General features: G+C 59.1%; 49 protein-coding genes and 14 pseudogenes (1 of these 63 running past the window's edge). 36 read left to right on the forward strand and 27 right to left on the reverse strand.

Annotated features, from left to right (window positions below; genetic code table 11):
* The 7 genes in view from IB277_RS20675 to IB277_RS20705 are tightly spaced (at most 52 nt apart) and all read left to right on the forward strand, a layout consistent with a single transcriptional unit that may run on beyond the window.
* On the forward strand, nt 1-1,051 hold the 3' portion of the coding sequence (locus tag IB277_RS20675; protein WP_060581964.1) for an Ldh family oxidoreductase. It extends 26 nt beyond the left edge of the window; 1,051 of the gene's 1,077 nt are visible here — the last part of the coding sequence; the start codon falls outside the window, past its left edge; it ends in the stop codon at nt 1,049-1,051.
* Nucleotides 1,051-1,872, forward strand: a complete 822-nt coding sequence (locus IB277_RS20680; protein WP_060521283.1) for a hydroxypyruvate isomerase family protein — start codon at nt 1,051-1,053, stop codon at nt 1,870-1,872. The genes IB277_RS20675 and IB277_RS20680 overlap by 1 nt, the downstream gene beginning before the upstream one ends.
* On the forward strand, nt 1,869-3,248 hold the full coding sequence (locus IB277_RS20685; protein WP_192371515.1) for an NAD-dependent succinate-semialdehyde dehydrogenase: 1,380 nt from the start codon (nt 1,869-1,871) through the stop codon (nt 3,246-3,248). Before IB277_RS20680 ends, IB277_RS20685 begins: the two co-directional genes overlap by 4 nt.
* An 11-nt stretch (nt 3,249-3,259) precedes the next feature.
* Nucleotides 3,260-3,667: a cupin domain-containing protein gene (locus tag IB277_RS20690; RefSeq protein ID WP_060521281.1), complete on the forward strand. Its 408-nt coding sequence runs from the start codon at nt 3,260-3,262 to the stop codon at nt 3,665-3,667.
* Nucleotides 3,668-3,674: 7 nt separating this feature from the next.
* Nucleotides 3,675-3,980, forward strand: a complete 306-nt coding sequence (locus IB277_RS20695) for an antibiotic biosynthesis monooxygenase (RefSeq protein ID WP_060521280.1) — start codon at nt 3,675-3,677, stop codon at nt 3,978-3,980.
* 5 nt (nt 3,981-3,985) lie between these two features.
* Nucleotides 3,986-5,038 carry an AbrB family transcriptional regulator gene (locus tag IB277_RS20700; protein ID WP_192371516.1) on the forward strand — a complete coding sequence of 351 codons (1,053 nt, stop codon included), beginning with the start codon at nt 3,986-3,988 and terminating at the stop codon, nt 5,036-5,038.
* Nucleotides 5,039-5,090: 52 nt separating this feature from the next.
* Complete coding sequence (locus IB277_RS20705; protein WP_192371517.1) at nt 5,091-5,585, forward strand: YjbE family putative metal transport protein; 495 nt, start codon at nt 5,091-5,093, stop codon at nt 5,583-5,585.
* Here IB277_RS20705 and IB277_RS20710 read toward each other — a convergent pair.
* The 3 genes and pseudogenes from IB277_RS20710 to IB277_RS20720 all read right to left on the reverse strand — a co-directional run.
* Nucleotides 5,573-5,713, reverse strand: a pseudogene (locus IB277_RS20710) (transposase domain-containing protein); the annotation flags it as partial. The gene IB277_RS20705 and the pseudogene IB277_RS20710 sit on opposite strands and share 13 nt — an antisense overlap.
* A 1,514-nt stretch (nt 5,714-7,227) precedes the next feature.
* Complete coding sequence (locus IB277_RS20715) at nt 7,228-7,470, reverse strand: hypothetical protein (RefSeq protein ID WP_192371518.1); 243 nt, start codon at nt 7,468-7,470, stop codon at nt 7,228-7,230.
* 446 nt (nt 7,471-7,916) lie between these two features.
* Nucleotides 7,917-8,492 (reverse strand): annotated as a pseudogene (locus IB277_RS20720) (DUF2950 family protein); the annotation flags it as partial.
* A 432-nt stretch (nt 8,493-8,924) separates the two neighbouring features.
* On the opposite strand from IB277_RS20720, the gene IB277_RS20725 reads away from it, so the two are divergent.
* On the forward strand, nt 8,925-9,128 hold the full coding sequence (locus IB277_RS20725; RefSeq protein ID WP_192371519.1) for a hypothetical protein: 204 nt from the start codon (nt 8,925-8,927) through the stop codon (nt 9,126-9,128).
* Nucleotides 9,129-9,262: 134 nt separating this feature from the next.
* On the opposite strand, the pseudogene IB277_RS20730 reads toward IB277_RS20725, so the two are convergent.
* Nucleotides 9,263-9,432 (reverse strand): annotated as a pseudogene (locus IB277_RS20730) (NAD(P)(+) transhydrogenase (Re/Si-specific) subunit beta); the annotation flags it as partial.
* Here IB277_RS20730 and IB277_RS38950 point away from each other — a divergent pair.
* Nucleotides 9,423-9,537, forward strand: a pseudogene (locus IB277_RS38950) (VIT family protein); the annotation flags it as partial. The pseudogenes IB277_RS20730 and IB277_RS38950 overlap by 10 nt on opposite strands.
* Before the next feature lie 89 nt (nt 9,538-9,626).
* Here the strand turns inward: IB277_RS38950 and IB277_RS20735 are convergent.
* Both IB277_RS20735 and IB277_RS20740 read right to left on the reverse strand, forming a co-directional pair.
* The gene (locus IB277_RS20735) at nt 9,627-10,190 is read right to left on the reverse strand and encodes a cytochrome b/b6 domain-containing protein (RefSeq protein ID WP_192371520.1); all 564 of its coding nucleotides are present in this window, start codon (nt 10,188-10,190) and stop codon (nt 9,627-9,629) included.
* Entirely contained in the window at nt 10,187-10,462 is a 276-nt protein-coding gene (locus IB277_RS20740; protein WP_192371521.1) for a PepSY domain-containing protein, read from the reverse strand. Before IB277_RS20740 ends, IB277_RS20735 begins: the two co-directional genes overlap by 4 nt.
* Between IB277_RS20740 and IB277_RS20745 the strand changes: the two genes are divergently transcribed.
* The 5 genes from IB277_RS20745 to IB277_RS20765 all read left to right on the forward strand — a co-directional run bounded on the left by IB277_RS20745 (nt 10,463) and on the right by IB277_RS20765 (nt 15,631).
* Nucleotides 10,463-10,942, forward strand: coding sequence for a PepSY domain-containing protein (locus IB277_RS20745; RefSeq protein ID WP_246812759.1), 480 nt, complete (start codon nt 10,463-10,465; stop codon nt 10,940-10,942).
* Nucleotides 10,939-11,604 (forward strand): response regulator transcription factor, encoded by a 666-nt coding sequence (locus tag IB277_RS20750; protein ID WP_192371522.1) that lies wholly within the window; start codon nt 10,939-10,941, stop codon nt 11,602-11,604. Before IB277_RS20745 ends, IB277_RS20750 begins: the two co-directional genes overlap by 4 nt.
* 1 nt (nt 11,605) lies before the next feature.
* A complete protein-coding gene (locus IB277_RS20755; protein ID WP_192371523.1) occupies nt 11,606-12,976 on the forward strand; it encodes a sensor histidine kinase in 1,371 nt (456 codons plus the stop codon).
* Between the two features lie 4 nt (nt 12,977-12,980).
* Nucleotides 12,981-14,816 carry a heavy metal translocating P-type ATPase gene (locus IB277_RS20760; protein ID WP_192371524.1) on the forward strand — a complete coding sequence of 612 codons (1,836 nt, stop codon included), beginning with the start codon at nt 12,981-12,983 and terminating at the stop codon, nt 14,814-14,816.
* A 446-nt stretch (nt 14,817-15,262) separates the two neighbouring features.
* A complete protein-coding gene (locus IB277_RS20765; protein ID WP_192371525.1) occupies nt 15,263-15,631 on the forward strand; it encodes a hypothetical protein in 369 nt (122 codons plus the stop codon).
* A gap of 53 nt (nt 15,632-15,684) precedes the next feature.
* On the opposite strand, the gene IB277_RS20770 is transcribed toward IB277_RS20765, so the two are convergent.
* The 5 genes from IB277_RS20770 to IB277_RS20790 form a co-directional block, all read right to left on the reverse strand.
* Nucleotides 15,685-16,173 (reverse strand): SRPBCC family protein, encoded by a 489-nt coding sequence (locus IB277_RS20770; protein ID WP_192371526.1) that lies wholly within the window; start codon nt 16,171-16,173, stop codon nt 15,685-15,687.
* Complete coding sequence (locus IB277_RS20775; protein WP_192371527.1) at nt 16,170-16,385, reverse strand: DUF2933 domain-containing protein; 216 nt, start codon at nt 16,383-16,385, stop codon at nt 16,170-16,172. Before IB277_RS20775 ends, IB277_RS20770 begins: the two co-directional genes overlap by 4 nt.
* Nucleotides 16,382-18,604: a copper-translocating P-type ATPase gene (locus IB277_RS20780; RefSeq protein WP_192371528.1), complete on the reverse strand. Its 2,223-nt coding sequence runs from the start codon at nt 18,602-18,604 to the stop codon at nt 16,382-16,384. The genes IB277_RS20775 and IB277_RS20780 overlap by 4 nt, the downstream gene beginning before the upstream one ends.
* Before the next feature lie 78 nt (nt 18,605-18,682).
* A complete protein-coding gene (locus IB277_RS20785) occupies nt 18,683-20,140 on the reverse strand; it encodes a multicopper oxidase family protein (RefSeq protein ID WP_192371567.1) in 1,458 nt (485 codons plus the stop codon).
* Nucleotides 20,141-20,238: 98 nt separating this feature from the next.
* Complete coding sequence (locus IB277_RS20790) at nt 20,239-20,601, reverse strand: hypothetical protein (RefSeq protein WP_192371529.1); 363 nt, start codon at nt 20,599-20,601, stop codon at nt 20,239-20,241.
* A 109-nt stretch (nt 20,602-20,710) separates the two neighbouring features.
* Between IB277_RS20790 and IB277_RS20795 the strand changes: the two genes are divergently transcribed.
* A complete protein-coding gene (locus IB277_RS20795) occupies nt 20,711-21,259 on the forward strand; it encodes a cytochrome c (RefSeq protein ID WP_192371530.1) in 549 nt (182 codons plus the stop codon).
* A gap of 459 nt (nt 21,260-21,718) precedes the next feature.
* On the opposite strand, the gene IB277_RS20800 is transcribed toward IB277_RS20795, so the two are convergent.
* Nucleotides 21,719-22,597, reverse strand: a complete 879-nt coding sequence (locus IB277_RS20800) for an amino acid ABC transporter substrate-binding protein (RefSeq protein WP_192371531.1) — start codon at nt 22,595-22,597, stop codon at nt 21,719-21,721.
* A 308-nt stretch (nt 22,598-22,905) separates the two neighbouring features.
* Nucleotides 22,906-23,592 carry a prolyl oligopeptidase family serine peptidase gene (locus tag IB277_RS20805; RefSeq protein WP_246812772.1) on the reverse strand — a complete coding sequence of 229 codons (687 nt, stop codon included), beginning with the start codon at nt 23,590-23,592 and terminating at the stop codon, nt 22,906-22,908.
* A 300-nt stretch (nt 23,593-23,892) separates the two neighbouring features.
* On the opposite strand from IB277_RS20805, the gene IB277_RS20810 reads away from it, so the two are divergent.
* The 8 genes from IB277_RS20810 to IB277_RS20845 all read left to right on the forward strand — a co-directional run bounded on the left by IB277_RS20810 (nt 23,893) and on the right by IB277_RS20845 (nt 32,728).
* Complete coding sequence (locus IB277_RS20810) at nt 23,893-24,864, forward strand: tripartite tricarboxylate transporter substrate-binding protein (protein WP_192371533.1); 972 nt, start codon at nt 23,893-23,895, stop codon at nt 24,862-24,864.
* Between the two features lie 55 nt (nt 24,865-24,919).
* Nucleotides 24,920-25,393, forward strand: coding sequence for a tripartite tricarboxylate transporter TctB family protein (locus IB277_RS20815; RefSeq protein WP_060521275.1), 474 nt, complete (start codon nt 24,920-24,922; stop codon nt 25,391-25,393).
* A 10-nt stretch (nt 25,394-25,403) separates the two neighbouring features.
* Nucleotides 25,404-26,903: a tripartite tricarboxylate transporter permease gene (locus tag IB277_RS20820; protein ID WP_113188422.1), complete on the forward strand. Its 1,500-nt coding sequence runs from the start codon at nt 25,404-25,406 to the stop codon at nt 26,901-26,903.
* Nucleotides 26,904-26,986: 83 nt separating this feature from the next.
* Complete coding sequence (locus IB277_RS20825) at nt 26,987-27,871, forward strand: GntR family transcriptional regulator (RefSeq protein ID WP_060521273.1); 885 nt, start codon at nt 26,987-26,989, stop codon at nt 27,869-27,871.
* Nucleotides 27,872-28,015: 144 nt separating this feature from the next.
* Nucleotides 28,016-30,634, forward strand: coding sequence for an aconitate hydratase AcnA (gene acnA / locus IB277_RS20830; RefSeq protein ID WP_192371534.1), 2,619 nt, complete (start codon nt 28,016-28,018; stop codon nt 30,632-30,634).
* Between the two features lie 64 nt (nt 30,635-30,698).
* A complete protein-coding gene (locus IB277_RS38695; protein ID WP_256436328.1) occupies nt 30,699-30,830 on the forward strand; it encodes a hypothetical protein in 132 nt (43 codons plus the stop codon).
* A gap of 396 nt (nt 30,831-31,226) precedes the next feature.
* Nucleotides 31,227-31,499, forward strand: coding sequence for a helix-turn-helix domain-containing protein (locus IB277_RS20840; protein WP_192371535.1), 273 nt, complete (start codon nt 31,227-31,229; stop codon nt 31,497-31,499).
* The gene (locus IB277_RS20845) at nt 31,496-32,728 is read left to right on the forward strand and encodes a type II toxin-antitoxin system HipA family toxin (protein ID WP_192371536.1); all 1,233 of its coding nucleotides are present in this window, start codon (nt 31,496-31,498) and stop codon (nt 32,726-32,728) included. Before IB277_RS20840 ends, IB277_RS20845 begins: the two co-directional genes overlap by 4 nt.
* 160 nt (nt 32,729-32,888) lie before the next feature.
* Here the strand turns inward: IB277_RS20845 and IB277_RS20850 are convergent, their stop codons facing one another.
* On the reverse strand, nt 32,889-34,748 hold the full coding sequence (locus IB277_RS20850; RefSeq protein ID WP_113554495.1) for a tetratricopeptide repeat protein: 1,860 nt from the start codon (nt 34,746-34,748) through the stop codon (nt 32,889-32,891).
* A gap of 765 nt (nt 34,749-35,513) precedes the next feature.
* Between IB277_RS20850 and IB277_RS20855 the strand changes: the two genes are divergently transcribed.
* Both IB277_RS20855 and IB277_RS20860 read left to right on the forward strand, forming a co-directional pair.
* Nucleotides 35,514-37,346 carry a calcium-binding protein gene (locus tag IB277_RS20855; protein ID WP_060581932.1) on the forward strand — a complete coding sequence of 611 codons (1,833 nt, stop codon included), beginning with the start codon at nt 35,514-35,516 and terminating at the stop codon, nt 37,344-37,346.
* A gap of 5 nt (nt 37,347-37,351) precedes the next feature.
* Nucleotides 37,352-37,480 (forward strand): annotated as a pseudogene (locus tag IB277_RS20860) (AAA family ATPase); the annotation flags it as partial.
* A gap of 295 nt (nt 37,481-37,775) precedes the next feature.
* On the opposite strand, the gene IB277_RS20865 reads toward IB277_RS20860, so the two are convergent.
* A complete protein-coding gene (locus IB277_RS20865; RefSeq protein ID WP_192371537.1) occupies nt 37,776-40,580 on the reverse strand; it encodes a TrlF family AAA-like ATPase in 2,805 nt (934 codons plus the stop codon).
* Between the two features lie 210 nt (nt 40,581-40,790).
* A complete protein-coding gene (locus IB277_RS20870) occupies nt 40,791-40,955 on the reverse strand; it encodes a hypothetical protein (protein WP_192371538.1) in 165 nt (54 codons plus the stop codon).
* A gap of 127 nt (nt 40,956-41,082) precedes the next feature.
* Between IB277_RS20870 and IB277_RS20875 the strand changes: the two genes are divergently transcribed.
* The 4 genes and pseudogenes from IB277_RS20875 to IB277_RS20890 all read left to right on the forward strand — a co-directional run.
* Nucleotides 41,083-41,808 (forward strand): DUF6602 domain-containing protein, encoded by a 726-nt coding sequence (locus IB277_RS20875; RefSeq protein WP_192371539.1) that lies wholly within the window; start codon nt 41,083-41,085, stop codon nt 41,806-41,808.
* A 155-nt stretch (nt 41,809-41,963) separates the two neighbouring features.
* Complete coding sequence (locus IB277_RS20880; protein ID WP_210339627.1) at nt 41,964-43,088, forward strand: dsDNA nuclease domain-containing protein; 1,125 nt, start codon at nt 41,964-41,966, stop codon at nt 43,086-43,088.
* A gap of 56 nt (nt 43,089-43,144) precedes the next feature.
* Nucleotides 43,145-44,821, forward strand: a complete 1,677-nt coding sequence (locus IB277_RS20885; RefSeq protein WP_192371541.1) for an AAA family ATPase — start codon at nt 43,145-43,147, stop codon at nt 44,819-44,821.
* Between the two features lie 188 nt (nt 44,822-45,009).
* Nucleotides 45,010-45,342, forward strand: a pseudogene (locus IB277_RS20890) (IS6 family transposase); the annotation flags it as partial.
* Here IB277_RS20890 and IB277_RS20895 read toward each other — a convergent pair.
* The 3 genes from IB277_RS20895 to IB277_RS20905 all read right to left on the reverse strand — a co-directional run bounded on the left by IB277_RS20895 (nt 45,312) and on the right by IB277_RS20905 (nt 48,699).
* Nucleotides 45,312-46,484, reverse strand: a complete 1,173-nt coding sequence (locus IB277_RS20895; RefSeq protein WP_246812760.1) for a Do family serine endopeptidase — start codon at nt 46,482-46,484, stop codon at nt 45,312-45,314. The pseudogene IB277_RS20890 and the gene IB277_RS20895 sit on opposite strands and share 31 nt — an antisense overlap.
* 218 nt (nt 46,485-46,702) lie before the next feature.
* A complete protein-coding gene (groL, locus tag IB277_RS20900; protein WP_192371542.1) occupies nt 46,703-48,331 on the reverse strand; it encodes a chaperonin GroEL in 1,629 nt (542 codons plus the stop codon).
* A gap of 53 nt (nt 48,332-48,384) precedes the next feature.
* Nucleotides 48,385-48,699, reverse strand: coding sequence for a co-chaperone GroES (locus IB277_RS20905; RefSeq protein ID WP_058325139.1), 315 nt, complete (start codon nt 48,697-48,699; stop codon nt 48,385-48,387).
* A gap of 341 nt (nt 48,700-49,040) precedes the next feature.
* Here IB277_RS20905 and IB277_RS38145 point away from each other — a divergent pair.
* Nucleotides 49,041-49,343: pseudogene (locus IB277_RS38145) on the forward strand (Hsp20/alpha crystallin family protein); the annotation flags it as partial.
* Nucleotides 49,344-49,573: 230 nt separating this feature from the next.
* Here the strand turns inward: IB277_RS38145 and IB277_RS20915 are convergent.
* The 5 genes and pseudogenes from IB277_RS20915 to IB277_RS38155 form a co-directional block, all read right to left on the reverse strand.
* Nucleotides 49,574-49,717 (reverse strand): annotated as a pseudogene (locus IB277_RS20915) (SPW repeat protein); the annotation flags it as partial.
* A gap of 223 nt (nt 49,718-49,940) precedes the next feature.
* On the reverse strand, nt 49,941-50,222 hold the full coding sequence (locus IB277_RS38150; protein ID WP_192371544.1) for a hypothetical protein: 282 nt from the start codon (nt 50,220-50,222) through the stop codon (nt 49,941-49,943).
* A 9-nt stretch (nt 50,223-50,231) separates the two neighbouring features.
* Nucleotides 50,232-50,531 carry a DUF982 domain-containing protein gene (locus IB277_RS20925; protein WP_192371545.1) on the reverse strand — a complete coding sequence of 100 codons (300 nt, stop codon included), beginning with the start codon at nt 50,529-50,531 and terminating at the stop codon, nt 50,232-50,234.
* A 68-nt stretch (nt 50,532-50,599) separates the two neighbouring features.
* Entirely contained in the window at nt 50,600-51,076 is a 477-nt protein-coding gene (locus IB277_RS20930) for an Hsp20 family protein (RefSeq protein ID WP_192371568.1), read from the reverse strand.
* 150 nt (nt 51,077-51,226) lie between these two features.
* A pseudogene (locus IB277_RS38155) lies at nt 51,227-51,340 on the reverse strand (protein usg); the annotation flags it as partial.
* 86 nt (nt 51,341-51,426) lie between these two features.
* On the opposite strand from IB277_RS38155, the gene gatC reads away from it, so the two are divergent.
* The 4 genes and pseudogenes from gatC to IB277_RS20950 form a co-directional block, all read left to right on the forward strand.
* Nucleotides 51,427-51,714, forward strand: a complete 288-nt coding sequence (gene gatC / locus IB277_RS20935; protein ID WP_192371546.1) for an Asp-tRNA(Asn)/Glu-tRNA(Gln) amidotransferase subunit GatC — start codon at nt 51,427-51,429, stop codon at nt 51,712-51,714.
* A 307-nt stretch (nt 51,715-52,021) separates the two neighbouring features.
* Nucleotides 52,022-52,463: pseudogene (locus tag IB277_RS20940) on the forward strand (transposase family protein); the annotation flags it as partial.
* A gap of 67 nt (nt 52,464-52,530) precedes the next feature.
* Nucleotides 52,531-52,964 (forward strand): annotated as a pseudogene (locus IB277_RS38160) (IS3 family transposase); the annotation flags it as partial.
* Nucleotides 52,965-53,018: 54 nt separating this feature from the next.
* Nucleotides 53,019-53,279 (forward strand): annotated as a pseudogene (locus tag IB277_RS20950) (transposase); the annotation flags it as partial.
* A 156-nt stretch (nt 53,280-53,435) separates the two neighbouring features.
* Here IB277_RS20950 and IB277_RS20955 read toward each other — a convergent pair.
* Nucleotides 53,436-53,798: an SPW repeat protein gene (locus IB277_RS20955; RefSeq protein ID WP_060585946.1), complete on the reverse strand. Its 363-nt coding sequence runs from the start codon at nt 53,796-53,798 to the stop codon at nt 53,436-53,438.
* Between the two features lie 402 nt (nt 53,799-54,200).
* On the opposite strand from IB277_RS20955, the gene IB277_RS20960 reads away from it, so the two are divergent.
* Complete coding sequence (locus tag IB277_RS20960; protein ID WP_060585965.1) at nt 54,201-54,503, forward strand: DUF982 domain-containing protein; 303 nt, start codon at nt 54,201-54,203, stop codon at nt 54,501-54,503.
* 76 nt (nt 54,504-54,579) lie between these two features.
* Here IB277_RS20960 and IB277_RS38165 read toward each other — a convergent pair.
* Nucleotides 54,580-54,781 (reverse strand): annotated as a pseudogene (locus IB277_RS38165) (hypothetical protein); the annotation flags it as partial.
* Nucleotides 54,782-55,123: 342 nt separating this feature from the next.
* Nucleotides 55,124-55,426 carry a DUF982 domain-containing protein gene (locus IB277_RS20965; protein ID WP_192371547.1) on the reverse strand — a complete coding sequence of 101 codons (303 nt, stop codon included), beginning with the start codon at nt 55,424-55,426 and terminating at the stop codon, nt 55,124-55,126.
* Between the two features lie 258 nt (nt 55,427-55,684).
* Here IB277_RS20965 and IB277_RS20970 point away from each other — a divergent pair.
* Nucleotides 55,685-55,792: pseudogene (locus tag IB277_RS20970) on the forward strand (response regulator); the annotation flags it as partial.
* Between the last annotated feature and the right edge of the window lie 682 nt (nt 55,793-56,474).

A 56,474-nucleotide genomic window follows, 5' to 3' on the forward strand; every position in this document is an offset into this window, starting at 1 on the left:
CGACGAACTGACTGCCTTCGCGACGAAGATATTCACCGGCACTGGAATGTCAGAGCCCGACGCAGCCACGATCGCCCGCGATCTGGTGAAGGCCAATCTGCGCGGTATCGACTCCCACGGGGTCTCGCGGATCCCGATGTATGTCGAGCGGCTGCAGCGCGGGCTTGTGAACCCGAAACCCAAAATCGGTATCTGCAAGGTTGCCGGAGCCGTGTCTCTTGTCGATGGCGACAATGGCATGGGGTTCCTTGCCTCCCATAAGGCAACCGAAGAAGCCGTTGAACTCGCGAAAGCCAACGGCATCGGCCTGGTCGGGGTTTACCGCAGCACCCACTTTGGCATGGGTGCGCTTTACGCACTGCAGGCGATCGAGGCCGGCTATATCTCGATGATCTTCACGAATTCATCGCCGGCGATCCCGATGTGGGGCGGGCGTACCACCTTCCTCGGCGCAAGCCCGATCGCTGCGGGCATCCCGGGCGGTAAACACGCGCCCTATGTTATGGATATGGCGATGACCGTCATCGCCCGCGGCAAGATTCGCCTTGCCGCAATGAAGGGCGAGGCCATTGCGGAAGGACTTGCACTCGACGTGGACGGCAATCCGACGACGGATGCGGCCAAGGCGTTCGAAGGCGTCTGCCTGCCGTTTGGCGGGGTCAAGGGATCCGTGCTTGCAACACTCATGGACCTCATGTCTGGCGTGCTCACCGGCGCTAACTTCGGCGGCGACGTAAAGAGCCTCTATTTCGATCACAGTGAGCCGCAAAACGTCGGCCACCTCTTCTTTGCCATCAAGCCTGATCTCTTCATGTCGCTGGAGAACTTCGACGCGCGCATGGACGCGTTCTACGAGCGCATCAAGTCGCTGCCGAAGGCAGCCGGTGTTGAGGAAATCATGATGCCCGGGGAACCGGAACAGCGCCGCGAGGACGAGCGGCTGAGGACTGGTATTCCGATCACCGACAACGTGGTGGCGGACCTGGCGAAGGAAGGTGAACGCATTGGCGTGCGTTTCCCGACCGGCCGGGCGCCCGGCGAGGCGGCCTGATGAACCGCTTGTCAGCCCATATCGGCTACTTGTTCACCGAACGTCCGCTTCCGGAAAGGATAGAAGCAGCGGCCGGCGCCGGCTTCACGGCGATCGAGCACCCCAGCCCATGGCATGTTCCCGCAACTGAAATGCGGTCACGTATGGTCGCAAACAGCCTCTCGTTCGCGCAGCTGTGTGCGGCTATCGGTGACGCCAGCAAAGGCGAAAAAGGCTTGGGCGCACTTCCTGGTCGCGAGATCGAGTTTCGCGAGCGCTTCAACCGGGCGCTCGATTATGCGGTCGCGGTCGATTGCCCCTTCGTGCATCCGATGGCTGGCGTTCCGGGCATTGCCGACATGTCGGCTGCGGCTGAAACCTATCACCGCAATCTCAGCTATGCCGTGGAGCGGACTACCGGCACCAAGGTCAAGATCCTTATCGAAGCGATCAGCGAGGCGGCGGTGCCAGGCTATTTCCTGTCCACGCTCGATCACGCCAGCCTTGTTCAGGACATCTTCGGTCCCGGCAACCTCGCGCTGCTGGTGGACACATTCCATGCCCGCGCGAACGGCGTTGATCTGGTGCCTTGGATAGAGGCCAACGCGCATCGGGTCGGGCATGTCCATGTCGCCGATCATCCGGGCCGGCACGAGCCCGGAACCGGTGCGATAGACTTCGAAGCGCTCCTCGAGGCCCTTGCCGACCAGGCCTACGAAGGCGCGATCGGCTTCGAATACATCCCTTCTAATACCACAATTGAAAGCGCCGCCTTCCTTCCCCGCTGGAAGCAGTTGATCGGCGCCAAGTTGCAGCAGAGGCAAGACAGGAGGCTCGCATGATCACAGCAATCAATCCGGCGACTGGCCAGGAACTCGGACGCTACGAAGGGCATGACGATGCCTTTGTCGATGCCGCCCTTTCTGCAGCCAGCGCCGCCCAGAAAGCATGGCGCAAGGTGCCCACCGAAGACCGGGTTCGTTTGCTTGCCGGCATGGCGGGGGTGCTGCGCGCCGGCAAGGCGCGATATGCCGAAATGATCACGCTTGAGATGGGCAAGCCGATCGTCGAGGCCGAAGCCGAAATCGAGAAATGCGCCTACAATTGCGACTTCTACGCCGAACATGCGCCGAAGTATCTTGCGGACGAACCGGTCGCGTCGAACGCGTCCGAGAGCGTCGTCGTGTTCGACCCGCTCGGCGTCGTTCTTGCCATCATGCCGTGGAACTATCCCTTCTGGCAGTTCTTCCGCTTCGCAGCACCTGCGTTTGCGGCTGGTAACGGCGCGATCCTCAAGCATGCCAACAACGTGCCGCAATGCGCGCTGGCGATCGAAGAGATCATGAAGGAAGCTGGCTGCCCGGAGGGGCTGTTCCGCACGCTTCTGATCGAGCCGCAGAAGGTCGCGGATATCATCGCTGATGACCGCATCGCCGCGGTTACTTTAACGGGCTCCACTGAGGTCGGCGCGATTGTCGCCGCGCAGGCCGGCAAGGCGCTGAAGAAGCAGGTGCTGGAACTCGGCGGCTCCGATCCGTTCATCGTGCTCGCCGACGCCGATCTCGAAGAAGCGGCCGCCGTTGCCGTCAAGGCGCGCTACATCAATGTCGGCCAATCCTGCGTTAACGCAAAGCGGTTCATCGTCGAGGACGCGGTTGCTGATCGTTTCGTCGAACTGTTCTGCTCGGGGGTTGCGAAGCTGAAGATCGGTGATCCCCTTGCGCGTGACACCAACATCGGACCGATGGCGCGCGCCAATCTCCTGAGCGGCCTGCATGCGCAGGTAGAAAAGACCATTGCCGCCGGCGCAACTCTGAAAATGGGCGGCAAGCCGATCGATGGCCACGGCTTTTATTATCCCCCAACGGTGCTCGATCATGTGACTGAGGTGATGACCGCCTTCCGCGAAGAAACCTTCGGCCCCGTTGCGGCGATCATCCGGGCAAGAGATGCGGAGGAAGCGATCCGCCTGGCGAACCAGACCGAATTCGGGCTCGGCTCGGCGATCTGGAGCCGCGACATCGAGCGGGCGCGCAAGCTCGCCCGCGACCTCGATGCCGGCGCCGTCTTCATCAACGGCATGGTCGCTTCCGACCCACGCTACCCATTCGGTGGCATCAAGCGTTCCGGCTATGGCCGGGAGCTCGGGGTCTACGGCATTCGCGAGTTCGTCAACATCAAGACCGTCTGGATCGGCCCAGCCGTCGCGGCAAAGTAAGGAATGCTTTGATGACGAAACCAGCAATACTCCGCCCGCGCGACCTGCCGACGAACGACCGCGGCGGTGGTGCGCGCACCACGCCGTTGGTCACGCGTAAATGCGGATCGACCAGCATGATCAACGGCATCACCGCCTTTGATCCGGGTGCAGCGATCGGGTTGCACAAGCACAATTGCGAAGAAAGCGTGATGGTCATCGAAGGCCGGGCGATCGCGGAGATCGACGGTGTCCAGCATCATCTCGACACGAATGACACGACATGGATTCCGGCAAATGTGCCACATCGCTTCATCAATCCGACCGATAAGCCCATGCGCATTTTCTGGGTCTATGCGTCCGTCGATGCGACCCGCACGATGATCGCAACTGGCGAGGAACGGTCGATCGACGCCGAACACGGCCACAAGCCGGCATGAGGTTCCTATGATCTATGAGGTTGCTGAAATTGCAGTGAAGGCCGGTCAGGAAATAGATTTCGAAAAGGGGGTCGAGCAAGCGGCTCCGCTTTTCCTTCGTGCAAAAGGCTGTCACGGCCTTTCACTCCACAGGGTCCTGGAGAACCAGTCCGTGTACCGTCTCCTCGTGAAATGGGAGACCGTCGACAACCATCTCGTCGATTTTCGCGGTTCTGACGATTTCCAGGAGTGGCGCCGTCTCGTCGGTGACTTCTTCGACGGGCCACCGGTGGTGACCCATTCTTCGTCTACGGCGCGATACGGAGCCGAGTGACCAGAATGAAGCTGCTGGCCATTGCGAAGTTTCTGCTGACGCTTTCAATCGGAGGGGTCGGTGGATGGGTAATGTGGCATTTTCATATGCCACTCGCCTGGCTTCTCGGCGCGATGATATTCTGCGGGCTTGCGGCATTGGCGGGACTTCCCCTCGCCATGCCAAAGTTTGCGCGCCCTCCGATGACCGCTACGATCGGAGCAATGTTGGGGACGTCGTTCTCGCCGGCCGTCTTTGAACATGCCGGTGTGTGGCTCGTGTCTCTTGCCGGACTCGTTTTCTTCATTGCTGCCGCAGCGTCGGTTGCCTACGTCTACTTCCGTAAGGTCGGGAAATTCGACCATCCGACGGCCTTCTTCTCAGCCATGCCCGGGGGACTGGTCGAAATGGTCACACTCGGTGCCGAACGGGGCGGCGACGAGAGGATGATCTCGCTCATCCACGCGGCGCGCATCTTCCTCGTCGTCCTCTCGCTGCCGTTTGTCATCCAACTGATATCGGGGGAAGAGATAGGTCGGAGCGGGTCAAGCTACGTTCCATTTTCAGCCGTTGAGGCCAAGGACCTCGCTTGGTTTGCAGCCGCCATTGGGTTGGGAGTGGCGGCCGGCATTATCCTGCGTCTTCCCGCGCAATTTTTGCTCGGACCGATGATTGTCAGTGCGGGACTGCATCTCTCGGGCGTTTCCGATTTCCAGCTTCCAAGCGTGTTTCTGGCGGCGGCGCAGGTGGTAATCGGAGCCACGGTCGGCTGCCGGTTCATCAACACCGCACCTAAGTTGATCCTGAGGGTGATCGGGCTGTCCGTCGGTTCCACGGTGTTCTTGCTTTCCGTGTCGCTTGGGTTCGCGCTGCTTGTCTCGACCATGACCGGCGATCGTTTCGTCGGAACGGTCCTCGCGTACTCGCCCGGAGGAGTGGCCGAAATGAGCCTGATAGCTCTTTCCCTCGGGATAGAGGTCCCCTTTGTGGTGTTTCACCACATTATCCGGGTCTTGTTGGTGGTAGCCGGTTCCGCCACCGTTTTCCGCCTACGTATCGATCCGTTCGAAACCAAATAGCACGCCTCGCGCCGCCGCTCTGCGCTGCACAGCTGCTGGCCTGACGGCACTGATGCAGGTCATTGCCATCGATCTTGTTCTTGCCGACGACAACGCCGTGGTTATCGGCCTTGCTGCAGCCGGCCTGGAGCCGACGCAGCGCCGCAAGGCAATCGTGGTGGTTATCCTCACCGCCACCGTTCTGCGCATCGCGTTCGCCACAGTTGCCGTGCGTCTGCTGGCTATTATCGGGCTGTTGCTTGCAGGCGGACTGTTGCTGCTTTGGGTCTGCTGGAAGATGTGGCGCGAGCTGCGGGCCGGCCACGGTGACGAGGAGGCCATCGCGAACGAGAACGCGCCCAGGAAGACATTCTTCCAGGCTGCGACGCAGATTGTCGTCGCCGATGTCTCTATGTCGCTTGATAACGTACTCGCCGTCGCCGGGGCGGCACGCGAGCACCCAAGTCATTCTCTATGTCTCACTGGAAACCTCGAACGCCTCGTCATCGAGCTTCGGTCGTGCCGTTGTCCCTTGGCCGTTCTGTGCCATGTTGTCTGTCGCTCCTGATGTGCAACGCACTCCCGTTCGATCGCCCAGGCCCGCGGCAGCAGCGTATCCATCCGGCTCGCGGTCACTTTGCCGGAGATGATGCGTTCCGGCACATCGGCAAGCCAGACTTCGGGGTCAACACCTGACGCGTTGTGGCCTTGCCAATGCCTGCCAAACAGTGGCAGTCTCGTCACCCCGGCATGGGTGCGAGCGCAATCCTTTGGCGTATCGGCAACGCGAGGTACATGCGATGTGGGTCCTGATGTACGTCTTCTCCTATTCAGTCAATCCCGTTTCTACGAACGACCGCGCGGAATGGAGGGTTGTCCCAACTGTGGTGTTTCAAGAGTTTTCGAGCGAAGAGCGCTGCATGGTGGCCAAAACGAGACTAGAGGCCAGCTTGAAGGACGCTGGAACCAAGCTAAAAAGTGGCTTGGAGGGTTTAAAGAGCTCAGGTGTGGCAAGTCCCGAGCAGATCATCATTGCCTATAACGTGGAATGCCTTCCGAAGTAGCAATGAACGACGAAGGGCTCCGAAGCGCGTTCTGTCGTCTCGTGCCGGTCCACGGGCGCCCGGTTCCTTGTGCATCCCATCTAGCACGATGGGTTCGTGTCCCTTTGGGGGCGCCTTAACGCTAGACGCCGTCATCGCATGTGATCGATCGTTTCCAGAGCTATGCTGCGGCGTTCGTTTCGAATTTTGTTGTGCAATTGGCTAATACGCAGCACACTTTGAAGCTGGGAAAAAGCCCGACGGCGCGCCTTCACTGTCTCGTGCTGCCCCCTCGGTTACCCGCGTAGCAAGGACACCATCGAACACAGCGTGGTTGAGCTGTCATCGCCGTTCGTTTGTCAGTCGAAATGCACCTTGTTTGTTCCTACAACCAGCTTTTCGCCATACGCATTTTTGCTTACTTGGAGCTAATTAGACATATCGCTATCATCACTTCTCCCGTGAAAGCGGTAGCTCATAGAGGTAGGCCAATATGGCTATTCAGTTTGACCAGTCAGCGGTCTTGCTCGCAACCGAACAGAGCGGCACCCTCCATAGGATATTTGATCGCATTTGCTTCGAAGCGAGCATTCCGCGCGATGGTGATCGCGCCTCACGCTTAGCTAAATTCTTGATGGATGAATTCAAGGTGGGCAACAAGGATGAATGGGCGTTAACCGAATGCGGCCGCTGGTTCTGTAGGCGGGCGGCCCCCATCCGACCTCCATCTAATAGCCGCCTCGATCCGCACTACGATTTCCAGAGTTGGATCCCATAGCGCGGTGCATACCCGGCGCAGGACTACGCAGCGGGACGTCGATCGGGCAGTGGCCATTGTGCTAGCAACCAAGGCGTTGGTCGATCGGAGCACCGCATCGTTGGATCTACTACTGGCGCGGGCCCGCGCCGAGCCCAATGATTTTCGTGAGCTAACGGGAAACGTACTCGAGAACGCGCCGAAATGGGCTGAGACTCTCGTCGGCATACTGGCTCAACGTCAAGAGAGTTCTTCTTACCTCGTCATCGAGGATGACTAGGTTTCGCGATCGTTTCAGAAATCGCTACCGTCTACGTTCTGAAACTCGTTCTGGAAAATCGCGCAGAAGGCGGATTTCGAGCTGAAGTTTTCTTTCTGAATGCGCGCGCGGCGCTACAGGAAGGTTGAACTCAAGTTGGCTCCCGGTTCTCCAGGGTATCTGTCGCTCTTTGAAGCTGTTTCTGGCCAGCCTTGTGTTTAAGGAGGTAAGCATTGGTGGGGGGGCGCTTGTTGCCACTATAGTGTTGGTTGGCGCCGATCCCTGCGTAGTAATCTCCGTCGCATTCTTGTGCAAATGCAAAAGAGGAAAGGGGAGCGGCGGTTGCTATGGAGGAGATGATCGCCGCAAACAGAAGTCTACCTCTCTGATTCATTGCGGCCTCCTAGTGGCGGTTATCACGCGCTCGTTCCTACACTCTCCCAGTGCTTGACGGACCGTCCGATATCTTCTGCTTTGCCCGGGCGAAACGTTGAAGACGGTAGAATTGTCGCTAAGCCGTTCATGCGCTCGCGAGACATCGAATAGTGCGAGCACAAACGGGCAATTTCGAGACGTGTATTGGGAGCGCGGTATCTAGAACGAATTGGTCCGCTCCGATGGCGGCGTTTGCGTTAAGGCGCACAGCCTACGCACGAGGTAGCGGCCGGATAACGGCTGCCGCCCTTCCAGCGAGCGCACCAACGTTCCACGCTTGAGCGCAAACGCGGTGCCACGTAGCCGCCAAACCTGTGCAAGGCAAGGACGTTCAGATCGTCTCGTCGTCTTCGCACACCTCTTCGAGATCGATGCGGTCCAAAATGTGTGAAGGTCTCCACTGCAATCTGCAGTGACATTCCACTTGTCATCGGGATCGAAATGATCGATGAAGGGCACGATCTGTTCGGTGCTCGGCCCCAGGTCCCGTTCGTAGATGATGCCCTGCTGGTTGACGACGAAGGTCTTGACGCCGGTCTCGGCATAACTGACCGGCCAGGCGATCAAGGCAAAACCACCGATCATGTTGCCGTTGATGACATAGTCATAACGGCCGCCGGCGATGTTGTCGCCTTGCGACGTCAGGATACGGAAGCGGTAGCCGAAATAGCCTTCGCCGGCCTTCGCCTTTTCCAAGGCCGCCTCGCTGATCGCGTCGCCAACGGGGCTTTCGCCATCGCCCTGATCGGCCGGCCAGTAGAGGCCGTCCGTCTGGCCAGGTGTGCTGATCAGCTTCTGGGCGTATTCGAGCACGCCATCGGCGTCGCGATCCTGCGAGGCGTATTCCTTCTGGGCATCGACATGGGCCTGTACCGTGTCGATTGCCTCCAGTTCGTTCTCGCCGACGCGGCGATTGACGATCTCCTCAAGCCCGACATAGGTGTCGAAAGCCCATTTTCCGTCGGGTCGGATGGTCATCGGGATGGCGCCGCCGAGCTCCGTTCTGCAGATGAACGGTTTTTCGTGTTTCGGGTCACGAGTTGGTGTAATTTAAGTGACAACTTTCAGCTGAGGTCACCGCACGGATGGTTTCAGCGAAATGCCGCGTTCGGAGGTGGCAGAACGTGCCATCCGCCGCTGGCGGGACCACGAATCCGCGAATGGTTAGGGAGCAAGACCCAGCTCGCCTACGATGACTTGACGAGCACCGAGGAGAAGAGCCAAGGCCCGACAGTGAATGCCAGTTGACGCTGGGCCGTAGAAACGATGGAAAGAGACCGACGGCCGCGCGAATGACCACAAGAAGGCAGCACTGAATGTCTTTAAACGCGCTTGCTTGTTCCATTCGGCTGACGCTAGCCCCAGACGAAAGCCGTTTATCGTTTTCTGCGAATGCTTGCCTGGGAGGGCACTATGGAAAACACCTGGTCAACACTAGAGGCGGAATATCAAGGCAATGACATTAATGTAATGTCCACCAACCCGCTTCTTGGCCGCCTCGAGTTGGTGGCCGAGCAAGAAGAGATCGTTGAGGTCTTGTTGGACCGCGCCACGGCGGAACAACTCCTCTCCGCACTGATGCAATTCCTTTCGCAGGGCGAAGGAGAGGATGCGTAAGGTCGAGTGCGGCTTAGCCAACGACATGCGACCACATCGGTACAAGACCTGAAAACTGCTCGGTGTCGAGGGTTCGTATCCGATGAAGACGAGCGATTTTGACGCCTGACCGCTTTGAAAGGGCGGGTATGGCGTTGTTGGATGCACTTCTTGGCGCCGCCGTGGAACAAGCGGGGTGTTGTCCTTGTAGAACAGCGGGTTTCTCGATGCCGAAGTAGCCGGTGCCCTGGCCACGCTTGGAGAGCAACACCTGCTTGACATTCCAGACTTCGAATACCGGCATGCCGGCCATTGGCGAGTTGGGGTGGAGCCGATGTATTGAAGGCGAGGGGGCCGCGAAACCTTTTGGGCCGCATTCGCCATGGCCCTGACAGCGGGCATCGGAGCCGTGGTCGAGACGGTGGCCTGAGGGACGTCTCAACCATTACACCATCGAAACGGCGAAGTACCCGAAAGCGGTTTATTGGCCGCTGTCGGGCACTATTGTCGTTCCGGCGATCATTCGGCACGTTTGCGACCCGTGATCATCGCGCGGACCAGATTTTCCTTATGCTCGATGCTGGCGAGTACAACGCCTGCGACGTGCAAGCCAATAAGACCAAGGGTCAGGTTCGCCAGCAGTTCATGCGTCTCCTCCACCCACGCGACACCCCAATAGGCGTCGGTGGTCATCATGTATCCGGTTGCGGCGATGCCGGAGATCGAGATGAGAAGAGCTATCACCATCGCGCCTCCGGCCGGGTTGTGGCCAATATAGCGTTTGGCTTTCAGTGCTATGCTGTCCAGAAGAAATCTAATGGTTGTGACCGGGCTATATATGAAGTTCGAAAATCGCGCGTGGTGAGTGCCGATAAAGCCCCAGATGACGCGAATGACCAAAAGCCCGATGATTACGTATCCCGCCAGGATATGGGCCTTCTTCCACTCGTCGCCTGTCAGGTAGGAGAAGGCAAACAGTCCGACGAGACACCAGTGGAACACGCGCACGAGCGGGTCCCAGACATTGACCGTCGGCGGCGAGCCTGTGCTCGCCGCATCTAGATCCATCGTGCCCATGATCATTCGCTTTCGTTGCCGACCGCAGCGCCGGTCTCGGGGTTGAACACGGTCTCAACCTTGTTGCCCTTGGCGTCGATAGCGTAAACTTCGTAGCAGCTGCCCTCGACTTTCACCCGGCGCACATCGAGGCCTGTGGCTTTGGCCTTTTCCTTGATGCTATTCTCGCTAAGCCACTTGTCCTTGGCCGCGATTGTGCAATTCTGCTCTTCTTCGGCGCGGGCGACGCCTCCTGAGGCGGTGGCGAGCAGGAGGGTCGCGAGGATGATCATCTTCATTTGTCTTCTCCATCAGATACCCAGGAGCGGTTCTGCTCTTCTGGTCGACGTCGAACCTATGGCAGGCAACATGACGACGACCTGATCGCGATTGTCAGGTTCTTGTCATCTGCGATGAGCTATCAGTGTGCGATGTGGTCTTTTCGCATCCTCAGCCTTGTTGCGCTTCTCCTTCTCGGCCTGCCCCTGCTGCCGGGACCAGCCCGTGCCGACGATGACCGCTCACATGGTGCAGGAGGCGCCGAACATCCGTCGCACGATGATCTCAGCAGGCTTGTCCGAGAGGGCCGAATTTACCCACTGGCCATTCTAAAGGCTCAGGTCCTCGCCAAATTGCCGGGCGAATTGATCGATGTCAGGGTCGAGCGTGACGACGGCGTTATAATCTATGAATTCCGGATTCTGAGGGACAGCGGCCAGGTCACCGAGGTCGAGGTGGAGGCCGCCTCGGGCAGGATCGTCGAAATCGAGAACGAATGATGCGTCTGCTGCTTGCCGAAGACGACCCGCTTATCGCCCGTGACGTGGGTGCTCATCTTGCGAAGGCGGGCTTCAATGTCGTGCACGAGAAGAATGGAGAGGCGGTGTTGTTCGCGGGCGAACATGAGGACTTCGCGGCTGTCATACTTGACCTGGGTCTACCCACGATCGACGGCCTCACCATCCTGAAGAGGTGGCGTTCTGCCGGCCGAGACATGCCCGTGATCATCCTGACGGCGCGAGGCAACTGGGAAGAGCGCGTGGAGGGCATCAACGCAGGTGCTGACGATTATCTCGGCAAGCCCTTCCGCATCGCCGAATTGCTCGCCCGACTGCACGCCGTGCTGCGCAGATATTCCGGCCAAGCGAGTGCCGTCCTGTCCTCTGGGCCCGTTTCAATCGACACCCGCCACCGTACGGTTGCGATCGACGGGGTGTCCGTGGACGTGACACCCCTGGAATACAAGTGCCTCACGGTCCTGATGCAGAACCGCAGTCGCGCCGTTTCGCAGATGGAGTTGACCGAACAGCTCTACACCCAGGACTTCGAACGGGAGAGCAATTCCGTCGAAGTCCTTATCGGCCGATTGCGAAAGAAACTCGGGCGGGACGCAATCGTCACGCGCCGGGGCTTCGGCTACCAAATCGCGGTGGACGAGTGACATGAGGTCGCTCCACAGCCGCTTCATTCTCACATCCGTGGTCGTCGTCTCGATCTGCCTCGCAGCGGCGTTCTTCGCTCTCGTCCAGATATTTGCCGAAAGCTACAGCACCCGCATCCAGAACGAATTGACCGGGCACATAAACCGATTGGCTGCCGTCATCCGCTTCTCGGCTGACGGGAAGGTCCAGGTGCCCGAGAATCCTCCGGACAATCGTTTCCTGCTGCCTTATGGCGGTCTGTATTGGCAGATCGACGACCCAGTCGGGAAAGTTGAGCTGCGGTCGGCCTCGCTATTCGACTACGCCCTGCCGCTGCCACAGGAGGCGCACCCGGTCGGCATCATGCACCAGTATCGCCTCGCTGGTCCGGAGGGAAAGGATGTCCTGGTTCAGGAGCGCGTTCTGTTGTTGGTCGCGCCGGAGGGGAAACGGCCTCTCCGCATTGCGGCGGCGTTGAATGCGGATGAGGTCGACAACGCGCGCGCGGCCTTCGCTCTCGACATCTTGCCCTATGTGGGCGTACTGGCCGTGCTGCTCGTCCTCATGTCGATCATCCAGCTCTGGATCGGCCTAAGACCCCTCGACCGCATCGGCCGCGACCTCGAGGCGGTGCGTGACCGCAGGGTCGGATGCTTGGCAGGACCATACCCGCTCGAGGTCCAGCCGCTCGTCGACCGGTTGAACAGGCTGTTGGAAACCCAAGCAGCGGCCGTGGAGAATGCCAGGGGCCGGGCCAGCGACCTCGCGCACGGTTTGAAGACTCCGCTGACTGTCCTTACCAACAATGCTTTGACGCTCCGCGAGAAGGGCGAAGGCGAAATCGCTGACGAGCTCGACCATCTGGCCGATACCATGCTCTCCCATGTCGAACACGAGCTGGCCCGTGCGCGGCTCACCCCGAGCGCTGACCAGCGGAGCGGCGATGCCGACGTCGCCAGGATTGTAAACGAGACGATCCGGATGCTCCAGCACACCGAGGCAGGCGAGCGCCTTTCATGGGAGCCCGACCTGCAGGAGGACCTGACGGCGCCGATTGATCCGCATGACTTTCGCGAATTGGTCGGCAACCTTCTCGAAAACGCATCGAAATGGGCCAGGAGCCGTGTGGCTGTCACGGCCGTCCGGCGCGATGGTTTTATCCGGCTAGTGGTCGAGGACGACGGCCCGGGGGTGTCGCCCCAAAGACTGCCGGACCTGCTGCGCCGGGGTGTGCGTCTCGATCGCCTGAAGCCCGGTTCGGGCTTGGGTCTGGCGATCGTATCCGAGATCGCCAATGTCTACAATCTGGCTCTAACCTTGGAGAATCGCGTCGAAGGCGGCTTGCGTGCGGAAGTCGCCTGCTCCGACCCACTTCCTTCTCCGGAGACCTGATGCCATGGAACATCAAAGCGAAGCTAAACTGAAATTTGGTCTTCTGCTTGTTGCGTTTGGCGGGTTGCTGCTTGGGCTCGGCTTGCAGTTCACAGGCCGGGGAGATGCCGCACGAGTTACATGGACAATCGCCACCGCTCCGGTTCTGGCGGCCCTCCTCGTCGAGATAATCCGAAGCCTCTGGCGTGGGGAGGTGGGCCTGGACATCGTCGCTGCGCTGTCGATGTCGGCTGCGCTCATCTTCGGAGAAGCCCTCGCGGCAACGATAGTTGCGCTGATGTACACCGGCGGCACATTCCTTGAAAGCTTCGCGGAAGGGCGCGCGCGCCGCGAGATGCATGACTTGCTCTCCCGTGTGCCGCGTGCCACGACGCGCTATCGCGACGGAGGTCTGCAGGAGGTTCCTGTCGACGACATCCGGCCTGGTGATCGGCTGCTTGTCCGACAGGGTGACGTCGTCCCTGTTGACGGGACGGTCGCGAGCGCCCGGTCCTTCCTCAACATGTCCGCATTGACGGGTGAATCGCTTCCCGTTCCATTTGCTGAACATGAAGACGTCCTGAGCGGCTCGACGAATGCAGGGGATGCGTTCGATCTTATCGCGACGCACGAGGCCAAAGACAGCACATATGCCGGCATCGTACGCCTCGTCGAGGATGCCCAACGCTCGAAAGCTCCCATGTCAAGGCTTGCAGACAAATGGTCGCTCGGGTTTCTCGCGATGACCCTGCTCATCGCCTTCGCCGCATGGTGGGCCACGGGAGACTCCATCCGCGCCGTCGCGGTGTTGGTGGTGGCCACGCCATGTCCGTTAATCCTCGCCGTGCCTGTGGCGCTCGTTGCCGGCCTGTCGCGCGCGGCGCATTTCGGTGTGCTGATCAAGGGGGCACGTCACCTTGAGAACATGGCCCGCATCCACACGCTGGTGCTGGACAAGACAGGGACGCTGACGGACGGCCGCCCGCAGATCGCGTCCATTCAAAGCTCGCTAGGTTACGCCGAAGACGAAATTCTGATGCTCGCAGCATCTATAGATCAAGTGTCAAAACACCCGATCGCGCAGGCTATCGTTGCGGCGGCCCGGCAACGGAATCTCGGTCTCGTCGTGCCCACCGACGTGACGGAGGCAGCGGGCGAGGGTGTCGCGGGATATGTAAATAGGAGGCGGGTTGTTGTTGGGGGCCATGGCTACGTCGAGGCCCGCGTTGACGGCCCTCCAAACGCCATTCCTGAGACGGCCGCCGGGTCGGTCGTCGTTGCCGTCGCCATCGACAACACTCTGGTAGGGCATATCGTGATGGCTGATCCGGTGCGCGTGGAAGCGGCCGAGATGCTCGACGGACTTCGCCGCGAAGGGATCCGGCGCATCCTTCTAGCGACCGGCGACCGCGCTGCCGTGGCCGAACGCATTGCCGACGGATTGGGGCTCGACGCACTTCGCTCGGGCCTTTCGCCAGACCAGAAGGTGCTGGTCGTCCTTACGGAGCGGAAGAACGGCCCCGTCATGATGGTCGGCGACGGCGTCAATGACGCGCCAGCGCTCGCGGCGGCCGATGTCGGTGTCGCAATGGGGGCAAGAGGCGCGGCCGCGTCGGCCGAGGCCGCTGACGTCGTCCTGTTGGTCGACCGGATCGACCGCCTGCGCACGGGGATAGAAATCGCCCGAAGGTCACGGAGGATCGCCGTGGAGAGTGTCTTGGTCGGCATTGGTCTTTCGATATTCGCCATGGTGGCGGCGGCCTTTGGCTACCTGGCCCCCGTCGAGGGCGCGCTTCTGCAGGAGGCGATCGATGTGGCGGTCATCTTAAACGCGCTTCGAGCGCTTAGGATTTCACCGTGACGGGCGTTGAAACCAGTATCGTCACTGCGCTGCCGAGCGCGATGATCGTTTTCCGGATCATAAATTACCTCCAAGCACAGAGGGGGTACTGATTCCCGTTACGAAATAAGAAATCGAGAACCGTCGCATGGCTGCTCCTAGCTCGCTGTTCGTCTCGTATTATGGGCAAAGCGTCGCGCTATAAAAGAACGTAACAGTTACATTGGGCTGCTTTGCGCGATCTTGGCTGTACTCGGATGTCGCTGGCGATTGGAGACACGTTGCTAGTTGGCCCGCACCATCCAAGGCGTTGACGCTACTGCTGCCAGCGCCGGCAGGTTTCGGCCGCGGATGATATTGGGGCGCGGACGAAGACGAAGCTTACTGCGCTCCAGCCCATTTCACTCCTCTTGCATCCGATGATCGTGGTATAAGGTCTGATGGCCGCATGAACCGGGGAGGGGTGAATGCGTACGGTTCTTTCAATCCTTTCGATCGAAATGTTACTGCTGACGTCAGCGTCCGCCACCGAACCCGACGTCTTTCACAAAGAGCAGTTTCCCGACAACACCGTGGTCAGCCTCAGCGTCGTCGAAAACCAGACTGCGGCCAGCGTGGAGTACGACTTCGACGTTTTCATCGGCGTGTCGCGAACGAGCGACGATGGAGGCAGGACTTACACCGACCCGAGCAAACATAGGGCGTCGGTTCGCTGTGCCGAGCCGGCGGCAATCTCGGTAAGAGGGGTCGAGTACCGAATACCCACGTCCGGAGCCGAGGGGAGCACCTGGAAGGACGATCTCTGGAACGCGGTCTGCACCCCTCCGATTTCTTGATGTGACTCGCTAGCTTTGTCGGGAGGATACCGAGAGAGGCATCCTCCCGTTGGTCACTGGGGGAACCTGCTGGTGGCATCACGGGCCATCCGCGTGACGCACCAGCGTGCATAGATGGGTCCGAGGAGCGGGCCGATAATTCTGCCCGCCACCGTTGCCGGATCGTCGTAGTTGATGAATACCCGTAGCAGGGAGCCACCACCTGATCGATGGATCTCGAATCCCATCCTGTAGGCTCCGATGACAAGGAGTTCCGGCCCTCCCAGCGTCTCCCAGACCTTGCTGACCGGAGGCCGGTGTTCGACAATCACTTCGTCCACGGTGAGCTCCAGTCCGAGCACGCTGCCTCGCATCGAGATGTGGGATCCGACAGCGCGTCCGGCTGAATTGTCGAACGAGTATGACATCCGCCCACCGAGCATTATCATCGATGGTTCCTGCATGTGTGAACCGAGGGTGGCCTGGTCATCGAGATAGTCGAAAAGCGTCTCGGGGGAAGCCGCGATATCGGCGACGGCTTCTGCCGAGCGAGCGTAGCTCATGTGATGTCCCCCGGTTTCGTCGGGTGGTTTCCACGGTAATGGCGATGCCCGCCGTGGCCATGTCCATGAAAGAGATGCATCAGCGGGCAGGCGAACAGCAGCAGGTAGGGCGTAAGCCCCAGGACGTGCTGCCAGTGCTCGCGAAGAACGAAGAACGCGACAATCACCGCGAGCGAGGCAGCGAACAAAGTCCATCGGCGATCCCAGGTCATATCCGTGCACTCCTCAATCGCAGGGCATTGCCGATTACGCTAACGGACGAAAGCGCCATAGCGGCCGCCGCGATGATCGGCGATAGCAGCAGCCCGAAAGCCGGGTAGAGCATGCCGGCGGCTACGGGTATGCCGGCGGCGTTGTAGATGAAGGCGAAGAACAGGTTCTGCCGGATGTTCGCCATGGTCGCATGACTGAGGCGCCGCGCCCGCACGATGCCCTGCAGATCGCCCTTGAGCAGCGTCACGCCAGCGCTTTCGATCGCAACGTCGGTGCCCGTTCCCATGGCGATGCCGACGTCGGCGGCGGCAAGGGCTGGGGCGTCGTTGACGCCGTCACCCGCCATTGCGACGATCCTGCCTTCCTTGCGAAGGCGAGCGACGATCTCACTCTTGTGCTCGGGCAGGACTTCCGCCTCGACCTCCGTGATCCCCAGCTTGCGGGCGACCGCACTGGCGGTGGTCTTGTTGTCGCCGGTGAGCATCACCACGCGCACGCCGTCCTTGATGAGCGCTTCGACCGCAGCCGGTGTCGTGGCCTTGATCGGATCGGCGATAGCAAATAGTCCGCCCAGGCGGCCGTCGATGGCCGTAAAGATGACCGTTGCTCCCTCTCCACGCAGTTCTTCTGCTTTCTGCGAGAGCGGGGAGACATCCACCTTCTCCTCAGACATGATCCGGTGGCTGCCGATGATGAGCCTGTGGCCGTCGACGACACCTGTCACGCCTTTACCGACCGGACTGTCGAAGTCTTCGGCAGACCCGAACTCCAGGCCGCGCTCGTTGGCAGCATCGACGATGGCGCTTGCAAGCGGATGTTCGCTCGGTCGCTCCAGCGTAGCGGCCAGTCGCAGTAATTCGTGCTCAGGCAAATCGCTCGCAGCGACGATCTCGGTGACCTTCGGCTTGCCGTCGGTCAGGGTTCCGGTCTTGTCGACCACCAGCGTGTCGACCTTCTCAAAGCGCTCCAGTGCTTCGGCATTCTTGATTAACACGCCCGCACCTGCGCCCTTGCCGACGCCAACCATGATCGACATCGGCGTGGCGAGACCGAGGGCGCAGGGGCAGGCGATGATGAGCACCGCCACGGCAGCGACCAGCCCGTGGGCGAAACGTGGCTCCGGACCGAGCAGCAGCCACGTCGCGAAGGCGATGACGGCGATCACGATAACGACCGGCACGAACCAGCCGGAAACCTCGTCGGCGAGCCGCTGGATGGGGGCGCGGGAGCGTTGCGCCTCGGCGACCATGTGGACGATCCGGGAAAGCATGGTGTCGCGGCCGACCTTGCCCGCCTCCATGACGAAGCCGCCTGTCTGGTTCATCGTGCCACCGATCAGTCTTGCCCCGACCTCCTTGGTAACGGGCATCGACTCGCCGGTGATCATGGATTCATCGACCGAGCTGCGGCCCTCGACAAGGATGCCGTCGACCGGGACTTTCTCGCCCGGACGGACGCGCAGCTTGTCGCCGACGGCGACCGCGTCAAGCTCCACATCCTCGTCGGATCCATCGCTACGGATGCGGCGGGCTGTCTTTGGCGCGAGATCAAGAAGCGCCCGGATCGCTCCGCCCGTCTGCTCGCGCGCCTGCAGCTCGAGCACCTGCCCGAGCAATACCAGAACGGTGATGACGGCCGCCGCCTCGAAGTAAATCGCGACCGCGCCTTCACCGGATCGGAACGTTTCCGGGAACAGGCCCGGGGCAACCGTTGCGACGACGCTGTAGACCCAGGCGACCCCGGTGCCCATGGCGATCAGCGTGAACATGTTGAGGTGACGGGTGACGAGCGACTGCCAGGCCCGCTCGAAGAAGGGAGCGCCGGCCCAAAGCACCACCGGGGTCGCCAGGATGAGCTGGATCCAGTTCGACGTCTGCGGACCGAGCAGCATGTGCAAGTTTGTGAGATGGCCGCCCATCTCGAGCGCCAGCACGGGCAATGTCAGAACCAGCCCGATCCCGAACCGCCGCCGCATGTCGACAAGCTCCGGGCTTGGACCCATGTCGGCCGTCACGACCTGCGGCTCGAGTGTCATGCCGCAGATCGGGCAGTTGCCGGGGCCGAGTTGGCGTATCTGCGGATGCATGGGGCAAGTGTAGATCACGCCCTCCTGCTGTGGGCCTGGTTTGTCCGGAGCCTCTGAAGACGTCGCATTCTGATTGGCGGGATGATGGTGCTCGTGACCTTCATGTTCGTGGTGATACTTATGCTCGTCCATGGGATTTCTCCGTAACGGTACCCGCCTCCAACAGAGCTAGCGTCCAGCCACCCAGTAAGGGGGCCGGACGTCTCCTGTTTATGCGTAAGCGACGAAGGACATCATTCCCGATGCCATGTGATAGAGGTGATGGCAGTGGAGCGGCCAGCGGCCCGGATTGTTTGCGTCGAACACGACGCTCACGCTCCCCATCGGTGGCACGAGAACGGTGTCCCTCACGGCGCCGCCGATTGCCTTTCCGTTGATGTCGACCACCTGGAAGTGGTGCCCGTGCAAATGCATCGGGTGGGACATCATCGACATGTTGCGCATAACGATCTCGATCCTTTCACCTTGGCGAACGCCAAGGTTGTCGCCACCCTCGATTCGCCAGTCGTAGCCGCTCATGCTGCCCATAAGCGTCAACTCGAACCGACGATCGGCGGCACGGACGGCAAGCGGCGCGGCTGCTGCGAGCCGCGTTTCGAGGTCGAGCCCGACGATTGGACCGGAATCCTTTCCACGCGCTACGATCTTTGCGATGGTGGCGCCCGTCGGCGCAAGGACGATCCCTGTGCGATGCTCAGTGCCCTCGCGCAGCGCCAGGATTGGATGGGCTTTGGCGGACTTCGGAAGTTCAAGCCGGATATCGAGCCGCTGTCCCATGGAGATCGGGAAGCGTGTCCCTGGAACCGGCTGCACCGGCTGTCCGTCGACGGCGATCAACTGTCCGGTGAGCGTGCCCGTGTCGATCGTGAAGGCGGTGGCCGTCGCGCCATTGATGATGCGCAGGCGGACGCGTCCGCCGCTCTCGACGGCGAAGACTTCAGGGTCGTCGAGCGTCCGGTCGTTGGCGAGATAGGCGTCGTACTCGATGTCATTCCGGTCCATGGTGGCCATGCCTGGCATCGCCATGCCGGACATGTGACCCTGCATGTTGGACGCCATGCCCTGCATCATCGCACTGTGGTCCATCCCGTGACCGCTAGAGGAACCCTTCAGCTTGGCGAGCAGTTCTTCGGCAGGCGTGAAGGAGAAGTCGTGCAGCAGGATGACCACTTCCTGCTCGTCGCGCTGCCTGTCGTCGGCGGTTCGCACGATGAGGGGCGCGGCAAGCAGGTTCTGCTCCTGGAGCGTATGCGCATGCATCCAGTGCGTGCCGCCGGAGCCGACCGGATACGTGTAGCGCCGGGTTTCCTTCGCTTGCAGAAGCGCTGCGGGATTATCCGGAACCCCGTCCATATTCCATGGCGGCGCAAGGCCGTGCCAGTGGATGAGCGTTGCTTCCCCGCCTTGATTTGAGAGGGTGACGTCGAACGGAGCCTCCGCGTCGAGCGTCAGCCCGACAGTGCCATCCGGTTGGAGGAGTCCGAACACGTCGGCGGCTTTGCCGTTCACCTCGATCACGCGCTTCGTGATCGCAAGGTTGCGGGCGCCCGCGTTTGAAGATGTTGCCTTGCTGGCCTCAGCCCAGCTTTTGTTTGGATGCAGTGCGGAGCTCGATGCGGCGACCACGATGCCCGACATCAGTCCGCCCAGAAATTCACGGCGTTTCATGTTCATTGACCTCTCGTTCCATGACGGCCAATGCCGACAAAGGTCGCGCCACAAGGGTGCGACCGCGAAGGACCGCCGCCAACCGCGGCTGGTCCGGCTCATCCGATGGATCGAGGAGGGCCGATGGCGGGTCGCGAAATGATGCCGTTGATGGGCGGTTGGGGGGTGAGGTCCCGGCGACCGCCGGACTTCAGGGTGATTTTGCCGAAAACTGGAGTGGGGAACACTGCGTAGCACATGCTGCAGATACGTTTACAACACGCTTTCTGGTCGCCTGTTTTTGAATCGGCGTGGAGGTCGGCTTTACCCTGCGAAGAAACGACGTGTTCGCTGCCGGCAATGTGTGACTCGCACTTCATAGGAGCCGCCTCAGCCATCGGCACGACCAGAAACAGAAGAGCGACCAACATGGCCAGCAATTCTGTTGTGCGTTTCCGGGCTGTCTGGCTGACGGCGATCATGTTTTCGTCCGACACCTCGTGCAGTATTCACGCATAGTGCGCGGTGCTTGCGAATTCCGCTTTGACCTTGATCAAACGGCTCAGCGCTTGACGAGAGGATTACACCCGAATGTGTTCGAATGCGGTTAGCTGGTCCGGTCTCATTCTTGCTGCGGCAGTATCGACTGCGACCGCGCAACCTGCCGACGAAGTCGTTCGTGAGAGGCAGCGGGATATGAAGGTGATGGCGGCGGCTGCCAAGGGCATCGATGCCATGTTCAAAGGCGTATCGCCTTATGATGCAAAGGCGTTCAAAGCCGCCGCGGAAACCATTCGAACCTATTCAGGCGAACGACTGGCGGCGCTGTTCGGAAGCCCTGTCGTCACAGTAGACTCAAAGGCGAGCGCCAATATCGAGGTCGAGCGAACCATATTCGACAAGCTGGCGGCGGAGCTCGGCGTTTATGCCGCGGCACTTTCCCTCGCGGCAGATCGCAACCCGGATGTGATCGCTCCCGGCATGCGGATGCAGGACGGTGATGCGAAGATGGGCGGGCCGCTCGCTAAGAGAAAGACCGCGGCCCTCGATCCGAGGTCCATGCCCGCCGAACATGCCTTCCACACGATGCTGCAGGTCTGCACGTCCTGCCATGCCAAGTTTCGAGTTAAGGACAAGTAGCGGCAGTCGCGGCCAAAGCCCGCCGCCTCTGATGCAGGTTCTCGAGGTGTGGTCAATTAAGCCTGATTTAACTCAAACATTCACAAAGGTGCCAAATTGAAATTTCTGAACGGCTCACCAAGGCGTCACGTGTTCGTGGTGACGGGAGGCGGTGACGATCGACTATGACGTCGGAGCAATCCTGGACCGTTGAGGGTTCGAACAGGGGCCGCCGGTTCGATTCCTATCAAGGCGAGGGATAGCCCGTGTGCTGCCGACTTACGGTCGTCGAGTGGAGAGTTTGCGTCGCTTCCAATGATCTGAACGTCCGAGGAGCCAAGGAGCGGACCTCGGCCAGAGTGACCCGAGCGTCTCAATTGCGGCCGGAAGCTGACTGTCAGCTGCCGAGACGCGGAGGTCTGGGATCAGCCCATGCCCAACGCTCTCGGAATGCTGTGATGACCGCCCGCCGCACACGACCTATGGCACGTGTTGCATTATGATTTGCGTGTGCAGCATCGGCGCCTCGCTGCCGAAATAGGTCTCCAGCAGCGGCAGGAAATCCTCCGAAAGGTAGAAGTCGGTCAGCGCGCGGTCTGCCAGCAGGCGGAAGTCGGCGTCGTTGCGACGCAACGCGATCGCATAGGGTTCATGCGTGATCAGGCGATCGCCGACTTCGAGCGAGGATGGATCGCGCGCCCGCTTGGCCAGGTTGATGAGCAGCACCTGATCGGCGATGTAGGCATCGATCCTGTGGTCCTCCAGCGCCTTGAGCCCGTCCTCATGCGTGTTGAAATCGGCAAGCTTTGTCTTCGATTCTTGGATTGCGAGTGCCTCGCGAAGCGTCCCTGCCGTCGTCGTGTTTGCGCGCATACCGATGACGTTTGTGGCAGCGCGCTCGCTGACGGCGTGAACGGCCGGCCCGTTGAGAAAGAGCGCCTGCAGGTAGCTGGGCGAATCCTTGCGCAGCAGCGCGCTCGCCCCGGTGAGGAAGATCGGTTGTGAGAAGTCGACGATTTCCCGCCTCTTCAAATTCACAGTGATGGAACCGCAAAGCAAGTCGATATCTTCATTCTCTACTGCATCGAAGCCGCCGGCGAGCGTCACCTCAACAAATTCTCGTTTTAGTTGCGGAATTTGATCTTCGATCTCGTCAGCAATCTTGCGGCACAGGTCGATGGCATATCCCACCGGTTCGGCCCCTGGCTGGCGGGTGGAAAATGGTGCTTGATCGGAGATGTAACCGATACGCACGGTTCCGCTCTCCATAATGGAGTTTAGCGTTGCGGCGGTGGACGCCAAAGCCGAAAAGCAAAGGGCGAGGCTCACGAACAGAAACCGCCTCATGCGCTTGGCCATACTTGTCTGAGGGGCACCTGCATGATCCCTATCTCCGGAAAACGGTGTCGATCTCAAAGGCGTTGACCCAGCTTATGGGCTGCCCCTCATATGTCAACCAACGACGCATGGCGTCGCTCGGCCGCATTGTCACAATGGCAAGGTCGACCGGCCTCACGTCGGTCTTTTTTGCGCAAACATGCCGCCACGCCCGATCCACCATATATCTGCTATCGGAGATCGGCTAGCGGATGCCCAACGGCCGGGATTAAGGCGCCAAGCAGACCCTTATCGTTTCCATTTCGCGGTAGGCGGAAGGGTAGGCATGCCTATTTAGGCGCGACCTCGAGGCGCTGTTTTAGGAGCCAATTCCAAAGCTCCGGATCATTTAAGGCCGCCCACTCAACGCCCGAATGGTCAACGCCTTCCAAGACACTTAAACGGGCATTTCGCTTTAGACCGACAAGTCGTTCGTAAAGCACGACCGAATCCGACAAAGGAATGGTGTCGTCGCTGGTGCCGTGGAACACCCAAAAGGCTGCCTTTTCATTTGTCCTACTCAGGTAGTGACGATTCCCACCGCCAGCGATTGGAACGAAAGCCGCAAATTTATCGGGAAACTGTTCTGCCATGGCCCAAGTACCGAAACCGCCGCGGCTGAAGCCCACGACATAGACCCGCGTGCGATCGACACGATACTTCAACATGACCTCCTCAAGAGCTGCCTCCACTTTCTCGATCGGGTAAAGGAGTTCGTCACTTGGATTCTGAGGCGAAAATACCAGGAACGGGAATGTCTTGCCCTCCTCGATCAACTTCGGAATTCCGCTCGATCTAACTTTCTCGATATCAGTCCCACCCTGATCGCCGCCGTGAAGCCACACGACGAGTGGGTACGTTTTGTCGGAAGACGCATAGTCGTCTGGCGTGTACATCAGATAGTTGAGATCATTCTTTATGTTGCTACTCGATGTCGCGGCCAACTGTTCGGCGTGGGTCACTCCCGCGCTGCACATTCCCCATACGGCCGCAAATACCAGCGCTATGTTGTATCGCGTCATTCGATCACCTCCTCCATGATGTTGAGCGTGTAGCCAAATCAACATGGAACCGAGGTAGCGAAACTCAAGCTTTGGCTGCCAAAATGTGTTCGATAAGAGGTTTGACCTCAATGCGATGAAGACGCCTTCCAACGCCCTTGCCCAGCGCTTATCAGTTGAAAAACTTTAGCGCACTCATATTTACTTTTATAATTATATAATGCAAATTCCGCGCACGGCTCAGGAGGTGAGCCTTACCAGCAGGAGGAAATCGCTGTGCGCAATTTTTTTAAACTCGGGCTTCTCGCAGCCGTCGTCGGCAGCACATTGGGATTTGGAACGTTGCAGGCTTCTTCGCAGGATCTGGAGCTAACCATCATGGCGCCCGCCGGTGCTGGCGGCGGATGGGATTCGGCGTCCCGCTCGATGCAGGAAGCCATGATGGCCAGCGGCAACGCGAAGAGCGTGCAGGTCATCAACGTCCCCGGCGCAGGTGGCACAGTCGGTCTTGCCCAGTTCATCGGCTCCGCGAAGGGCAATCCCAGCCAACTTCTCGTCGCAGGCATCACGCTCGTCGGCGCCAGCATCTCCAACCAGTCCCCGGTCGATTTAACCCAGGTCACTCCGATCGCTCGTCTGACCGGCGATCCGCTGGTGATCGTCGTTCCGAAGGATTCGCCGATTCAATCCATGGACGATCTGCTTGCGACAATTAAGAAGGACGTCGCGACGACGATCTGGGTTGGCGGATCGGCTGGCGGTGCCGATCATATCCTCGCAGCGCTCGTTACCAAGGCAGCGGGTGCCGATTCCAGCAAGATCAACTACGTCGCGTATTCCGGCGGCGGCGAGTCGCTTGCAGCCATGCTCGGTGGTCAGGCGACCGCGGGCGTGTCGGGTTACGGCGAATGGGAAGGCCAGATCAAATCCGGCGACCTCAGAGCACTGGCGATCTCCTATCCGGAGCCGATCGAAGGCATCGAAGCAAAGCCGTTGAAAGCGCAGGGTCTTGATGTCGAATTGGTAAACTGGCGCGGTATCTTTGCCGGTCCTGGCGTAGAAGGCGCTGATCTCGATGCGCTTAAGTCTGCAGTCGAGAAGACGGTTAAGTCTGCCGAGTGGCAGGCAATCCTGAAGGCTCGCGGCTGGACCGACTACTATGCTCCTTCCGACGAGTTCAAGGCTTTCATCGGTTCGGAAACTGAACGCGTGAAGACCATCCTTACGTCCATCGGTCTCGCAAACTAACCTGAGGAGCACGCGGAAGTCGGCAAGCGCCGCTTCCGCGTGCGACGAGGACACCATGACCCAGAAAACTCTTCGCATACCCAACCGTCCAACGGCGGTGATCGCTGTCGTCCTATTTGCAATCGCCTTCATTACGTACTGGGATGCCAGTCACATGAAGGTGCGGGCAACCTATGGGATGAGCGCGAGCGCGGCATCGTATTTCGTGGCGATCCTATTCGTAGCCCTTGCCATCGGTCACCTTGTCAGCGCTTTCAAGCCATCGGACATCGAAGTCGAGAGCGCCGACTGGTTGGCCGTCGGCTGGATCGGTTTTGCTCTTGCTGGGTTGATCGGATCGATCTGGATGGGGGGTGGCTTTATCCTTGGGTCCACGCTTCTTTTCGCGCTGACTGCACGGGCGTTCGGTCGCAAGGCCATACTTGTCGATCTCTGTCTCGGGGCCGTTATCGGGGTTCTGGTTTTCCTTCTCTTCAATAAGCTCCTGACGCTCGCGCTGCCGCAAGGCCCGCTTGAGCGCCTCTTCTGAGGTCGCCTTGATGGATACTTTTTCCTTTTTGATCGATGGGTTCGCGCTGGCCATTCAGCCCGCGAACCTGATCTACGCCGCCATCGGCGTCCTGATTGGAACGGCCGTCGGTGTTCTGCCAGGTATCGGCCCGGCACTGACGGTGGCACTTCTGCTTCCCGTGACCTTTAAGCTGGATCCTGGCGGTTCGATCATCATGTTCGCCGGAATTTACTACGGCGGCATGTACGGTGGCTCAACAACCGCGATCCTGCTTAATACGCCTGGAGAAAGCGCATCGGTCGTCACCGCGCTCGAGGGCAACAAGATGGCACGGGCAGGACGCGGGGGACCGGCGCTCGCGACCGCGGCTATCGGTTCGTTCGTTGCCGCGCTGATCGCAACAGCCGGGTTGGCCGTCCTCGCACCCTATCTCGTGAAGATCGCCGTCAAGTTCGGTCCCTGGGATTACTTCGGCCTGATGCTGATTGCGTTCGTGACGGTATCGGCAACATTCGGGTCATCGCCGCTGAGGGGCCTGACAAGTCTGGCCTTTGGGCTCTGGCTCGGACTGATGGGCATCGACCAGTTGACGGGGCAGGCCCGCCTGACGTTCGGTGTTCCCGAACTGCTGGATGGCGTCGAGGTGACAACGCTTGCCGTTGGTCTGTTCGCGATCGGTGAAGCCTTCTTTGTCGCGTCTCGTCATCTCTACAAGCCCGAAAAGCCTATCCCGGTTAAGGGGTCGATCTGGATGACCAGAGAAGACTGGAAGCGCTCCTGGAAGCCATGGCTTCGCGGAACGGTGATGGGCTTCCCGATCGGCGCACTTCCCGCCGGCGGCGCTGAAATTCCCACTTTCCTGAGCTATACAATCGAGCGCAAGCTGAGCAGGAAGCCGGAAGAATTCGGTCACGGAGCGATCGAAGGCGTTGCTGGTCCCGAGGCTGCAAACAATGCCTCGGCCGCGGGCACGCTGGTTCCGTTGCTGACGCTTGGACTACCGACTTCGGCCACCGCAGCCGTGATGCTTGCGGGCTTCCAGCAATACAACATCCAGCCGGGTCCCTTGCTGTTCACACAGCACGCCGACCTCGTCTGGGGACTGGTCGCCAGCCTGTTTATCGCCAACGTCATGCTGCTCGTTCTCAACCTGCCTTTGGTCGGGATGTGGGTGAAGCTTCTCAAAATTCCCCTACCGTGGCTCTACGCAGGCATTCTCGTGTTTGCATCGATGGGCACGATTGCGGCGAACCCCTCGGTGACGGAACTTCTGCTGCTGACGGGTTTCGGTGTCGTCGGATTTGTGATGCGCCGCTACGACTATCCCATCGCTCCGGCGGTTGTCGGTCTTATCCTTGGCCCGCTTGCAGACAGTGCCTTGCGTCGCTCTCTGCAGATGAGCCTTGGCGATCCGATGATCCTGCTCCAGCACCCGAGCTCAGCCATCATGATCGGCATTGCCCTTGTTGCCTTGGTCGCTCCATTTATGTTCAGAGGTCTCTCGAAGTTCCGTCAGGACGAGGATTGATGGCGCAAATCTGTTTGACTGCGCCGGGCGGCGCACATCACTGTGGCAATTCGAACTGAAAGAACAGGACGCACGGAAAAGGTATGGCCAGGAACAGTCTCTCACCCCGGATCAGCACGGACATTATCGAGTTCGTGAAGTCCAACGCGATGCGAAAGGGAGATCATCTGCCTCTACAGATGCTGGCCGACAATTTTCGTGTGTCCCGTGCTCCGATCATGAGCGCTCTTCAAAAGCTGGAAGAGAGGGGCATCGTACGAGCCGAGCCGAACCGCGGCTATTTTCTCGCGGTGAACGGCGAGGCAATCGACGATCTTGAGCCCGAAAATGGCAAAGCTACCAAAGGTGACGATGCGATCTATCTCAGGATCGCGGACGATCGTCTGTCCGGGAGGTTTGCCGAGCGCGTCAGTGAGAATGAATTGATGCGGATCTACGGGGTGCCAAGAACCAGACTTTTGAAGATCCTTCACCGGATCGCCGACGAAGGATGGATCGAGCGCCTTCCCGGCAACGGTTGGTCGTTCAAGCAGACCCTTATGTCGAAGAAGAGCTACGAGGAAGGATATGTGTTCCGTGCCGTGATTGAGCAGCAGGCGATGCTGCTGCCGACGTTCCAATCGGATGCGGACGGTTTTCGCAGGGCGCGAGAGACACAGACGGAACTTGGAAATGGCGGATACGAACATTGGTCGCGGGCCGAGATCTTCAAAGCCAACAATGACTTTCACGAAATGCTTGTCGCGTGCTCCGGAAACGAATTCTTCCTCGACGCGATAAAGCGCATCAACAGATTGCGACGCCTTCTGGAGTACCAGATCACCATTGATCGCAGCCGCCTGCCGAAACAGACGGCAGAGCATCTGCACATCCTTGATCTTCTCGAGAGTGATCGACGATCAGAAGCGGCCGCCTTCCTTTACACCCACATCATGGGCGCCAGCAGGATCAAGACACCGCAAGTGTAAAAACAGGGAATTCCAGGCGCGAAACAATGCGGTCACAATTGAATTGCATTTTATTATCATAAGATGGAATTTTATGGATCGACCTCGCTCCATTGAGCCTGAAGTTTTTCGCTCCGAACACAGAAATGCGATGAGAGACTTAGGATGAGCACGATATCAAAATTCACGGTCAACGAAGTTGTATACGACATCATCGACCTGCCAGCAGAGGCCGGGCAACAGCTTCGGTCGCTTCCATACATCCATCGTATCCTGTTGGAGAACGTTCTGCGTACAGCAGGCAAAGATGCTGCGCGGGCCAAGGCTGCGATCATCAACTGGCTTGCAACGGGTTCGAGCGAGCTGGAGATCCCGTATCTTCCCATTCGTGTCATGATGCACGATACCACTTGCGGCCCTGCACTCGTGGATATCGCGGGAATGCGCTCGGCTCTTGCGGAGGCGGGACATGATCCGGCGCTTCTCAATCCGGTTGTCCCGGTGGACGTCTCCACGGACCACTCCTTGGCTGTAGATGCCTTTGGTGGCAATGCGTCGCTTGAACTCAACATGAAACGCGAGTTCGAGCGCAATGCCGAACGGTATCGCTTCATGAAGTGGGCGACGAATACGCTGACCGGGTTCCGCGTTCATCCGCCCGGTACCGGCATTATGCACACGCTCAATCTCGAGCGCCTCGCGACGGTCGTCTCGACGATCGAGAAAGACGGTTGTCGCTGGGCCGCGCCTGACACGTTGATCGGTACGGACAGTCATACGCCGATGATCAACGGCATTGGCGTCCTTGCATGGGGTGTCGGCGGCCTGGAAGCAGAAAGTGTCTTCTTTGGGATGCCTGTCTCGCTCCGGGTACCGGATGTGGTTGGGGTCCGGCTGACCGGTCATCTTGGCGATGGGGTGCTTGCGACGGATTTGGCGTTGACGGTGACGCATATCCTTCGAAAGATCGATCTTCAGGACAAATACGTAGAATTCTTCGGCCCCGGCGTGGCGGCACTGACGGCCGGCGATCGGTCTGTGGTCGCTAACATGACACCGGAGTTTGGCGGTAATTCCGGATACTTTCCAATCGACGACCGTACGCTTGATTATCTTCGGACAACTGGTCGAACTTCTGAGCAAGTGGAGTTGGTAGAAGCATATACCAAGCGCGTCGGGCTTTGGTTCAATCCGGACGACAATCCCCGCTACACACACGTCGTCGAGATCGACCTTTCGGCGATCGAACCCAGCCTTGCCGGTCCCACGCGCCCTCAGGACAGGATATCGGTTGGAGCAACGGTTGCCGCGATTTCTTCGATGAAGCGCGGAGCGGTCGTAAGTGCCGACCCCTCAGAACCAAACGATGGGGCGGTTGCCATCGCGGCCATTACAAGCTGTACCAACACGTCCGATCCGCGACTCGTGATCGCGGCAGGCTTGTTGGCACGAAAGGCGCGGTCGTTTGGTCTTCATCCGGCGCCTTGGGTGAAGACATCGCTCGCGCCGGGATCGCCTACGGCGGAACGATACCTCCGGCGGTCCGGGTTGTTAGAGGATCTCGAAGCGGTCGGTTTCGGAATCGTCGGTTACGGTTGCACGACCTGTATCGGCAATTCCGGACCATTGACCGAACCGATCGCCGTCGCGATGAAGGATCGAGGAATCCTTCCGGTCGCCATTCTCTCTGGCAATCGGAATTTCCCTGGTCGCGTACACCCGCAGCTTGAGGCAGGCTTCCTCGCGTCTCCTCCACTTGTCGTCGCATTTGCGCTGGCTGGAACCGTCGAGCTGAATATTTTGAGGGATCCGATCGGATACACGGCCGATGGGCGGGCCGTGACACTGTCGATGTTGTGGCCGACGAGCAAGGAGATTGACGAAGCAGTTGCGCTTGCCTCCGATGCGGTTGATTTCAAGCCAGCTTATGACGAAGCGGAGGCCAGCAAGGCTTGGCGCGAACTCGAGGCGCCGGCGACGACATTGTTTCCATGGGACGAGACGTCGACCTACATCCGCAGGCCGCCGTTCGCAGGCTTCGGAAAAGGCAGCTTACTCGGCACGTATGATGCGCATCCGCTGATCGTTGTCGGTGACGACATCACGACGGACCATATCTCGCCAGCCGGGGCGATCCGGGCTCAGAGTGAAACCGGCCGATATCTCATCGAGCGAGGGGAAGTCCCGACCGACCTTAATGTTCACGCTTCGCGGCGGGGCAACTGGGAAGCGATGGTTCGGGGCTTGTATACAAACCGGGCTGTTCAAAATCTTTTGGGCAGCGAGATCCCACCAGGATCGACGATCCATGCGCCCTCAGGTGAAGTCCTCCCGCTCTGGTGCGCCGCAAATCGCTATGCCGAGAGCAGGCAGTCCGTCGTGATTGTCGCTGGCGAGCGTTATGGAATGGGTTCCTCGCGAGATTGGGCAGCCAAGGGAGCATCGCTCCTCGGCGCCCGCGCGGTCTTGGCTGTAAGCTTCGAAAGGATTCACCGTTCCAATCTTATCGGGATGGGCATTCTGCCAATGAGACTGCCGGAGGGTTTGGGACCAGATGATCTCGCTCTGAAGTCAGGTGACCTCATCGAAATAAATGCCAACGCAGGCCTGATCTCGCCGCGTTGTCCGATCGACATTGCCATTAAACGGTACGGGGGCGAGGCTACCACGTTCAAAGCGGTCGCGGCGATCGAGACGGCCGCTGAGGTCGATACGTTGAAGGCGGGTGGAATTCTGCCGCTGATGTTGAAGAACTTGGTCGAATCCCAACGCAGTACGATCTAGGGCGCTAGAATCGACATTTGCGTTGTGCGGGCAGGTGTGCGTTGTCGGTTCCGGACGTGATTTGATGAGCAGACCGACCGCTTTCATAGGCTCGCGCAGCAATCAGCTTTTTGGCGGCGAGGTCGACGATATCCTTTCATGCGGCGATTTCACCGACATCTTAAGTGGCGGAGCCGGCGCAAATACGTTCGTCTGAGCTGGCCAAGCAGGCAAGCAGGTAACACGCAAGGCGTCGATCGTATCGTCGACTTCGATGTGCAGGGCCGCGACGTCCTCGAATTCACCGGCTATTCTCCGATCGTCGAATACACCTGTTGTTCAACCAGGTTGACGATGCAGGATCAGGAAACCGTCGCTCAAAGAACTTTGCGTATCGGTGCGATCGTTGCAGTCGCGATCCTGCTTGCAGCGATCCAGCACGTGGTGTCTTAGCAAGGCCTCTACTCGGCCCTCTCAGAGAAAGCCGCGACTTCCTGAAACTTCCCGATCGGGATGAATTTACGTTTCAAAGGGCGATACTTCCCGATCGGTAAGGATGACGTTGAAATTCCGAAAATCTTCCTGTACGGTAAGCCGGAATAGGAGACACTGGATGTTCAGGTCCGCACGCGATTTCGGCGTTGCCGTCAGGGAAAAACGCAAAGGCCTCGGCTGGACCCAGACCGAACTTGCCAGCCGCTCCGGCACGGGCGAACGTTTCATCGTTGAACTCGAATCGGGCAAACCGAGCTGCCAGCTCGAGAAGGCGCTGATCGTCGCGCGCACGGTCGGCATCGAGATCGGCGACCTGAAGACAGCCCAATCGTCATCAGTCGCGTCCGAAGATGATCTCGGCTTCCTGCCGACGTTCGGTGATGGTCGATGACAACCATCTTCTATGAAGCTTTCCCCGTCGCATGGATGACTTTCGAAAGCGAATGGCGGCTCGACTACGACTCATCCTGGGAAGCGCGCCGCTCGGCCTTCCCAATCTCGCTGACGATGCCGTTGCGTTCAGGAGCGGTCGATGCGGACAGACTGCTGCCGTGGCTCGCCAACCTGCTTCCGGAAACACATCTCGCGGAAATCGGTCAGCGGCTGAAAGTCTCTCCCCAGGACATCGTTGGCCTACTCGGTCACATCGGCCGTGACACGGCCGGAGCCCTGTCGATCGGCGAACCGCGGAGGGCGGGTGTCAACTTAGAGCCCATCCCGGACGAGGACGCACTGGAGCGCATTCTCAATGAGCTTCCGGCCAAACCATTCCTGGTTGGAGAACGCGGCGTCTCCATGTCGCTGGCGGGCGTACAGGAGAAGCTGCCTGTCTTCGTCGAGGAGAATGGCACTATCTCCATTCCGGTCGACGGCACGCCGTCGACCCATATCATAAAGCCGGATACTAGAAGGTTGGCGGGAAGCGTCGAAAACGAGGCCTTCTGCCTGGCACTTGCCCGGGCATGCGGATTGGAGGCGGCCGAAGCTACGATCGGCATAGCCGGCAAACGACGCTATCTGCTGGTGAAGCGCTATGACCGTTTTACAGATCCAACGGGTGAGATCCGCAGGCTTCACCAGGAAGACCTTTGCCAGCTAACGGGTCATTTTCCGTCACAGAAATACGAGCGATCCTCGTCGGGCCGCGGCGTGACACTGAAGATGATGTTTGACGCCATCAGCGATCTCGTTTCACCCGGCGAACGCCTGAAGCTTCTGGATGCGGTGATTTTCAACGTGCTGATCTGTAATGCCGACTCGCACGCCAAAAACTACTCCATCCTGATCGGCGCTGGCGGATCTGCGAAGATAGCACCGCTTTACGATTTGACGTGCGCGGCGGTGTATCGTCAGGTTGACCAGAGCCTGCCGCAGGGCATCGCCGGACGTTTCATCGCGCCTGATTTGAGGCGAGCCGATTGGCAAGCGTTCGCCGAGGAGGTCGGGTTGAGCGGCGCATCGACTGTCAGGCGCGTCCAGAAGCTTGCGGCGGTAGTTGGTGGCGCCTGCGAAGATGTCGCGAAGCAGATCGTCGACACTGCTGGCGATCCGACGAGGGTCCTGGAGCGCATCACCCATAATATTCAGAAGCGATGCAACCGAATTGATAGGCAGCTTTGAGCTCGTCTGTGCATGTCCGCTTCTGAGATACCACCGCTCTCCGTTCAGTGTCCGACTTGCAGTCTCCGAGTTGCCTTATGGATGCATGGCCCACGTCGGATTGGCCTAGCTCATCTAGCCTACGGGATGCTTGGATGAACAGCCGAGCCCGTTTCGATGGCTAATCGATCAGTTCCAGCAGTTTCGCGTAGCGTGGATGGCTTCGGATGGGATCAAAATCCGAATCGTTCTTGAACCAGGATTTCATATGAGGCCCAACCTTTTGCAGGTAGGGTTCCAGCAGGTCGATTGCGTGATCGGGCTCGCCGAGCAGCGAATAGACGCAGGCAACGTTGTACAGCGCATTGTTGTCGTCGGCATCGATCGCCAGAGCGCGATCTGCCCACTCCTTGGCACGCTCATGCTGGCCAAGAGCAATGAGGGCGATGGCGCCGAGTTGGGCCGGATCGGAATTTTCGGGATGCTGCCTGAGGGCGCGTTCCGCCCGCTCGAGCCCCACAGCGGCCAGCTTGGCCTCCTCGTCGTGTCGACCGAGCGAGTGCAAGGCGTTCATGACCAGGAGCGGCGATCGATAGTCGTCGGGGTTGATGTCGGCGCAGCGTTCGTAGAGTTCGACCGCTTTTTCAAGATCGCCTTCTGCAAACGAGTGTCGGGCATAGAAGTAGTGGCCTTCATAGGAATTCGGATCCAACGCGATCGCGCGTTCGAATTCGGCGACCGCGTCGCCGTGCCGGCCGTTTGTCGACAGCGCAAGGCCGTGCGAGGCATGTGCCTCGGCAAGGCTGGGATCAAGCGCTAGCGCCTTGGCGCAGGTCGCCAACAGCGCCTCGAGCGAGATCTCCGCACCGTGCCAGGCATGCAGGGCCGAGTCGCAATCGGCGATCCCGGCATAGGCGCGCGCATAGTTGGGATCCAGATCAGCCGCCCTGGCGAAGAGGCGTCGCGCCAGTTGCAGCGATCCTTTGGTGCGCGTGTGGAAAAACTCGCGGCCTCTGAGATAGTTGGTATAGGCTTCGACATTCGCGGTCGGCGCCTGTCCAATCGCCTTCTTTTCTTCCGGCAGCAGTTTTACCTTGAGTTGCTCGACGATTGTGTGCGTGATTTCGTCCTGGATCGCAAAGATGTCGGTGAGGTCGCGGTCGTAGCGATCGGCCCAGAGGTGCGTTCCATCCTTGCCGTCGATAAGCTGCGCGGTGATCCGCACGCGTTGTCCGGCTTTGCGCACGCTTCCTTCAAGTACAGTAGCGACATGGAAACGCCGGCATACGTCCTGTATGTCGACCAACTTGCCCTTGTAAGTGAACGCGGAGTTGCGGGCGATGACCGAGAGCCCGGAAATCTTCGACAGGTCGGTGATAATATCCTCCGTAATGCCGTCGGAGAAATATTCCTGCTCCGGATCGCCACTCATGTTGTCGAAGGGCAGCACGGCGATCGAAGGCTTTTCCTTTGCCAGCGCTGCCTTGGGCGCCGCGCCGGTTGCTACGCCCTGCCGCGGAGCGCGCTGGAAGAGGTCAACGTTATAGACCCGCACTGGCCGGTCGATGTTTTTCAGCGTCTGTTCACCCCTGTCCTCGAAGGCGAGGTCGAGCCGGTTGCCGACATTGTCGCGAACGGAGCCGGACACGGCGATGCCGCCCGGCTGGGCAATGCTCTCGATGCGCGCGGCAATGTTGACACCGTCGCCGTAGATGTCGTTGTCCTCGAAGATGATGTCGCCGAGATGAATGCCGATGCGAAATTCGATGCGGCGGTCATCGGGCACGTCGACGTTGCGCTCGCGCATCCTGCGCTGGATGTCTGCAGCGCAGGCGACTGCATTCACCACGCTCGGGAATTCGACCAGCATGCCGTCGCCGGTGACCTTGACGATGCGCCCCTGATGCTCGTTGATCTTGGCGTCCGCCATCTCGCGGCGGTGCGTCTTCAGCGCTGCGAGTGTCCCCGCCTCGTCGAGGCCCATAAGGCGGCTGTAACCGACGACGTCGGCGGCCAATATTGCGGTCAGGCGGCGTTCCATGATTGGTGGGGCTACTGACTCCGGAACCGTATCTTAGCAGTTTTCTGCGTTGAAAATTCTCTTTTTCGTCGGCCAACAGTCGCCCGCTGCATGGCGGCTTCCGTGGCGCGACTGGAGGACGGCGAGGATCGACAGAGAGCAATTCCTAAAACTGCCGACGAGGCAAACCAAATACGCCTCAGCAGCAGGCCCACGTCCGATCTCCCAGCGACTAATTCCTAGTATCGTCGACGACTGTGCAACAGCGACCTTAACACCCGATCGTGCGCTACAGTTGAATTTCGCGGGGTTCCTTGAGACAGCACAGCCAGAAGCGATTGTCCGCTTTCGGCTCGGCAAAACTGACTTTAGCGTCCGAAATGCGGGCGCAATGCTGCCGTTCACAGACTTAGGCGTAGACGCCGCCTTGGCGGGCGGACGGAATAGCGTTCCAACGAACCCGTGCGCTTTCCTGTGATGTTCACATTCTCGCCCGATAAGATCGCATGTATCGCCCGGATCCGCGTGGGCCGAAGATGCTCAATCACCATTTCCGCTGCGCTCGAACATGGATCCTGACACTCATGCCTCCTGCCTGATTGTACTTTGCTGCCGCTACAATATGCCAATCTGCAAAATTTGAAGCAAAGTAATTGTAAGTATGAATTTATAGTATCGTTTGTCGAGCCCAAATATATTTGCTATGGGATGATCTATTATACTATTTTATGCTGCGGCACGGGGTGCCTGTTTCCCCCTAAACTTGATCTGGCGAGGGATAGCGACATGACAAAGACCGTGGGTAATCCCGGCGACGATATCTTACGCGGAACCAGGGAGGCCGATCGAATTTGGGGTCTTTCCGGCGAGGACGACATCGATGCCGGCGGAGGCGACGACCTTGTCGATGCTGGCACCGGCAACGACCGGCTGACGAGCTCAAGCGGCTATGACCGTCTCGACGGTGGCGCCGGAGACGACCGGATCCTCCTCATTGGTACGGGCGGCGCGGTGACTGGCGGCGCCGGCATCGACACGCTGGTCGTCGATCTTTCCATGACGTCCGACCAGGTCATGTTCGGCGGGTCGAATGGCCACGGTATTATAGGCTATCAGACACCGCGCGAGCAGCATCTCTTCTTCCGCGATGTCGAGCGGATAGAGCTGATAACCGGGAGCGGAGACGATCTCATTCAGGGAAGCGCGCTCGACGACAAGATCTCTACCGGGGCAGGGGCGGACTTCATTGGGTGGTCGTGGCCCGATCCTGACAGTGAGGCGAGTTTCGCCGGTGACGATGTCATCGATGCGGGTGCGGGCGACGACAGGATCGCCGACATGCTTGGTGCCAACCATCTTTTCGGTGGTGACGGCAACGACAACATCACTACGACGCTCTCCTCTGTCGAGATCGACGGCGGCGCCGGCCTTGACACGCTGTGGCTCGATGAAGGCGGACGATCCGACGACCTCACCATCGATTTCGTCGCTGGCAACGCGTCGACGGGCACGATTGTGCGCGGCATCGAGCAAGTCGACATCGTGACCGGCAGCGGCAACGACACCGTAATCGCGACCAACATCACTTCATTGACGGTAGAAACAGGCGACGGTGACGACCATATCGAAGGGGGAACCGGCAGGGACGACATCAAAGCCGGCGCAGGTGCGGATTACCTAACGGGCGGCGACGGCAATGATTGGATGTGGGGCTTCGACGGCAATGACGTCGTGTTGGGTGGTGATGGGGACGATACGATCGGTGGCGACAATGGCGACGACCGCTTAGACGGCGGAGCAGGCAACGACCTCATCAACGCTGGTGAAGGCAGCGACATGGCGTTCGGTGGCGACGGTCGCGACGTGATCAGCAGTTCCGGCTTTTCGGATGGCGACAAGGACGTCTTGGACGGCGGCAACGGAGACGACGTGATCTTCGACGCCTTCCCTTACCGAGCTGGATTGGGCGATGCGTCGACTTTGCTGGGCGGCAACGGCAACGACGAGATTCACGCCTACTTCAGTGGCACCGTCGATGGTGGCGCCGGACACGACCGGCTCGATCTATCCCTCTACACCCTAGGGGAAGTGATCGATTTTGACGGCACACGCGGGGTGACGCAGACCGGACTGAGCTTCATAAATGTGGAGGACTTCTCGGTGACTGCCGGCTACCAAGACGATGTGCTGCGGGGCGGTGACGGCAATGATGCTCTGGAGGGGCTCAGCGGCAACGACCTTCTGGAGGGCCGGGCCGGCAACGATACGCTGCGGGGAGGCTCGGGGAGCAATCAGCTTTTTGGCGGCGAGGGCGACGATATCCTTTCAGGCGGCGATTTCACCGACATCTTAAGTGGCGGAGCCGGCGCAGATACGTTCGTCTGGGCTGGCCAAGCAGGTAACACGCAAGGCGTCGATCGTATCGTCGACTTCGATGCGCAGGGCGGCGACGTCCTCGAATTCACCGGCCATTCCTACGGCATGTGGGACTACGACGCTTTTCTCAACGCCTCGAAAGATACTGCGGAGGGCATCTACGTCGAATTCCGGGAAGGCACCGGCATTCTCATCGAAGGCGTCACGCTTGGCGATCTCGCCGCGAGCGACATCATTTTCTGACTAGGCCTGGTTCGGGCAAGACGACGTCAGCAACGCATCTGGCCCAGTACCTCGCTTTGCGTGGCTTCCGCGTGCTTGCGGCCGACCTCGATCCGCAGGCGTCCATGTCCGCCATGCTCGGCTTGCAGCCGGAGCCCGGTGACCGACGGGGTGCGCCAGACCTAGTTTGTCGGCCTCGATCGTTCGCTGCCTGAGGCGATGACTATCGATACCTGATACCTATCGATAGTGATGCGCTTCGGAAAATGGCGTCCGGATGACGGAAATATGAAGCCGCTTGACTTCCGTTTATGAAATTTCAGACGTTAATTCATATGGTTAATGATCAACTAAGAGATGCTGCATCGAAAACCCGGCGCCGGGGTTCCGTGAGGCCGCGCGGCGGCGGTGATCGCACGAGTGGTGTTCACACCGCCGCAAGAGTGAACGCTAGAAACCATACTTTTCCCGGCGGAGACGGAAGGCTGCTTCACCGCCTTCCATGATCTGTTTGATGGCCGCGCGTGTGTCTTCGACGTCAATGGCACCAACCCCCTGAATGGTTCCTCGAGACTGGTCGTCAGAAGTTCGGTACCCGAACCAAGCCACCAGTTCGGCGTCGCCATTGACCACCAGATTGGCGTTATGGCTTGCAAAGGTGATTTGTCGCAGCTGTTTCGCATCCCAGAGCTGGTTGACGATTTCCAGCATAACAGGGTTGTCGAGGTCTTCCTCGGGCTGGTCGATGATCAGCGGTGGCCCGGCCTGGTTGAGAAGGGTTTTGAGGAGCGCTGTTGCTTGTTGCCCTGCGGAGGCATTCTTGAAGGATATGTACTCTCCCTCCCGCGCGCGGAATTCGTACACGGGAACGGACTCGACGGAGACAAGCGAAAGTGTCAGCCAGTCTTCTGGCGTCAATGTGTTGGCGATGCGCTCGCAGTCTCCACTCGAGAGCCCGAAACCGAGCAACAGCGGCGTGTGCGGCCGCGGTTCGCCTTGAGCCTGGTTGATATCGAAATTGGCGAGCGTTTCGAGCTCAGTCAGCGCTGAAAACCAGATCTTGGTTGGATCACTGGCAGTGGTGATGGCTTCCCCAATTGCGTCGATCTTTGCGCTCTGGACCCGGGAGCCCTTGAGGGACTGTGCCAACACCTCGACAAATGCCGTCGCATTTGCATGCCGCCGAACACGAACTTTAATGAGGCCGCCGGATCGTTCGGTGAGCGCTGCACATTCGCGGTCGATAAGATCGTCGCGCTCAGCCTGTGCGCCTAGCCATTCGGCACGGGCGGTTTGATAGCCGGCCTCGGCGTCAGCGAGTGTCGCCAGCGTTTCCTGAACCCGCGTCGTTTCCTCGCTCAACTCGGCGATCTTGGCCTCGAGACTGCGGAGTTGTTGAAGCTTCTCGGTATGCGAGGACGACCGCTGCATGGCCTCTGAATAGCGGGTGAGGAACATCGCATGGGCGTCGTCCCATGCTTTCCAGGGTCCGGCAACCTTGTCACTCTCGATGGTGCTAATTGCGTCGGCTGCTAGTGCCAGCTTGCCCAGCGCCGCTTCTGCATCGCCCAACAACGAAGCGTAGGCAGCCTGGGCCTCAGCCATCGTCTGCTTTAGCTCGTCGGGGCCTTCCATTGAGGGCTGAAGCGCCGCTTTCTGGGAGGACACCAAGCGGTGAAGCTCCTTTGCCTTGTTGGCCACCGTGCCCGCGCCAGCACGCCATGAGGCCACGAGGGCATTGGCAGAGTTGAAGATTTTACCTTGGTCGAGCAACGCACGGTCTGGCTCGGTTAGACCTGTCAACGAATCCCGGATGGCATTGGCCTGAGCTAGAATGGAACGCTCTTCGAGCATGCGGTTGTGTAGGAGGCGCGAAAGACTTCGGAAACGCTGACGTGTGGCGTAGGTTTCCCGGATATGGTTCGCGCGGTCGGCCATCTTACGATCGAGGCGATCGATATTGCCCTTGATCGGCGCCGTGATAAAGCGCGTCAACTCGTCAACCCGAACGCTCACATCACTAAGCTGCTTCTGGCTGTAGGCTTGGATTGGCAGCAGTGCCCTCACCTCATCTTCGGTACAGGGAGCCAAGTCCCCCTTACCGATTTTCATCTGGACGCTACCGTCAGCTGCAGCGCGCCGCACGAGGTGCGGTACGCCATTAAGGACGTACACGACCTGCACACTGGCTCCGAGCGCTTTGAGCGTGCCGTCAATAAGCCGACCACGACGGGCCTGATAATTCGGAGTGTCTTCGTCATCACCGGCTGGTGGCTGATCGCAAAGGGCCCAACGGATATACTCGAGAAGGGTCGACTTGCCGGTACCCCGACCGCCGATCAAGGCGTTGTATTGGGGGTTCAAATCAAGGTCGAGTGGCCCCAGGAAGGATGAGTTACCGACACTGACGTGGGCGATGTAGGTTTCCGGAACGCGTGGTGTTTCAAGGGCAATGCGCGATTCCTGGGCCAGGCAGGCTTGGCGTAAAGCCTCGGCGGTAGGGGTTGCCCATTTGATCCAGGTCGACGGTTCACCGAGCGTAGTATGATCGTCGCGCCGCGAATCGGATGTCTGGATACAGGCAATTCGCTTATTGCCCCACGCCCGATCCTTGCCGGCAAGAATGTTTTTCTTGCCCTCTTTCAGCTTGGCAAATTCGCCGTCGGTATACCCACCAACCCACGGCATCTCCGCGTATTTGCCGTGCTGGCCCGTACGTAGAAGGGAAAACTGCCCTTCACCCGTGACATTGGGCAGCACAATATAGCGGTCACGAAGATACGAATGCTTGTCCAGCTCGTCTTTCAGCTGCTTCATACTCAGAATATGAGCAAGCTGTTGGGTTTCGCAGGTTTTAGCCTCGTCGTCTTTGTTTTGCGTGATTGTCAGCGCGTTCAACGCCAACTGGAACATGTCATCTGGGAAATCTGCATCAAAGATGAGGAGGGCCTGGCAGGGTACGCCGAGCGTCAGTTCCATTCCGGGAAACACTACTAGTCGGTCATTTGCCGGTAACTCGCTGCCATCCGCAGCCGTCTCTTCGCTAGCCGCGCGGCGAATAAAGGGAAGGAACGTCATGTCGTGGTGGTCGGTTACCGCAATCGCCTGAATGCCCCGCTCACGGCACGCTTGTATGAGCTTTCGGCCATAGGCCAGTCGCTCTTCCTCCGTTATTGCATTCGGGCCCGACCAACGCAGGTCCCGCGGCGTATGGACCTGAAAATCACAGCGGTGAAAATGAGCACCCTTGTCCAAGGCCCCTCCCGTAAGTTTATTTATTAGGTGACACCACTATACCGAGCGTTCTGTCAACTTGGGAAGATGGGATCAAGCAAGGACGACCGAAAGTCCGATCGCCGCGAGGATCCCGAGGATTCACGAGTCGTCGAATGGCGGAGACTCGCTGTGGAGTTCCCTGGAGCCGCGGGCGGCGATAGGGCTGACGCACAGGGCGGTGCCCGCAATCTACATGACCAGAATCGGGTTCTTCAAGTTTCCGACAATGATCGGAACGGCCGGATACGTCGCCTGAAACCGGCAATACTGGTTTGACCATGTAAGGGCGTTGACCGACAGCCACCCGAGGATCTCGCAGAGTTCCTGATGCACCTTGCCGAGCGTCAATCTCATAACGGTCACCCAGTTCTAAACGGAATATCAATACAGCGATTGTATACGGCGCATATTTAAACCCTGGATTATAGAAGCAGTGCCAAGACGTAGTACCCGCTCTCCCAGCAAAATATTTGCAAATGTGTTGGCTCAAGCTGAAAAGAGGCTACTCCTCGACGCAGAGAAGGCCGAGAATTTTGGCCATAAAGGATTGAAAGGAAATGAAAGAGCTGCGGCGCTCAAGGGGTTCCTGGAGGAGCATCTCCCGGCGATCTTCGCGGTCGGGAGCGGCGAGGCGATAGACTTTCGTGATCATAGCACAGGCGAACTTGACCTGTTCATCTATGATCGGTCAACCGCCGCACCTATACAGAATTCGACGGAAAGTACCCTCGTTCCTGCCGAATCTCTTTATGCTGTAATTGAAGTAAAAACCACCTTGAGCCAAGATGAGCTGAATAAATGGTTCAATGCAGCAGCGCGAGTTAGAAAACTTAAACCGTTCAAAACTAATTTCCGCCCAGCAGCAACCGACGGACAGGTTTTTGAGAATCATTACCGGTGTCCTTACTATATTTTTTCTTATCATAGCAATCTTTCGGAACAAAATTGGGCAGAAAAAGAACTTCAGAGAGTGATCAGCGCCGCCAAGTCCGAAGGATGCTCGTTGGACTTTGTCGATCAATTGTTTGTACTAGATAGAGGGTGCATTTTACCCAGCAAGGCTGTGGCGCTAGAGGATTCCGAGAAAGGCGTCTTCCTTGATTTCTATGTTCATCTCTTGAATTTTTTAACGCGAGAGCGAGCGCGCCGTCCCAACATTGACTGGACAGCCTACACGTCTCGGAGAACGTGGAAGAAGTTAATCTGAACGGAAGTGTGGGTGAAGCGATCCGCCGCTTTTCTGTCGCTCACTGCTTTTCGATGAAACGGCTCCACCTATCTGTTGAAGTCCTTCCGCACCATGTCGCGTTTTTATTTCGAACACGTTTAAGATGCATTATTCATCCTGATTCGGGACTGCCCTTGGACATCATCGAAGATCTTCTGAAAGAGCCGCAGCGCGAGACGGGCGGAAAGATAGGCGTGGAGCGTTTCGAGTATCAGGCCGCGTGGGGCCTCTCGCGTATCCTCGAGCTGTACAAGAGCGGATCCGATTTCGCCTTAGCCTTCGAGTTTCACGACGACGTCCTCGAACTCGACAGCATGGCGAGTCCGACTAAGGTAACATTCTACCAAGTGAAGACCCAGGCCACCGGGAGTTGGACGCTGAACAGCATATCCGCTCCGGACGGGAAGATGCCCAAGAAAAACAAGAAGGCACCCGGCGACCCGCCTCAGGCAAAGGATGCGAATCTCGGCGAGCCGACCTTGGAGAAGAAGCTGTCATTCGCCGGCAAGATGTACGACAACTACAAGCGCTTCCCCGCAAATACCGACAAGCTCGTTTTCGTCACCAACCAAATGTGCGCCGATCTGGCGGCCGCCGGTCATATGGAGACGCAATTCGAAACAGCGGCAGCCACGAAAATCGAGTCCTTCCGCAAGCGGCTGAGGGAGCAGGACCCGTCCTTCAAGGATGAGCATTCGAAGCTCTTCCATTTTTGCTGCTCCAGCATGACTCTTGCGAGCTTCAGCGACACAATCATGGGGGCCGTGCAGAGTTTTGTGATCGACCAGACCGGGATTACCGAGACGAGCACGTACGCGTTTTCCCTGATGCTGCTCGAGGAGTGCCGCCGCAGAGAGCGAATGGAAGTCGACTTCGCAAGTCTGAAGACGATGTCCCAGTCTTTCGTGACCCCGAAGTTGATCTCGGACCGGCTGGACGAGTTCAAGAAGAAGCGGCAGGACAGCGTGCAGTGGTTGGAGATCGTATCATCAATAACGAACATCGTCCGGCGACGTGACATCGGTGCGGCGTGGCGCCTCTACATGAATGACCGAAAAACCCGCTACGGTCCTGGGCCACAGAAGTTCCAGCGCGACGTCAAGGAGGCCATTAAGCCCCATGTGCTCGGGCAGGGAGACCTTCTTGCGGAAGTCGACGCTGCTCTGCCGGCAGTCCGCCAGCTGGCGCCGCTGTGGGACAAGACAGTGAGCGACGACTATCTGCGCGCCGTGGCCCTGTACGAGTTTTACGATGTCTAGCACCGACCGCTATCAACAGCTCATCAGAAATCTCAGATTGAAAAATTATGCGAAACTTGCGCTTCGAGAAGTTAGAACTCCTGTCGAACCTGGAGCGCAAGGCCAGGACGATCGAGTTCCACCCCCGCCTGACGGTGATCAAGGGCGAGAATGACGTCGGCAAGTCGTCCGTCATCAAGAGCCTTTACTGGACGTTCGGATCGCCAGTACGCATGCATCCGGAATGGGTGAAGGCGAAGGTCAAGGCTCGCGTCACCTTCACCATCGACGGAACGCGTTTCGCGATGGTCCGTGACGGAACGTCGTTCGGGCTCTTCAATGAAGCCGGCGAACTCCTGATCGCGACGAGAAAGATTACGTCCGAGCTCGGGCCGTACTTGGCGAAGATGCTCGATTTCGGTCTGGTGCTTCCGAACAAGTCGTCCGGGGAGCCGGAGACGCCACCGCCTGCCTACGCATTTTTGCCATTCTATGTCGACCAGGATCTAGGCTGGAAGCAGGCGCTCGAATCCTTCGAAGTCGGTGCGCAGTACAAGAATCCCCGCAAGGCGGTGATTGAATTCCACTCGGGCATCCGACCGAACCGCTACTACGAACTCCAGGCTCGAAAGGCGGCGCTGCAATCCGGTATCGCGGATCTTGGCCGCGACCGGCAGGTCCTCGAAAAGGCCGTCGGAAAGCTTAGTCTGCAACCAGCCTTCACAGGTACGGAATTCACCGAGCTCGAACATAGAGAATCGGTGAACCGTCTCCTGAGTGAGCTGCGGAACCTCAGGTCCGCAAGGCTTCACGTCGCCGCGGAGCTCGCCAGCCTAGTCGATGAGCGGGAGCTGTTGACGGAGCAGATGAAGATCGCGCGGCTGGCGATGCGCGAACTGGGCAAAGACTTCACGCAAGCGCTGGAGGAGGGCCAGGAGATCTTCTGTCCGACCTGTGGCACGTTGCACGAGAACGACTTCGGTCAGAAGTTCTCGATACTTGACGACCGCGAAGCATGCGCCCAATTCGTCAGGGACCAGCACGAGCAGCTCGTAGCTATTCGCCGAAAAGCGGAGAAGGCGGAAGCCGAACTGAAAAAGACGGATGTTTTAATCGACCGAGTAGGCGGGACCCTTGCCGAGAGGGAAGGAGAGCTCACGCTGAAGGAAGTTATCGAGAACGCAGGCGCGAACATGGCCCGCGGCTTGTTCGATAATCAACTCGAAGAGATACGCGCGGCGGTCGAGAAACTGGCAGGCGAGATCGTCGAGATCGATCGCGAGGTGAAAGGTCTCGAAGACAAGAAGAGGAAGGCAGACATTGAGTCCTTCTATGCGAAGAAGAGGACTTCCTTCCTTCGAGCGCTCAACGTGAAGAACATCGACTTCGACAGCGCGACCAAGATCACGAAGAAAGTCAACGACACCGGTAGCGATCAGCCGCGTGCGGTGCTGGCATATTACCTTGCCTTTATGTTGACCGTATTTGAATACTCCTCCGCATTGACTGCGCCGATGATCATTGACAGTCCGAACCAGCAGGATCAGGACGCAACGAACGTCGCTGCCATGATCGACCTGATCTTTAGCACGAGACCAGATGAGGGGCAGACGATCCTCGGCACGGTAAACCTTCACGATCAGGTCGTGAAGGACGGTAAGATCATAGAGCTTGTCGACGAGCTTTCGGTCATGTCGTCGACCGTCTACGACGATGTCCTCGCCACAATGACGCCTGCCCTCGACCGGATCTAGGGTCGGACTACGCACTCTCGTGTTGTGTTCGACCGGCACGATGAATCGCAGAAGTCTTGCCCCCTTGTCGGTAGAGGCGCCAGATCGTGCGAATGGCGTCCGCCGCCTGCCGAGGGGCAATGAGTGTAGCCTTCTAGCTGGCACCGTAAACTTAACGAAGTACCGATCAAAATGTGGGATCTGGCGGCATGACCCGATCTGCCCGTGATCCTCTTTATCGCCGCCACCGATTTCCAGCAGAAGTAATCGCCCAAGCGGTTTGGCTTTACTTCCGGTTTCCGCTCAGTCTGCGCATGGTCGAGGATATGCTGGCAGCCCGTGGCGTCACCGTCTCTCACCAGACTGTGAAACTGTGGGCGGAGAAATTCGGCAGGCACTTTGCCAAGGATATCCGTAAGCGATCAGCCGGCAGGCTCGGCGACAAATGGCACCTCGACGAGGCCGTCATCACCATCAGGGGAAAGAAACACTGGCTCTGGCGCGCCGTCGATCAGGACGGTTTTGTTCTCGCAACCACGTTGCCGGCCGCATCCTGGAACTCAGCGCCCTCAAGGCGAGCGGGCATGGCTCCAGGCTTGGCAATTGCCTCGTCCGGCTCGATGCGCATTGACACCGTTTTGCGAACCCGATCGCGCAGAAATTCGATTTCGACTTCCGATCCGACCTGAGCCAGGCCGACACGATTGCGGAGATCTGCCGAGCCCGTGATTTTCCGATTGTTGACGGCGATGATGACATCGCCAGCTCGAAGGCCCGCCTGTTCCGCGGGGGAATCTGTCTCAACGTTGCCGACGACGGCGCCGTAGCTTTCCTCGATGCTGAGCGCTTCGGCCAGGTCGGGAGTCAGGTCCTGGACGGAGATGCCGATCCGGCCGCGCCGCACTTCGCCATGCTCGATCAGTTGCTCCATCACGGCCGACGCCATCGCGATCGGAACCGCAAAGCCGATGCCGACATTGCCGCCGGCGGGCGCGATGATTGCGGTGTTGACGCCGACCAGCAGCCCGTCTGTCGTCACCAGTGCGCCTCCCGAGTTGCCGGGATTGATCGAAGCATCCGTCTGGATGAAATCCTCATAGCCCTCGACATTGATGCCGCCGCGGCCAAGGGCGCTGACGATGCCGGAGGTGACGGTCTGGCCAAGCCCGAACGGATTGCCGATCGCAACAACGGGGTCGCCGACCCGCAGGGCACCGGAATCGCCGAACGAGAGCGCCGTCAGCTTGTCGGCGTCGATCTTCAGCAACGCTATATCGGTTGCCTTGTCGCTGCCGACCAGTTCGGCCGTGAAGCGGCGGCGGTCCTTCAGGGTTACCGCAATCTCGCCGGCGTCCGCGACGACATGGTGATTGGTGAGGATATAGCCTTTGGCGGCGTCAACGATGACGCCGGAGCCCGCGCTTAGCCGCTGCTGCTGCTCAGGCAGATTGAAATAGCGGCGGAAGAAGGGATCGTTGTAAAGAGGATTGGTTTCGGCGGAAGCGCGAGACCTTACTGCAATGTTGACGACTGCCGGCGTGACGTCCTCCAAGACATCGGCGAGCGACGGTTGAGTGCTTGCCGAAATCGCCGACTGCGGCTGCGCCGCCGGTAACGGCGCAGGTACCAGGATGAGGACGAGTGCGGCGAATACGCCAACATATTTCGACGAACGCGTGGTCATTTTTGGCCCCGAATTCTTCAGATCCTCCTTCGGTGCAGGGGGCGGGCCCTCGGGGCCAGCCTCATCGGAGCCACGATTTTGGCTCCTGCCAAACCAGCACCAGTCCGATCACCAGTCCGATATCGAAACGCCGCTCCGATTCAGGCGCAAAGCATCTCTTACTTCACAAGTCTACCCAAAGCCCGCGCCCCGTCGGGGGCGCGGACTTATCATTGCAGTCAGAAGTCCATGCCACCTCCCGGCATCGGCGGGAGCGGTGCATCCTTCTTCGGCTTCTCGGCGACCATTGCCTCGGTGGTGATCAGCAGGCCGGCGACCGAGGCGGCGTCCTGCAGCGCGGTGCGAACGACCTTGACCGGGTCGATCACGCCCTGAGCGTAAAGATCCCCGAACTCGTTGGTCTGGGCGTTCCAGCCATAACCAAAATCGGTCTTCTCGCGCAGCTTGCCGACAATGATCGAGCCTTCGGCACCCGCGTTCTCGGCGATCTGGCGCACCGGCGCTTCGATCGCACGGCGAACGAGGTCGATGCCGTGCCTCTGGTCGGCATTCTCGGTCTGAGCGTTGTCCAGTGCTTTGACGGCTCTCAGCAAAGCGACGCCTCCGCCGGGCAGCACGCCCTCCTCGACGGCCGCCCGCGTGGCGTGCATGGCGTCGTCGACGCGGTCCTTGCGTTCCTTCACCTCAACCTCGGTTGAGCCGCCGACGCGGATGACGGCAACGCCGCCGGCAAGCTTGGCCAGCCGCTCCTGCAACTTCTCGCGATCGTAGTCCGACGTGGTTTCCTCGATCTGCGCCTTGATCTGCGCGACGCGGCCCTCAATCTCCGTCTTCGAGCCAGCGCCGTCGACGATCGTCGTGTTATCTTTTTCGACGACGACCTTCTTGGCGCGGCCAAGCATATTGAGGGTCACGTTCTCGAGCTTGATACCGAGATCTTCAGAGATCGCGGTTCCGCCAGTGAGGATCGCTATGTCCTCCAGCATCGCTTTGCGGCGGTCGCCGAAGCCCGGCGCTTTGACGGCAGCGACCTTCAGGCCGCCGCGCAGCTTGTTGACGACGAGGGTTGCGAGTGCCTCGCCTTCGACATCCTCGGCGATAATCAGCAGCGGCTTGCCGGATTGAACGACCGCTTCGAGAACCGGCAGCAATGTCTGCAGGTTCGAGAGCTTCTTTTCGTGGATCAGGATGTAGGGTTCCTCGAACTCAACCCGCATCTTCTCGGGGTTGGTGACGAAATACGGCGAGAGATAACCGCGATCGAACTGCATGCCTTCGACGACTTCCAGCTCCGTCACTGCGGTCTTGGCTTCCTCGACGGTGATCACCCCTTCGTTGCCGACCTTTTCCATCGCTTCTGCGAGGAAGCGGCCAATCTCGGTGTCGCCATTGGCCGAGATGGTGCCAACCTGGGCGATCTCGTCGTTCCTGGTGACTTTACGGGCGTTCCGCCGCAGTTCCTCGACCACAGCTTCGACTGCTTTGTCGATACCGCGCTTGAGGTCCATCGGGTTCATGCCCGACGCCACAGCCTTCGCACCTTCCTTGACGATCGCCTGGGCGAGAACAGTCGCGGTGGTGGTGCCGTCACCAGCGATGTCGCTTGTCTTCGAGGCAACCTCCCGCACCATTTGGGCGCCCATATTCTCGAACTTGTCCTCAAGCTCGATCTCCTTGGCGACGGTCACGCCGTCCTTGGTGATGCGGGGCGCGCCATAGGACTTGTCGATCACCACGTTACGGCCCTTGGGACCGAGCGTAACCTTGACGGCATTGGCGAGGATGTCGACGCCGCGCAGCATCCTTTCGCGGGCGTCGGAATGAAATTTCACTTCCTTGGCAGCCATTTTTCTACTCCTTCCTCAGGCAGCATTCCTTGTCTGGCAAGTCCGGATCGGCACTAGGCTGCGTTTCTCGCTACGGCGTCGATCTCGACCACGCCCATCACGTCCGATTCCTTCATAATCAGCAGATCCTCGCCATTGAGCTTGATCTCGGTGCCCGACCATTTGCCGAACAGAATGCGATCACCCACTTTCACATCGAGCGGTCGCAACTGCCCGCTGTCGTCGCGCGCACCCGGGCCGGCGGCAACGACCTCACCTTCCTGTGGTTTTTCCTTCGCCGTATCTGGGATGATGATGCCGCCGGCCGTCTTTTCCTCGGCCTCGATGCGGCGAACCAGGATACGATCATGCAAGGGACGGAACGTCATTTCGCTCTCCTCATCGACAAACAGATTTTTCAACGGGTCCTCGGCGCCGCATTCGGAGCGAACCGACGCGGGGCGCGCCGACCCTTTCGGCATCGCGCGCAAATCGATCTGGTTTTTGTCTTTTCGAGTTTCAAGAGGGAACTAGAAATTTTTTAGCACTCTACCCCATCGAGTGCTACCGGCATGAATTCATGAGACTATTTCACGTCGCTGGTGGTTGGAGGGTGTGGCTGCCTCTTGACGCAAGGCATCATGATCCCCACCTCATTCTCATCGACGCCGAGGTGGGTCGACACCAGTCCGGGAGCCCCAAGCTTCTTGGCGCTCCCTCGTACCTATGTTTCGACGAAGTCTTCCGCGGCTTCGGCCCGCCATCGTTGCTCGGTGGCACGTCGCCCTTCAATGGTTCGTGGCCGCACGTGGAAATCGAGGAGAATGACAACGAAATCCGCCTGATCGCGGAGGTACCAGGCGTCGATCCAGACAACATCGAGGTGCTGCTGGAAGATGGCGTGCTTACGCTTCGCGGCGAGAACAAATCGGAGACTGAGGACAAGGATCGCCGGTTCAGCGAGCGCTACTACGGGCGCTTCAAACGGCGGCTGTCCCTTGGTCGCCAAGTCGATGAGGACAAGGTCGCCGCTTTGAACTGCATTTCCCAATCCGCGATGCCGCCATTGCCTACGCAAAGCGACAGAAACTGAATTGCACCGTCGTAGACGACAGGAGCCGCCGTCCCTAGTTTTCGTTGATATTCGCCGGCAAGCTCTACCATTCAATCCCCGTTGCTGCGCGATCGGCGCATCGATCGGCATCGCCAATTTTCGGAGGAGCCCGCCGCTGAAGCGGCGGGCCGTACTCTCCTTTTTCTCGATCATACATGTGCATGCGGGTTCCGCCGATAGTCCCAGAGTGCCCAGGCTGACACGGCGGTGACGAGCACGCCGAGGACCACATGGGTCCACATCGCGTTCATGTTCGCCGCGAATTGAAGCAGCCAAGGCGAGACCATCAGCCAGGAGAAGATGCCTCAACCGCACCACCGCCTACCGCTCCTCCAGGCCTAAAAGCGGCCGCCGGAACATTAATGAAAAGCGAAAGCTGGCACCGTGCCGTCTGAAGAAGGCATTCTTTCGATGGGAACTGAATTCCCAGTCCGTATATCTTTGACGGGCCGCCTCATATGAGAATCGCCCGTCGGAAAGCTGGCAAGGCTTTGAAGCAGGCGCCAGATAACTCCGTCAGATATCGTACCGCGAATCGAGCTCTCGCAGGGCAGACCGAACCTCATCGATTGAAACCGGCTCAGGCGTTCCTGGTATATGACGGAGAGCTGGCTTCGAATCTATCGCGTAAAAGTCCGAAGACCACGCGGCGAGAATGGCCCGTTTATCATCGACAGAAAGTGCAGGAGCCTTCACCACATCCATTGGACGTCGAAACGGCGACCAGTGAGATGCTAGAACTTCCGGTCCGATGTTCACGGCAGTTGCGGCAATCTGCTTAAACATATCGTCCATCATCGGTTCACCTCAGCTTAGGTGCGGCTTCCTGCTCCACCTCGCATGATACGCCATGACGAGGTCAGTTTCCGGCGCCAGCAGATCGTGCTTTTCCGCGAAGGCGGCAAACAAGCCGCGTGCGGTCTCAGCTTCGATCTCGCCGCACAAGGCAGCACGGCATGCCTTGAGCGCAACCGAATGCGGACCATCCCTGAGCGATATCGGCCACTCGACCAGATGTCGGTAAGCGTCCATCACGCTTCTCACTTCCGTCGGGAATCCAAGACCGACGAGAATTCGCACAGGGTTCTTGAACATATCGGGTTTCATAACTCTCTCCTTTCCAACCCGGTGTGTCCATGGGCGCCATCGAAACGGCGCCCATCCGATGTTTTCGTTTACGCCGCGCTCTGGGCTTCGATCTGCGGCGCGGCGTCCAACCTTCCAAGAACGGAACCGCTTTGAATACTGACCTTGCGCGGTTTCAATGCCTCCGGAATTTCCCGGACGAGATCGATGGTCAGCAGACCATTGCTCAGTCCCGCTCCACGCACCGTGACATGGTCGGCGAGCTCGAAACGATGTTCGAACGGGCGGTGGGCGATGCCTCGGTGCAGATAGGCTTCGGACGGAGAATCCTGCTTCTTGCCAATAACGGTGAGAAGATTGGTCTGGAACGTTAGGTCCAGGTCGCCTTCGGCGAAGCCGGCAACCGCAATCGAGATGCGGTAGCTGTCGTCACCCGTCTTGACAATGTCATAGGGCGGCCAATCGCTGGTCGAACGGTCGCGCTGGGCGTTTTCCAGAAGATTGAAGAGCCGGTCGAAGCCAACGCTCGATCGGAAGAGAGGCGTGTAGTCGTAAGATGTTGCCATAGCCATATCCTCCTGAAAGCAACATGGATATGGAGCGCCGAAAGACGGCGCTTCCAGCATTGCCAGCCCTGTTGTCAGCGGCTGGCGGCAAATAATCTGGTATTTGTGAAATCCGGCTTCAAGTGCCGCCTTGGAGAATTTTCGCAAATCTCAGTGCAGCTTGAACTCACCTCCAATACGGCGCCATTCGTTCGGCCGGATCAGGCACTAATGCGTATAGCGAACGGAATGCAGCGGGCCGTCGAGATTGACTTGCCAGATTTCTGGTAGGCAGTCAGTGTGAGCGGCAGAAGGCTCAGATCGGCAAAATCTTGCGCAAGCGACGGAAGCCATTAAATCGGACGGAGCCTATGTCGATAGATATCGCGACCATTAGACGTATTGCCCGCCTTGCCCGTCTCGCACTCAGCGAAGACGAGGCTGAAAAAATGTGTGGCGAGCTGAACGAAATTCTGACCTTCATCGAGCAACTTTTGGAGGTTGATGTCGAAGGCATCCCTCCGATGACCTCGGTTGTGCCAACAACCATGAAAATGCGCCAGGACGTCGTGACCGAAAGCAATCATGCCGAAGAGATCGTGGCGAATGCTCCTCTCAGTGAGCGCAACTTCTTCCTGGTCCCCAAGATTCTCGAGTAAGCACAGACAGCCGCAGGCTTTGGAGCATTTCACGGCCGGCGATCGCAACAAACGATGCGCCCCTTTGCGTGGCGCGTGTTGGCGGCTTGAGATTTCCGGCCCACATCCGATGCTTCGAAAGCTTGCCGATCTCGTTTGTGATCGAATGATGTGTCATGGCGAAGGTCCTGTCGTTTTGCACTTAATCAGGTTCTTCCTCAAATTGTGGTTCACTCACCGTTAGACATGATGCCGCTATGGGCGGGGATGCACACGAACACGAAATGGTCGCCCGGCCCAGGTGCAAAAGTTCTGGGTGTCGCGCCCACTGCCTGATGACAGTTGGGTTGTTTCCGCTGCCTGTCCAGGGTTCGGCATTTGCCCTGATTGCGGCCGGAGGACTCGAAATCGGCATGGCTGGTCCAACCGGAGCCTTCAGGATCTGCCGGTCCAAGGAAAGGCAGTAACGGTTAAGCTTCGGTTGAGCCGCTGGCGGTGCGCACACCCGAACTGTCAACGACAAACGTTTACCGATCGACTTCCGACGAATGCTCCCCCTTATGCGCGCCGGACAACGGAGGGTCTCAGAGATTGTCGGTCTGCTCGGCCACAGTGCCGGCGGTCGTCCTGGCGAGCACTTGATGCGAAGGCTCGGCGGCATGGCTGTCAGCGATGCCGCGCTCGCGCGTTGCGACGCCACGATCCGGGTCGTTGGCATAGGGAGCTGGCGGCGATCCTGGCGCTACGGGGCCGGGTGCGGCACGCTCATCGACAATCACAGCAGAGGGTGTTCGATGCCGTGCATGCCTTGCACAAGGAGGGTCTGTCCTGTTCGGAGAAGGCGAAATTCTCAAGGAAGCGCTCGAAATTGCCACCGGCCCAAAAAAACATCTGTTGCGCTCGCTGTCATTGCCGAAGCACTTCGCGGTGACGGCGGTGTGCGAGACTTTGGGTGTTGCCCGGTCAAACATGGCAGAACGTGCAAGGCAGATCCCTTCCAAAGCCCGTGGACGGCCGCCGCTTGCTGATCGGGGACTGGTTGAAGGGATCAAAGCGATCATCGCCGACATGCCGACCTGCGGCTATCGCCGGGTTCACGCTATTTTGCTCGAAACGCCACCAACGAGGGGCGTGCCTGGCCAAATGCCAAGGGCGTTTATCGAGTGATCAAGCTGCATGGGCTGCTTCTTCAGCGCCATACCGGTGCTATCGATGCCCGCCGCCATGATGGCCGTGTTGCGGTCGAAGTGTCGAACCTTCGGTGGTGCTCAGTGCGCATTCCGGTGAAGTCGGCCGCTGATTCCGAAACGAAGCCGGCCACCTATTCCGATCGCACCGGCTATCGCCACTATCGCTCCGACCCGGCGATCTGCCGCGACTGCCCGTTGTTGGCCGCCTGCACATCAAACGCCGCTGCGACCCGCACCGTCACCCGTCATGTCTGGGCCGATGCCCGCGAGCGCACCGATGCCAACCGCCTGACGTCCTGGGGCAAGGCGATCTACAAACGCCGCAAGGAGACGGTCGAGCGCTCGTTTGCCGACGCCAAGCAGCTTCACGATCATCGCTATGGTCCTGACCAGGGCCCCACCCAAGGCCCGGCGCGCCGCGACGACACATACAAGCCGCCGCAATCCACTCGACAGCGCAAACCCCAAAACAAAAACCCGCCGAAAATATCGACGGGCTTGTCAGCAGTCTGAGCCCGCCGCTGAAGCGGCGGGCCATACTCCAATTCTCGATCATGCGTGGGCATGCGGGTTCTGCCGATTGTCCCAAAGCGCCCAGGCCGACACGGCGGCGACGAGCGCTCCAAGGACCACGTGGGTCCACATCGCGTTCATGTTCGCCGCGAATTGAAGCAGCCAGGGCGAGACGATCAGCCAGACCCCGAGCACCAGGCTCGACCACTCTTCCCACTCAGCAAACGCCGACAGCGCGGCGACCGCCAGAGCGGCGAGCAAGATTCCGACAATCCATGCGTTCCACGCCGGTATGGTTTCGCTGGCGAAGCCGAGCACCCAAGGTGAAACGAACAGGGCGACTGCGAGAACCAGATTGAGCCAATCCTGTGCTTTCTTGCTTTCCATCAGTCCATTTTCCATGACAACCTCCACGAATGAAGCTTGATCGACGGTGTTCTCGCGTGCTGTGCACGCTGCGCGAAACGATGTAATTTCGCGAAATACGATCTTCAAGAGCCCGATTATCTCCGTGGGCTGCAGCTACCACGACTAAGGCGATTGTGATCGACTGTCTCGGCAGATCGACGATCTTTGCGTAGGCGAACAGTGGCGGAACACCCTTGGAGGAAAGCCCGCGACGAAAGAGCGCGGCCATGCTCTCGAACCCGCGGTCCGCCCCGGACCTTTGAGTTCGCATATAAGCGTGGATGCATAATGCACACTCCACCCCTTGAACTCGCCAAGCCGCGAGAATAAATCTTTGGCGGGCGCCATCCAAAAGCGCTTTCCTTGTTGAAAACCAACGAATTCAGTGAGGTGGAAATGCACACGAAGATGTTTGACCGACCAGTTTACCTGCGTGAAAGGAAGGATCTGGTCCTCGAAATCACAAACCTGGACGACGCGATCGATTTCCTCGAGGAGTGGTCCAAAGGAGATCGCGATATCATTCATGACGCGACGCTGAAGACCTGCTACCTGGCACATGACGGCCACAAACCAGTTCAGGTGGCGCGCGACGCGCTCCGCTCCTTTGCGCACAAGAAGGGCATCCTTGTGAAAGCTCCTGCGGTGTTGCCTTGGATGATCAAGGCCAAGCCGGGCGGCGGTCGAGTGCACCCGTAAACCGGCTTTCTGGAGTGGGGGGCCGCGCTCGCGGCCTCTCTAGCGAGCGCGGTAAGCAGCGCTTGTTGCGTGGTTTTCAAGGTTGGCTGGCGCGGGCGGCAGTGAGCCTGCCTCCGAAACCGCTTTCCTCCCGTGGAAGCCATCGATAGCGCAGAGCTTCAACCAGCAGCAGCAGCGCGAAGGCAGGCGATGCCAAGCGGCGGCTCGGATAGTAGAGGTGATCTCCAGGACGAGGGACACCAGTCCGCTAGTGCCTGGATCAACCGTCCTTTCTTCACGAGCGGACCCAGGTGGTCGCACGGCAGGCAGGTAGGCCGCACCCGTCGAGGGCGGCGTCGAAACGACGTATTTTTGCGGAAACTGATCTTCAAGAGCCCGATTGTCACTGTGATGGGGCAGCCAACCATGAGTGACGAGATCTACGCCCCGCACCCTCCGTCCGCACGGTGGCCCAGGGGCCGTAAAGGCGAACGTGGGCCTGACACGATCAACCGAACTGCCCGGACATCGCGTCTGGCGGCTCTATCAGAACGCTTTAAGGGTGATGGCGAATTGCTCCGGTGCGCCGGAGCGAATGCTCGAAAGGCTGGGGCACTAAGAAGTGCCCCAGCCCAGCCATTCTAGGTAAGCGAGCGTTGACCGCCGGTACCCGTCTTCGCCCCGGGGAGTCCATCTGCACGGGTCGACATTCCCGCGTCTTGGCAGGCGTCCATAAACGCTTCTCGCGCGATGGCGACTGGCGTCACTCGGTTTAGGGCGCGGCGGCATGTTTGAACCGCCCGATTGTACTTTCTGCCGCGATAGATGGCCCAATCCCCTTCGAGGAAATCGAGCACGTCGTTGACAGAAGTGAAGACCTGAGACGCCCCGTCCTTCATCTGGACGGTGACGGGAGTCATCAAAACCAATTCCGGGTTGAGCATGATGTTCCTCCTTTCGCATTCAAGCCGGATGAAAAAGAAGTGAAGAAAATATCGGCGCAGACAGAGCAGATTTCAAGTCTTCCAACCCACCACATGTCGACGTCGATTAACGATCCGAGCGAACAGATCGCCGCCTACCCCCTCAACACACCCGGTTCACGGTGTAGGCGCGGGTATCCTTGCCTGCGCCTTGACAGTCGACGATCTTCGCACAGAAGAACCGGTCGGGACGAACCCTGACGAAGGAAGCCCACCATGGCCACCACGGACGATCAGCGCGAAATCCAACGTTGCTATGATCTTGGCGCAAACGTCTACATCACCAAGCCCGTCGACTACGACGGTTTCGCCCATGCGATCCGCTAGCTCGGCTTGTTCTTTTCGGTGATGCAGGTTCCAAGGCCGTCTCGCTTGGTGGTGTTGTGACCGAACTTTGTGACCAACGCATTCAAGTATGCCTACGAATCGCGAGCCATTGGCGAAAACGGGTTCGCCTCGTTCGAAGGGAGGACAACGCCGTGCTGGTCGTCGAGGACGACGGGATAGGCTGGAATGGCGAAGGAGATGCGAAGGGGACCGGCTGGCCAGCAAGATCGTTCGCGCGATGGCGACGAGTCTTGAAAGCATCGTGCGCTACGAGCTCCGCTGGCACGCGCGCAAGCCTTGAATTTTCCCCGTGATTGATCTCGTTCCGGGGTAGGCTCGGCCCCGGCACTCGTCTCGCTCACACGTCTTCACACGGCATGACGGCCATATTTGTTGGAGGCTGGCATCACGACAGGGAACCGGTCTACAAGTGGACCGTCTGCTCTTCCAAGCCCTCGCGGCTCCTGTGACTTTCGATGCCGTCATGGTGCGCTTCGCCGGCTCGATGAAATCTGGGCCCCGAGGCCTCGACCGGCCTCTTTCAAACGAGAAGCGTCGATGACGAAGCTTCTGGCTCGAAACGAGGAGACGAACCTTAGCCAGTTGAATTGTCGGCTGGCGGAAAACGCCAACCTTCCAATGAGGTTTCCCGCCAATCGGGCATCGCTGAGGGGGTGAATTT

The organism is Ensifer sp. ENS07 (assembly GCF_014852185.1).
Classification (GTDB): Bacteria; Pseudomonadota; Alphaproteobacteria; order Rhizobiales; family Rhizobiaceae; genus Ensifer; species Ensifer adhaerens.

Excerpts from the sequence above, each read along its gene's own strand:
- IB277_RS20680 (WP_060521283.1), top strand. The coding sequence starts at position 1,051 with ATGAACCGCTTGTCAGCCCATATCGGCTACTTGTTCACCGAACGTCCG.
- IB277_RS20685 (WP_192371515.1), top strand. The coding sequence starts at position 1,869 with ATGATCACAGCAATCAATCCGGCGACTGGCCAGGAACTCGGACGCTAC.
- IB277_RS20690 (WP_060521281.1), top strand. The coding sequence starts at position 3,260 with ATGACGAAACCAGCAATACTCCGCCCGCGCGACCTGCCGACGAACGAC.
- IB277_RS20695 (WP_060521280.1), top strand. The coding sequence starts at position 3,675 with ATGATCTATGAGGTTGCTGAAATTGCAGTGAAGGCCGGTCAGGAAATA.
- IB277_RS20700 (WP_192371516.1), top strand. The coding sequence starts at position 3,986 with ATGAAGCTGCTGGCCATTGCGAAGTTTCTGCTGACGCTTTCAATCGGA.
- IB277_RS20705 (WP_192371517.1), top strand. The coding sequence starts at position 5,091 with ATGCAGGTCATTGCCATCGATCTTGTTCTTGCCGACGACAACGCCGTG.
- IB277_RS20715 (WP_192371518.1), bottom strand. The coding sequence starts at position 7,470 with ATGAATCAGAGAGGTAGACTTCTGTTTGCGGCGATCATCTCCTCCATA.
- IB277_RS20725 (WP_192371519.1), top strand. The coding sequence starts at position 8,925 with ATGGAAAACACCTGGTCAACACTAGAGGCGGAATATCAAGGCAATGAC.
- IB277_RS20735 (WP_192371520.1), bottom strand. The coding sequence starts at position 10,190 with ATGATCATGGGCACGATGGATCTAGATGCGGCGAGCACAGGCTCGCCG.
- IB277_RS20740 (WP_192371521.1), bottom strand. The coding sequence starts at position 10,462 with ATGAAGATGATCATCCTCGCGACCCTCCTGCTCGCCACCGCCTCAGGA.
- IB277_RS20750 (WP_192371522.1), top strand. The coding sequence starts at position 10,939 with ATGATGCGTCTGCTGCTTGCCGAAGACGACCCGCTTATCGCCCGTGAC.
- IB277_RS20755 (WP_192371523.1), top strand. The coding sequence starts at position 11,606 with ATGAGGTCGCTCCACAGCCGCTTCATTCTCACATCCGTGGTCGTCGTC.
- IB277_RS20760 (WP_192371524.1), top strand. The coding sequence starts at position 12,981 with ATGGAACATCAAAGCGAAGCTAAACTGAAATTTGGTCTTCTGCTTGTT.
- IB277_RS20765 (WP_192371525.1), top strand. The coding sequence starts at position 15,263 with ATGCGTACGGTTCTTTCAATCCTTTCGATCGAAATGTTACTGCTGACG.
- IB277_RS20770 (WP_192371526.1), bottom strand. The coding sequence starts at position 16,173 with ATGAGCTACGCTCGCTCGGCAGAAGCCGTCGCCGATATCGCGGCTTCC.
- IB277_RS20775 (WP_192371527.1), bottom strand. The coding sequence starts at position 16,385 with ATGACCTGGGATCGCCGATGGACTTTGTTCGCTGCCTCGCTCGCGGTG.
- IB277_RS20780 (WP_192371528.1), bottom strand. The coding sequence starts at position 18,604 with ATGGACGAGCATAAGTATCACCACGAACATGAAGGTCACGAGCACCAT.
- IB277_RS20785 (WP_192371567.1), bottom strand. The coding sequence starts at position 20,140 with ATGAAACGCCGTGAATTTCTGGGCGGACTGATGTCGGGCATCGTGGTC.
- IB277_RS20790 (WP_192371529.1), bottom strand. The coding sequence starts at position 20,601 with ATGATCGCCGTCAGCCAGACAGCCCGGAAACGCACAACAGAATTGCTG.
- IB277_RS20795 (WP_192371530.1), top strand. The coding sequence starts at position 20,711 with ATGTGTTCGAATGCGGTTAGCTGGTCCGGTCTCATTCTTGCTGCGGCA.
- IB277_RS20800 (WP_192371531.1), bottom strand. The coding sequence starts at position 22,597 with ATGGCCAAGCGCATGAGGCGGTTTCTGTTCGTGAGCCTCGCCCTTTGC.
- IB277_RS20805 (WP_246812772.1), bottom strand. The coding sequence starts at position 23,592 with ATGTGCAGCGCGGGAGTGACCCACGCCGAACAGTTGGCCGCGACATCG.
- IB277_RS20815 (WP_060521275.1), top strand. The coding sequence starts at position 24,920 with ATGACCCAGAAAACTCTTCGCATACCCAACCGTCCAACGGCGGTGATC.
- IB277_RS20820 (WP_113188422.1), top strand. The coding sequence starts at position 25,404 with ATGGATACTTTTTCCTTTTTGATCGATGGGTTCGCGCTGGCCATTCAG.
- IB277_RS20825 (WP_060521273.1), top strand. The coding sequence starts at position 26,987 with ATGGCCAGGAACAGTCTCTCACCCCGGATCAGCACGGACATTATCGAG.
- acnA (WP_192371534.1), top strand. The coding sequence starts at position 28,016 with ATGAGCACGATATCAAAATTCACGGTCAACGAAGTTGTATACGACATC.
- IB277_RS38695 (WP_256436328.1), top strand. The coding sequence starts at position 30,699 with ATGAGCAGACCGACCGCTTTCATAGGCTCGCGCAGCAATCAGCTTTTT.
- IB277_RS20840 (WP_192371535.1), top strand. The coding sequence starts at position 31,227 with ATGTTCAGGTCCGCACGCGATTTCGGCGTTGCCGTCAGGGAAAAACGC.
- IB277_RS20845 (WP_192371536.1), top strand. The coding sequence starts at position 31,496 with ATGACAACCATCTTCTATGAAGCTTTCCCCGTCGCATGGATGACTTTC.
- IB277_RS20850 (WP_113554495.1), bottom strand. The coding sequence starts at position 34,748 with ATGGAACGCCGCCTGACCGCAATATTGGCCGCCGACGTCGTCGGTTAC.
- IB277_RS20855 (WP_060581932.1), top strand. The coding sequence starts at position 35,514 with ATGACAAAGACCGTGGGTAATCCCGGCGACGATATCTTACGCGGAACC.
- IB277_RS20870 (WP_192371538.1), bottom strand. The coding sequence starts at position 40,955 with ATGAGATTGACGCTCGGCAAGGTGCATCAGGAACTCTGCGAGATCCTC.
- IB277_RS20895 (WP_246812760.1), bottom strand. The coding sequence starts at position 46,484 with ATGACCACGCGTTCGTCGAAATATGTTGGCGTATTCGCCGCACTCGTC.
- groL (WP_192371542.1), bottom strand. The coding sequence starts at position 48,331 with ATGGCTGCCAAGGAAGTGAAATTTCATTCCGACGCCCGCGAAAGGATG.
- IB277_RS20905 (WP_058325139.1), bottom strand. The coding sequence starts at position 48,699 with ATGACGTTCCGTCCCTTGCATGATCGTATCCTGGTTCGCCGCATCGAG.
- IB277_RS38150 (WP_192371544.1), bottom strand. The coding sequence starts at position 50,222 with ATGATGGACGATATGTTTAAGCAGATTGCCGCAACTGCCGTGAACATC.
- IB277_RS20925 (WP_192371545.1), bottom strand. The coding sequence starts at position 50,531 with ATGAAACCCGATATGTTCAAGAACCCTGTGCGAATTCTCGTCGGTCTT.
- IB277_RS20930 (WP_192371568.1), bottom strand. The coding sequence starts at position 51,076 with ATGGCAACATCTTACGACTACACGCCTCTCTTCCGATCGAGCGTTGGC.
- gatC (WP_192371546.1), top strand. The coding sequence starts at position 51,427 with ATGTCGATAGATATCGCGACCATTAGACGTATTGCCCGCCTTGCCCGT.
- IB277_RS20955 (WP_060585946.1), bottom strand. The coding sequence starts at position 53,798 with ATGGAAAATGGACTGATGGAAAGCAAGAAAGCACAGGATTGGCTCAAT.
- IB277_RS20960 (WP_060585965.1), top strand. The coding sequence starts at position 54,201 with ATGCACACGAAGATGTTTGACCGACCAGTTTACCTGCGTGAAAGGAAG.
- IB277_RS20965 (WP_192371547.1), bottom strand. The coding sequence starts at position 55,426 with ATGCTCAACCCGGAATTGGTTTTGATGACTCCCGTCACCGTCCAGATG.